Origin of the sequence: Glaciecola sp. 1036 (assembly GCF_050306235.1) — a bacterium.
In the GTDB taxonomy this organism is placed as follows: Bacteria; Pseudomonadota; Gammaproteobacteria; order Enterobacterales; family Alteromonadaceae; genus Glaciecola.
Genome location: NZ_JBLWFH010000003.1, coordinates 288,357 through 346,027, shown reverse-complemented (window position 1 = coordinate 346,027; position 57,671 = coordinate 288,357). Strand labels below are relative to the sequence as shown.

Sequence of the window (57,671 nt, the reverse complement as noted above, 5' to 3'; positions counted from 1 at the left end):
AAATTAATTAGTGATTTACTTGAATTTTCACGTGTAAATACACAGGGTAAACCCTTTGAAAAAGTCGATCTAAATAAAATAGTAAGTGACATAAAAGAAGACCTTGTTGAAGCTATTTCAGAGGCGCATGTAAACATTGAAGCTGACGTTTTACCTAAACTTCAAGCTGATCCAATGCAGATGCAACAACTTTTTTATAACTTACTAAATAACGCGGTGAAATTCAGTTCAAAATCTGAAAACCCTAAAGTGCGTATCAAAGTAGAAGAAATTGACCAACCCGAGGAACAAGCAGAGTTTATTTTCAAAAACTGGGTTAAGATTAGTGTAATTGATAATGGAATAGGTTTTGACCAAGCTTACTCGGACAAAATATTTGCGCCTTTTCAACGTTTACATGGTAAACAACAATATCAAGGGACTGGCATAGGCTTATCAATTTGTCGTCGTATAGTGGAAAGACATAATGGTGTAATTAAAGCCGAAGCAGTAGAAGATGAGGGGGCGAAATTCCACGTTTACCTGCCTTTAGATAATAGCGAGTTGAGTTTAGACTCCAGAGAAAATTTATGAGAAAAGAGCTCAGTAACTTGCCATTTACCATTTTATTGGCAGATGACGATGACGATGATATTTTATTAACTCAAGATGCCATGAGTAGTGCAGGCATTCAGCACGATCTGCGGGTTGTTAAAGATGGCAAAGCCTTATTGGACTATTTAAACGATCTAGAACAGCAGCAAGATTTAAAAGTGCCCAATATCATCTTGTTGGATTTAAATATGCCCATCATGGACGGCAGAGAAGTGCTAAAAGCCTTAAAAGAGCACGAAAAATTTAAAGCTATTCCCGTTATCATTTTATCAACGTCTCAAGAAATCGAAGACATACAGCAAGGATACGCCTTGGGGGCTTCTGGCTACTTTTCAAAGCCTTCCAGTTTTGAAGATTTGGTGAAGTTAATGCAAACCTTAAATGATTATTGGTACGAATGGGCAAATTTGCCCGGTAATCTTGAATAGTTGAGAATTGAATGGAATCTATTAAGCGTATATTAATTGCCGACGACGATGAAGATGATGTTTTCATCATCCAAGATCGTCTAAGTCAATTGATGGTGACTGACGGAGATTTTACCGTAGAAACGGATTTTTCTGCGATTGTGGAAAAATTGTCGAATAACCATTATGACCTTTGTTTGTTAGATTTCTTTCTCGGTTCTTTTACTGGCATCGATGTCTTGGTGGCATTAGAAGAAAAACAAGTTAGCACTCCAATAATCTTATTAACCGGACAAAGCGATGACGATATCGCGAAAAAAGTAATTAGAAAAGGTGCCCAAGATTACATTCCGAAGGCAGCCATAGATTCACCAACGTTTGAAAAATCTATTAGTTATGCGGTGTCGCGTAAAGCGCTTGAATTTAGCCGTATTCGAAATCAACAAATAGAATCCGAAAACTTAGCTAAAGATAGGTTCATTTCGCATTTATCCCATGAGTTAAGAACACCTTTAACCTCTATTTTGGGTTATGCTGATCTGTTGCTGGAAAACCCCATAACAGCACCAGTAAATAAAGAGCTAAAAATTATTCAAAAAAACGGACGTCATTTATTGAGTCTGTTAAATGATGTGTTGGATTTATCTAAATTGTTAGCAGATAAATTTGAACTCCATCGACAACCATGCGATTTACGTCAAATGCTGGTCGATATCTACGGTTTATTAACAGTCGCCGCGGCAGATAAAGGTATAAACCTAGTTTTCGAATCCAAACAACCAGTGGATAATCGCCCGCTTTTAGACGAAACCCGCTGTAAACAGGTACTTTTGAATATTCTAGGCAATGCGATAAAGTTTACTGATCAAGGAGAAGTGAGACTAACCTTACAGCAACATGGTGAAACTGAACCTAGATTATCCATTGATATTCAAGACTCTGGAATTGGTATTGCAGAAAACAAACTCGACGAAATTTTTAAACCATTTTCTCAGCTTGAAGATGTATCAAAAAGAAAGTCCGGTGGCGCTGGGTTAGGGCTTTCTATCAGTGCCGAAATTATCCAACGTATGAATGGTAGCCTTACAGCAACGAGTGAAATAGGCAAGGGCACCTGTTTCCATATTGATGTACCTATTCAAATTACACCGGAAAGCATAAAAGAAGTTTTCGACTTCTCTACTGAGCAATACACTAAAAAATCCCAGCATGTTCCTAGTCTTAACGGCAAGGTACTTGTGGTGGATGATATTTTTGAAATCCGCCAATTGGTCGGTCAGTTGGTCAAAAATACAGGTGCTGAAGTAGAGTTTGCCAAAAATGGTAGAAGGGCAATCGAACTATTAGAAGGGTACAAATATGATCTAGTGTTGATGGATCTGCAAATGCCTGGAATGACTGGGCAGGAAACGATTCAAAATATTCAACAAGCTGGGATCGAATGTAAAGTATTGGCGATGACCGCTGGAAGCACCTTTAGTATTCAGGATGAACTGATTAGCTTAGGCTTTAACGGATTGATTACTAAACCCATAGATAGTGAGATATTTTACCGAGTATTGACCAAGTACCTAACAGTTCAATCACAAAATGAACAAGTGAAAGCGTTACCAAATTCGATGTTGTTGATTGAGGATGACGAAGACGCTGCCATGATAATGAAGATGTTGTTGACTCAACTGGGATATCAAGTAAGTGTCGCTCACTCTGCCACCGATGCTTACAAAAACCTTCAGAAACATGCAGATGGTGAGTTGACTGTAGTCTCTGATTTAAATCTGCCAGACGGTGGCGGGGCTGCACTTTTAAGTGCTATTCGCCAACATCATCCACATTCACCTCTTTTCGTAATAAGTGGTGAGCAGCCAAATCTGCAATATTCAACTGAGTACAATATTGCTGAATTTATCGTAAAGCCAGTCACAAAGGATAAGCTTGCTGAGGTTTTTAGTCAGTGACAAATGAAAAAGCCCGCGAGGCGGGCTTTTCTCAATTATCAGAAACTATTATTCTGCTTGATTATCCATGTCGTCTTCAATCGTTAAATTGTTTACGACTTTAGAAACGTCGTTGGCATTTTTAGCAATTTGTTCAGCCAATTGACTTATTTCCTTAGATTTAACCTTACCATTTAAGGTCACTTCTTTGTTTTCGACGTCTACGTCAATGTCCATACCCGGTACTTCGCTATTGAATAAATAGCGTGATTTAATGACGGTACCAATCTTAGCGTCGGTAAATGCTGTCATTTCATCATCATCATCCATCTCATCTGAATGTACTCTAGTAACAGTTAACATGTTATCTACACGGGCAACACCGTCAATGCCTAGGATAAGCTCTGATGCTAATTCTTTGTCCACGTCGTTATCGACTTTACCCGTTAGCGTTACTACGCCGTCTTCTACATCCGTATTGATGTCAAATGAATCTAAATTACCGTTGAATAACAAAGTTGCTTCAGCTTTACCATCAATCCAAGCGTCCATTGCATCTTCTTTCCAGTCATTTTTACCGTCAGAAGCCATAGCAGAAGTTGTTAACATACCTGAGATTGCAATTGCTGTTAATGTGCGTTTAAACATATCGACTCTCCTTTGTTGTCTAGTCGATTTTGAATATGCGATTTAAATGCCATTTGTAACATATTGAATATATTAATAAAATAATTATCCTTAGCAAATAATCTGTAAAACTTTCAAAAATATCTGTACAAAAGTATGAATAAAATGAGAAATTCTAGGGTCAATAATTTCAGCTTAATTCACAGCCTTTAGATGGCAAATAAACATGTCACAGATTACTTTTTTAGCTTTCAACCCTAAATTGAAACATCATTTCACAAACATAAATAGAGAATGGATAACTCAAATGTTCCGATTAGAGCCCATTGATGTTCAAGTGTTAGAAAATCCTGAAGAATACATCATTCAAAAGGGCGGCTATATATGGTTTGCTGAGCATGCGTCCTTGGGCATCATAGGTACCTGCGCTCTAATGAAAAGTAGCGAGGGTGATTTTGAATTAACCAAAATGGGTGTGTCAAATAGTGCCAGAGGCTTAAAGGTAGGGGAACAATTATTACAATACGTGCTTGCTCAAGCTCAAGCTCAACCCAACATAAAACGCCTTTATTTGCTAACCAATACAGCCTGTGAAGCCGCGATTCATCTCTATGAGAAAAATGGATTTGTACATGATGTTGGTATTATGGAGGAATTCGGCAGTCATTACGAAAGGTGCAATGTTGCTATGCTGTACACCAATTTATAGGGTTTGAGATTTCCTAGTAGTGCACCACAATACTGATTTTCTAATACTTGTAGCGATAACAAAACCAAAAACTAATTGTGTATTAAACCCAGACTCGTATTAAGATTTATCATACATTTTAATTGGCATGCCATTTTCGTTTCGCAAAATCCTCTTTGGTTTGTTTCTTTCTAATTTCGCCTTCCATTCAGGCTTAACTACAATGAAGTAATAGACAATAAACCCTAGCCAAGATAAGAAAAATGACATTAAAAACCAAATGACTTTATTATTGCCTGAAGTTTTCCTAGAAATAAGAGCGAGCACCCAAGGTAGGACATTCATAACAAAAAACAACAGCAGAAACACAATGAAGTAAGACACACCCATATAAATCTCCTTTTGATCCAGCATCATCATCCATTACCTTATTATAACCATAAAAAAGGCGCTTAAAAGCGCCTTTTCTTTGTTAGAACTTATTCGTCCAAGAAGGATTTTAATGACTCTGACCGACTTGGATGTCTTAATTTGCGTAACGCCTTGGCTTCAATTTGACGAATCCGCTCACGGGTAACATCGAACTGTTTACCCACTTCTTCCAAAGTATGGTCGGTGTTCATATCAATACCGAAACGCATACGCAGTACTTTAGCTTCACGAGCTGTTAAGCCTGCAAGCACTTCTTGGGTTGCATTCTTCAAGCTGTTGCCAGTAGCAGAATCTAGAGGTTGTGTAATAGTCACATCCTCTATAAAGTCACCAAGATGCGAATCTTCATCATCACCAATGGGCGTTTCCATTGAAATTGGCTCTTTCGCAATTTTTAACACCTTACGGATCTTATCTTCTGGCATTACCATGCGTTCTGACAATTCTTCTGGCGTAGGTTCACGACCCATTTCTTGCAACATTTGACGCGAGATTCTATTCAGCTTGTTGATTGTTTCAATCATATGCACCGGAATACGAATCGTACGTGCTTGGTCCGCAATAGAGCGCGTAATCGCCTGACGAATCCACCATGTAGCATAAGTTGAGAACTTATAACCACGACGGTATTCAAATTTATCTACCGCTTTCATCAAACCGATATTACCTTCTTGAATCAGATCCAAGAATTGTAATCCACGGTTGGTGTACTTTTTCGCGATTGAAATTACCAAACGCAAGTTAGCTTCAACCATTTCTTTCTTAGCACGTCGAGCTTTGGCTTCACCGATAGACATGCGACGGTTGATGTCTTTGATATCATGAATGTTTAAGCCAGTTTCTTGCTCAACCGTATTCATTTTACTGATGCAACGCTCGATTTCTTCTCTGTACTCATTCAGTTTATCTATGTAAGGAGCATCAGACTCTAGCGCTTCAAATAACCAATCAGTCACAGTTTCGTTGCCAGCAAACTTATGAATAAAGTCTTTCTTCGGCATCTTAGCTTTAACAACACAGAATTTCATAACAAGACGTTCTTGAATACGAACTCTGTCCATCATATCGCGCATGTTTTTAACCATGCGGTCAAATTGCTTTGGTACTAATCTGAATTCTTTAAACACATCGCTTAGTGATGCGATTTGTTTTTTCGCATCAGCGTGAGCTCGGCCTTTTTGCTCGATAACGGCTCTGGCTTTGGTGTATTGCTCTCTTAATTCTGCGAATTTTTCACGCGCAAGTTCAGGATCAACACTGTTGTCATCCTCTTCTTCATCGTCTTCGTCACTACCATCATCATCTTCATCATCAAGATCATCATCGGATAGTTCAGAACCAATGTGCGTTGCTGTTGGCGCTACATCTTCTTCGTTAGGATCAACGAAGCCTAATATGATGTCACTCAAGCGGATTTCTTCCGCTTCATACAGATCCCACTGATCAAGCAGATAAGTAATGGCTTCAGGATATTCTGCAACAGAACATTGCACCTGATTGATACCATCTTCAATTCGTTTGGCGATCTCAATCTCGCCTTCTCTGGTAAGAAGTTCCACTGTCCCCATTTCACGCATGTACATACGTACTGGGTCAGTAGTTCTACCTATTTCACTTTCTACCGTTGCTAATGCCTGGGCAGCAGCTTCTGCAACATCTTCATCCGTGGTAGATTCTTGCATTAATAGTTCGTCTGAATCGGGTGCCGATTCAAACACTTGAATACCCATATCGTTTATCATGCGAATGATATCTTCGATCTGATCCGAATCGACGATATCTGCAGGTAAGTGATCATTCACTTCAGAAAAAGTTAAATAACCTTGTTCTTTGCCTTTGGCAATCAGGAGTTTAATCTGGGATTGCTTGCTCTGCACAGTATACCTTACACGTTGTTATGACATTTGAAGAAAACGTCAAATTTGCTCTCAATTCGAGTCTGCTACTTGGTTGACTTTTCAGTCAGTTAGCACTCGTACTACCACCTTTCAGCGAATTAGACAGTATAGCATAAAGGATGGTTAAAATTCCACCTAAATTATAGGTTAGTCTTTCTACATTCTTTACTCAAATTTTGCTCAAAAAAAGCATTCACTGGATTTTACAATTGGGACTTTTTCCGAATTAACAAGGCCAGTTCTTGAGATTGCGCTTCACTAAGACCGGTGTTTTTCTCTAATTGGTACAATTCATTTAATCTAGAATCAAAATATTGCCGCAATAGGGTCTTAAAACAGGCGACGTATTCAGTTTCGACATTTATGTTGTCTTGTAATTCGATAGATAATAATTTGCCCAATGCGTTCCCTAATGGGTGTTCTCTAAATGACTCTAGCATGACCGCTGTCGTGGCTTTAGGGTGTCTGATACAGTACTGATATACTTCTTGCAACATACGCATACCGGTACTTTGGTCCTCAGCAAAGGCTTCCAATTTTACTTTGGGGACACGGGTCGGAAGATCTGGACTATCCAACAATAAGCGGAGCATCAAACGCACGGGGGATAGTTTCATGTCGACTTTCTGATAGTTGGTATCATTGGGTTTTTGGTATTGTTTTGCCTTTTTGACATCTAAAGACTGCTTAAAACGATGACCGTCGCCGCATATCTCATTCAATTGCGACATCAACATATCTTTTTGATTCTCACCGATGACTTGTTGTATCAAGGGTTCTGCTTCAGCTTTCAAGCTGGCTTTTCCTTCAATACTTTTAACTGAATGACGGGCCAACATAGTGCTAAATAAGAATTTTGATAGCGGCATAGCCTCTTGAATACGCTGTTCAAAAGCCTCTTTGCCTTCTTTACGTACCATGGTATCCGGGTCTTCACCGTCGGGGAGAAAAAGAAACTTCATTACCACGCCATCTTTCAGATAGGCCAAAGCGTTTTCTAATGCTCGCCAAGCAGCGTCTTTACCAGCTCTATCTCCATCGTAACAACACACAATCTCATTGGTCGACTTAAACATCGTCTGTATATGCTCTGGCGTTGTTGCTGTTCCCAAAGCAGCTACTGCATAATTTATCTCAAATTGCGAAAGCGCTACTACATCCATATAACCTTCGACCACTAATAAACGATCAAGGTGACGATTAGCTTGTCGTGCTTGATACAAGCCATAAAGTTCATAGCCTTTATGGAAAATTCTAGTCTCTGGAGAGTTTAAATATTTGGGGCCGTCGCCTTCGATTATTCGACCACCAAAGGCAATGGTTCGTCCGCGTTTATCTAAAATTGGGAACATTAAACGGTGACGGAAAAAGTCATACCGTCTTTTGTTATCATTTTCATTGATGAGCTTTAATGCAAGCAGTTGTTTTTGTTGCTCAGCTTGACTGCCAAATTGGGTCAGTACAGCATCCCATTCATCGGGTGCATAACCAATACCCCAATGTTTGACGATTTCACCAGATAATCCACGGCCTTTTAAATAGTCAATCACCTGTTGGCTATTGGCATTGGACTTTAATTGTTGGGCATAAAATCGAGCGACATTATCCATTAATTGATAATCGGATTCTCGTTCAGACTTCGAGCGTTGAGGTATACTAGGTGTATTGCCTTGTTCTCTAGGCACTTCCATGCCCAGTTGCCCAGCCAGCTCTTCGACTGCCTCGACAAACTCTAGTCTGTCGTAATCCATTAGAAAGCCGATGACATTGCCTTTGGCACCACAACCAAAACAGTAAAAAAATTGTTTTTCTTGGCTAACGCTAAATGATGGAGTTTTTTCCGAATGAAATGGGCAACAGGCCTGATAATTACGGCCTGCTTTTTTTAATTTTACACGACTGTCGATTACGTCAACAATATCTGCACGCGCGACTAAGTCTTCGATAAAATCTTTAGGGATACGCCCAGCCATTTGGCCAATCCTTGTATTTAGCTAAGTTGACCTTTAATCATGCCACTGACTTTGCCCATGTCGGCGCGGCCTTGCAATTGTGGTTTTACCTTACCCATCACTTTGCCCATATCACGGATATTATCGGCACCTGTGTCAGCAATAGCTTTTTCTACTATGGCTTTGATTTCGTCGTCGCTTAGTTGTTCAGGTAAAAACTTTTGTAATACTTCAATTTCAGCTTTTTCCTGATCGGCTAAATCTTGACGATTACCTTTTTCAAATTGGGTAGCGGCTTCCTGACGTTGCTTTATTAGTTTAGTCAGTATTTGCAATACATCTTCATCAGTCACTTCAACACGTTCGTCTACTTCTTTTTGTTTGACTGCGGCCAATGCCATACGAAGTGTTCCTAATGTAAGTTTGTCCTTAGCGCGCATGGCATCTTTTTGCGCGTCTTTAAGTTGTAGTAACAACGACATCTATTTTTCCCTCGTGTTGGTTTTTCTTGTTTTAGATATTTTGGCACAAAAAAAGGCGCCGATGGACGCCTTTTTCTGAAAATTGTTCGGTGAGTGCTTAGTAAAGCTTCACGCGACGTGCATTTTCACGCGCCAATTTTTTCATGTGACGTTTTTTAGCCGCAGCTTTCTTACGCTTACGTTCCCACGTAGGTTTTTCGAAGAACTCACGACGACGAACTTCAGAAAGTACGCCTGCTTTTTCACATGAACGTTTGAATCTTCTTAGTGCGACGTCAAACGGTTCGTTATCTTTTACTTTAACAATTGGCATTAATTAATCACCTCAAGAAATTAAATCAACCGGGTATTTCTGAGCGTTAATTTAATTACCCGGGCTAAAAAATGGTGCGAAATAGTACTCCTTTACAAATCGTTTGTAAAGGACAAAAACAGAATAAAGTCTAAAAATAGCTTGCTCTGACTAATGTATTTTGCGGTATCATTGCCAAGCATTGTAACAGAGTAAATATATTAACGCATTAAACTATTGGGGATTAGATGAAAGTTTTGGGGATTGAAACATCTTGTGATGAGACAGGAATCGCCGTTTACGACAGTGATCAGGGATTAATATCACAAGAACTTTATAGCCAAATTAAACTTCATGCAGACTATGGTGGTGTGGTGCCAGAATTAGCATCCAGAGATCATGTTCGTAAAATTGTGCCTTTGGTTAAGCGAACACTTGAAAAAGCCAAGATTGCTAAATCTGATATACAAGGTATTGCATACACTAGAGGCCCAGGTCTTATCGGCGCCTTACTAGTAGGTTCATCCATGGCCCGAGCTTTGGCCTATGCGTGGCAAGTGCCTATGATAGGTGTACACCATATGGAAGGTCATTTATTGGCACCTATGCTCGATGAAAATCCTCCTCAATTTCCCTTTGTTGCGCTTTTGGTATCAGGCGGGCATTCAATGCTGGTAGAGGTAAAAGGTATTGGTCAATATAAAGTACTGGGTGAATCTGTTGATGACGCCGCAGGGGAGGCTTTTGACAAAACTGCGAAATTACTGGGTTTGGATTACCCTGGTGGCCCGATGTTGGCTAAGTTAGCTGAACAGGGAGAAGCAGGTATTTATAAGTTTCCGCGTCCAATGACAGATAGACCAGGCTTGGATTTCAGTTTTAGTGGATTAAAGACCTTTGCCGCTAATACCATTCGCGATTCCCAGCAAGATCATCAAAGTAAAGCTAATATTGCGCTGGCTTTCGAGCAAGCCATAGTGGATACCTTATTAATTAAATGTCGCCGAGCATTAAAGCAAACCGGTTTGAAACGTCTAGTTATGGCGGGTGGAGTGGCTGCGAATAAACGATTACGCGCTACTTTTGAAGCTGCGAGCAAAAAAGAAGGTTTTGAAGTTGCTTATCCAAGCTTTGAATACTGCACCGATAATGGCGCTATGATTGCCTATGTGGGGTGTCAACGATTAGTTGCAGGTGAAACCACAGAACTAGATTGTCGTTCTCTGCCAAGGTGGCCACTGGAAGATCTAAAGCCTATTTGAATACTCAATTATTAAGATTTTGGTGTAAAGCGAGATTCTTGGCCTTTTAAAAGACGTAACAAGTTACCTCTGTGTTTCGCTAAGATTAAAATAGTCAGCATCAACACGGATAAGGTAAATTGCGGTTTGTATAAATAGGTCGCAATAGGCGCGACTATTACGGTTATTATAGCCGCCAAAGAGGAATAACGGGTTAGCCTAGCGACTATGACCCAAGTACTTAATAATACTACCGCCAAAGGCCAGCCCATTGGCAACATTGCGCCTAATGCTGTAGCAACCGCTTTGCCCCCTTTAAATCCAAAGAATAAGGGATACATGTGGCCCAAACATGCACTTATTGCAACTAGCCCTAACGACCAATCAGGAATACCTGCCAAAAAAGCGCCATAAGTGGGGATGGCACCTTTTAAAACATCGAAAAACAATACCAAGGCCGCAGGAATTTTTCCCGCTACTCGAAGCACATTAGTGGTTCCTGGATTTTTTGAGCCTTGGGTGCGTGGATCAGGTTTGCCAAATAATTTGCAAACGAGTACTGCACTGGAGATAGAGCCAGCGAGATATGCCATCAGAATGAAAAAAACAATCCATGTTGTCATATACTTGCAATAGCCAATTAGTTACACTAACGCGCAAGAGTACTAAACTGATTAATCAATTTCCAGCCTATATTGCACTGGTTTTGGATGTTCTTAGATTTATGAAAGATTCCGTTTTTATTAAAGGCTTAGAGTTGCGTTCTTTGATTGGTGTGTATGAATTTGAACGTCATTCACCGCAACGAGTAATTGTAGATCTCGAATTAGCAGCAGATCTTAGTCTGGCAGGTAAATCAGATAAGGTGGAAGACACTATAGATTATGGTGCAGTCGCAGAAAAGCTGGGTGAAATCGCGACTAAAAGTAAATTTTTACTGTTAGAGGCCCTTGGCGAAGCAATGAGTGAGGCGCTTTTTGACAATTTCAATATTAGCCAATTAACGCTTACCTTAAACAAACCCGATATAATAGCTAACGCGGAAGGCGTAGGTATTACGATTCGAAGATCGAAAAACTGAATGTCGCATAAAATATTTATCAGCGTAGGCTCTAACGTTAATAAAGCAGAAAATACGCGCAAAGGCATCGCCATGCTAAGTCAGCATTTTGATGGTATTCAGTGTTCACCTGTATATGAAAGTGAAGCCGTGGGTTTTACCGGAGAAAGCTTTTTTAATTTGGTGGTTTTAGCCTATACCGATTTAAATATAGCGCAGGTAGTAACTAGACTGAAAAAGATTGAATCTATGTGCGGACGAACCCGCAATAGTGCAAAATTTTCCGATCGAACACTGGATTTAGATTTACTCACCTTTGATGATGTAATTTGTCAATCGCCTGTAGTTCTGCCGAGAGAAGAAATTTTATACAATGCTTTTGTACTAAAGCCCCTAGCGGATTTAGCACCTGATGTCCATCACCCTTTGGCTAATCAGAGCTATAAGATGTTGTGGAGTAAATTTAACGATGCCAAGCAAAAACTATGGCAAATAGATGTTTCATGGAGTGAATTAAAACAATGACCCTGTTTGAAATTATTATTTTAGCAATTATTCAAGGTCTAACGGAATTTTTGCCAATATCGAGTTCTGCGCACTTAATTTTACCGGCTGAAATTTTAGGCTGGCACAATCAAGGCTTAGCTTTTGATGTAGCTGTTCATGTGGGTAGCCTGTTAGCTGTTATGATTTACTTTAGGCAAGACATAGTTCGTTTAACTATAGCTTGGTTCGGTCAAGGGTTTACTAAGCAACAATCAACAGATAGCAAATTAGCTTGGTGGGTGATTTTGGGTACTATTCCGGCCGGATTGTTTGGTTTTTTGATGAAAGACTGGATTGAAGTAAATGCGCGCTCTGCGCTGGTTATTGCGATCACCACAATCGTCTTTGGTTTGTTGTTATGGTACGCCGATGCAAAAGCGAAACGAGTGAAAGAAATCAAGCATATAGGCTTAAAAGAAACTATTATCATTGGTTTATCCCAAGCATTGGCAATTATTCCCGGTACTTCGCGCTCAGGTATCACCATGACAGCCGGTTTAATGATGGGGTTAACTCGGGAAGCATGCGCCCGTTTTTCTTTCCTATTATCGATACCCATTATTTTAGCCGCTGGGCTATTTTCAACCCTAGACTTGCTGAAAGCAGACGTTGGTGTGGACTGGACAGCGTTATTGTATGGCGCGGGTTTTTCTTTTGTCGCTGCATACACTTGTATTTATTTATTTTTAAGTTGGATTTCAAAAATTGGAATGCTGCCTTTTGTTATTTACCGGCTTGCACTGGGCGCTATACTGCTGTTTTTCGTGTTTGGTTAACCAAAGGAGAAAAAAATGTCTGAAACTATCTTCACAAAAATTATAAATAAAGAGATTCCTGCCGATATATTATTTGAAGATGATCGTGTGCTCGCATTTAAGGACATCAATCCACAGGCACCGATACATTTCTTGGTAATTCCTAAAACACCTATTGCTACTACGAATGATATTGGTGTAGAAGACGAAGCGGTTGTTGGGTATATGCATCGTGTAGCATCGAAAATTTGTTATGATTTGGGTGTTGCTGAACAAGGATTTAGGACAGTCATGAACTGTAATAATGACGGTGGACAGACCGTGTACCACATTCATTTGCATGTTTTAGCTGGCAAGCCACTAGGATGGCCGCCTTACCAGGATAGACTAAAGGTTGAATAGTTTTTTATAGCATTTCAACATAGATATTTTAAACTTATCGTGGAATCAGCTTGGAAACACCGAGTTTGGAAAAATCGCGTAAAATCTAGTGAATGAAAAGGCGCTTACATGTCAACACAGAATGCATTGCTCACTATACTTGTCGAGAAAATCAACAACGATACCTTAGTGTTACCTACCTTACCTGCAATTGCGCTTAAAGTGCGTAAAGCGGCAGATGACCCTAATATCAACCTGAACGGAATGGCGGATGTTGTGGGACAAGATCCTTCGTTAAGTGCAAGAATGATTAAGATCAGTAATAGTGCTTACCTTGGAAGAACAGTTAAAGTAACCTCAACTACTCAAGCGGTGACCCGTATTGGTTTAGCGCAAGTGAAAAATATTGCGACGGCACTAGCCATGGAGCAACTTTTTGTTTCTAAAAATGAAGTTGTGAAAAAATACATGGCAGCTAAGTGGGACCAAATCGTTGATATAGTCGCTAACGCTATGGCGGCGATGATCTTATATCAACGTAAAACTAAAGATAAAAGCATGAGCCTAGATACTATGACGCTTTGTGCTCTGGTTGCAGATATTGGTGCGTTACCGGTATTAACTGAAGCTGAAAGACACGACAGTGTATTTGCTAACCCTACCTTTTTAGATGTTGCAATTGATAAATTAGCGGGGCGCATTGGCGGTAGCATCATGCGTCAATGGCAATTTAACGATGTTTTCATTGAGTCAGCGGAACATTGGCGTAACTTTGAATACAGCACGCCAAAAATCAGCTACTTAGATTTTTTAAGAATAGGTGGTGCTTTAGTAGGTGCAATCGAAGATGCGGATGATGTACTAACTACCGAGCAAAAACGCGGCGCATTTGATGATATTGAAGAATTTCAATCTGACGAATTTATTGAACTAAGAGATAACGCTAAGGCTATTTTTGCTTAAAAATAGCGCGTCTTCTTAAAGTTATTGCAAAAAGCCCAGAATTTTCATCTGGGCTTTTTTGTAAGTCATAGCTATTGAATGCCGAATCAATCTTGTTCGGCAAAAATAGTTTTAAGTGCTTGGATAAAATCTGCGATTTCAGCACAGAATAGCGCAAAGTCTGCGTCAAACTTAGCGGCTACTTCATCCTTAGGGATATCTTCGTTTTCTTGCATAACTAAATCCGTAAATTTTAGTCGCTTTATACTCAAATCTTCTGCAAGTACACAGGTTAAACGCTCTTTGAAGCTAAGGGCGATTTTTTCCACTAATTTACCCGCTTGAATATGGGCTAGAACTTCATCAGCATCTAAGTCTTGTTTTTTCACTCGCACAATGGCGCCATCATCGGCAGTTGACTTAAATTCTGCTTCATCTAAGAGTTCGAAACCTTCAGGTGCATCATGTTTTAACCAATCGGTTAAAATGTGTTGTTGCTGTGATTTCACAAAAGGCACTACTGGCAAAGAGCCAAGACACTTGCGTAAACAAGCTAAAATCACTTCCGCGGCTTTGTCACTGCTGGCATCCACAATCACAAGTTGCTCTGTCAGTAAAATAATGGCGTTAGTCTTAGCAGACTTAGTAAAAGCTCTAGGTAATAATTGCTGAATAATATCTTCTTTAAGATCTTTTTGGGCTTTTTTACCAACAGGTGATCCTGTTTCTAATTCAATTTTAGCGACGCGTTCGCTCAATTCAGCATTAACCACGCTGGCTGGCAATATTCTTTCTTGACGTTTTAAAGTCACTGCTACTGCGTCATTAGCAGCGTGAAATAAGAGTTCGCCGTTGGGCACAGGATTTACAAAGCCCATTGATTGAGATTCTTGGCTTCCGCAGGGTTTGAACTGCATTTGTTCCAACTGACTTTGCAAGGTATCAGTATTTAGAGAAAAATCTTGGGTGAATTTATATATTTTTACGTTTTTAAACCACATAGATCGTCATTAGGTTGTTAAAAATAGGCGCGAGAGATTATCAATCCTTAGCCGTACTTACAAACCGTATTTAGTACGGTTTTGCAATTTTTTTGTCATAAAACTGAAAAAACAAGGAGATAACTTGACATCTTTTGTGCAATGTTTCATAAAACTGTCACAGATCACTCTAATAATACGGTCGGTTTTAAATATGACACGAGTGAAAAAAATGTCGCGTACTATTTTGTTAGTTGAAGACGAAGCCCCTATCAGAGACATGCTAAGTTTTGTGTTAGAGCAGGCGGGTTTTACAGTTGAAGAAGCTGAAGATTATGATGTTGGCTTAGATAAGATTAAAGAACCTTATCCCGATTTAATTTTGTTAGATTGGATGTTACCAGGAGGTAGCGGCGTTCAATTAGCTAAAAAACTCAAACAACATGATATTGCCAAAGACATTCCCGTTATAATGTTAACGGCGCGCAGTGAAGAAGACGATAAAATCCGAGGCTTAGAAGCTGGCGCTGATGATTACGTTACAAAGCCATTTTCGCCGAAAGAATTACTCGCGCGAATCAAAGCAGTAATGCGCCGGGTAACGCCAACGTCTAAGGAAGAACCGATAGAATTTGATGGGCTTATTTTAGAGCCTGTTTCCCATCGAGTATCAAGCAATGGTGATGCTGTGGATATGGGCCCAACTGAATTTAAGTTATTGCACTTTTTTATGACCCATCCAGAACGTGTTTATAGCCGAGAGCAACTGCTAGATAACGTTTGGGGCACTAATGTGTATGTAGAAGATCGTACCGTGGATGTGCATATTCGACGTTTGCGAAAGGCGATATCTAAACATCAACATGATGCGATGATTCAAACCGTGCGTGGTTCTGGTTATAGATTTTCGACCAAACTCTAATGTGAATTTCCACTAGGTAACTCTATGTATTATCCTCAATCTTGGTCACGAACGGCTAAGCGCTTTTGCGTTTACATCTTCGTGAGCCTGTTGATTGGGCTATACATAGATAATATTACCCTTGCGTTATTAATTGCGTTAGCCGTTTTGTTATTGGTGAACTATGTGCATCTATATCGACTTACCAAGTGGCTTTGGCAAAGTCGCACTATGTCGCCACCCAGCGCACCTGGCATATGGCATCACATATACGAAGGGGTTTACCATTTACAACGACGAAATCGTAACAAACGCAAAAATTTAGGCCAATTGGTAAAACGTTTTCGAGAAGGTTCTGAGGCTTTGCCAGATGCTGTTGTGGTCATTGACAGCAATGCTAGAATTATATGGTGTAATCGTAACGCTAGAATTGAATTAGGCTTACGATGGCCTGATGACAACGGGCGACGGATTGATAATCTGATCCGAAATCCTGAGTTTGTCGAATATTTGGAAGCTGGGAATTTTCAATATCCAATCGAAATTCCTGCCCCTACCAACCCCTTTAAAACCTTTGAATATCGTATGATGCAATACGGTGAAGACCAGTTATTGTTGATTGTGCGAGACGTATCCCGAGTGTCTCATTTAGAAGAAATGCGTAAAGATTTTGTGGCCAATGTGTCCCACGAATTAAAAACGCCTTTGACTGTAATCAATGGTTATTTAGAAGTGCTTGAATCTAGCGTTGAAGATACCCAACCTATAGTGCAAAAAGCGATTTCTGAAATGGGTGCACAATCTCAAAGAATGCGCGCCTTGATTGAAGATTTGTTGATACTTTCTCGTATTGAGTCCAGTTCTGAACGTATTTTTGAGAAAGTGATTGATATGCCTTCTATGTTTAAACAATTAAATGCAGAAGCAGCCGCTTTAAATAAAGACAAGCAACATAAAATCGAATTTAATATTGACCAAGACTTGTGTGTCTATGGGGTAGAAACAGAACTTCGAAGTGCATGTTCAAATTTGATATTTAATGCAATTCACTACACTCCAAATCAAGGCCATATTCAAGTGATATGGAAACGGCGTGCCAATGGCGCTTATTTTGCGGTTATCGATAATGGTGAAGGCATTGAAGATAAGCACTTAAGACGACTTACAGAGCGCTTTTATCGGGTAGATAAAGCCAGAAGTCGTAAAACGGGTGGATCTGGATTAGGCCTCTCTATTGTAAAGCACGTACTTCATCATCATAATGCTAACTTTGAAATTGAAAGTACTTTAGGGAAGGGAAGCGAGTTTTCCTTTGTTTTACCTCAAGAACTTGTGGCTGAGAATAACAATTAAGCTATGTCTAACCCAAGCCTAGCCTGGATGAAAATCGGATTTTTTTGCTGCACGCTGTTTCTGGTTGCAACTAGTAATGGGCAACAATCTGATACTGTCACTTTACCCGAAGATTATAAAAATACGCCTGGGGTATTTGGTAGTGTGACTTCCATCGGTTCTGATACCTTGGCAAATTTAATGGCGATTTGGGCTGACCAGTTTCAACAATACTACCCCCACGTAAAATTTCAAATGCAAGCCACGGGTTCTGCAACCGCCTCTCAGGCACTTACTCAAGGAACAGCCAGTATTGGTCCTATGAGTCGCGCCTTAACAGAAGTGGAAATCGATCGTTTTATTCGCCAATATGGTTATCCACCCACAGCCCTTATCGTTGCTATTGATGCCATAAGTATATACACCGAACGCAGCAACCCTATTGAAAGGCTTACCATTGCGCAAGTAGATGCAATATTTTCGGCAACTCGATTTTGCGGGTATCGCGAGTCTATAGTGAGTTGGGAGCAACTTGGGGTGAAAAAATTTGGCGCTCATCGCCAAATTCAAATCTTTGGTCGAAATTCAGCGTCCGGAACTTACGACCTATTTAAAAAACTTGCTCTCTGTGGCGGCGATTATGCGGTAACTACCAATGAAATGCCTTCATCTTCGTCTATCGTGCAGTCTGTGGCTGCTAGTATAGGTGGCATAGGTTACGCCGCTTTGGGACCGCAAAACCGAAATGTGAAGCCTATCGCGATAAGCCAAGATGGAGAAAACTACTACCTACCTAATGCCAAAGACATTAATGCCAACCATTATCCATTTACCCGCTTTTTATACATAGTGGTTAACAAACCACCAGAACAACCTCTACCAACCCTCGAAGATACCTTCTTACGCTTTGTTTTATCAGCAGAAGGGCAGTCTTTAGTAAGCTCTACAAACTACTATCCAGTAACCGGTCGAGCACTTGAACGACAACTTAGACTTTTGTCTGGTAATTTAAAATAAACATATAAATCAATAGGTTAAAGTTTTGTGTGAAACTTTTGTGACAGTAAACTAATGTAACAATTCTGTCACTTTACTGCGATAGGATTTTGGCGTTTTTGTATTAACGACCAATCTCATCGGAGAATCGAATGAAACTTAACGGACTTTTTAAAGTATCAGCACTAGCTGCAACAATCACACTAGCAGCATGTGGTGGTGATATTAATATTTCAGAAGGCGATATTATCGATAACAGTGATAATAGCGTAACAAATAACGGTGGCGGCCAAACGCCAACAACTCCAGATGACACTAAACCAGGTGAATCTAACAGCTTCCTTTCAAGTGAAGTTTCAACTGCTCTTGGTCAATCTGTGGAAGTACGCACGCTTTCTGGTCGACTAGTCGCCGATGACACAAACAATGGTGTAATTCGTTTAACTAACGACACTGTTTGGGCGCTAGAAGGTCCGGTTTTTGTTGGTAATGACAAAGCTGATAGCGTTGTATTAGAAATTGAAGAGGGCACCATCATTTTCGGTAGCCGCGGTGCCGACTACTTAGTAGTTAGCCGTGATTCGCAGATCGAAGCGGAAGGTACAGCAAACAGTCCAATCATAATGACTTCTTACAACGATGTTATTGGTGATGAAGTATCTGCAGGCCAATGGGGTGGTTTAGTTATCCTAGGTAACGCTCCATCTACTAAATGCCCAACTGACGGTTCTACATGTTCACTTCAAGTTGAAGGTGTTCAAGAAGGTGCAGTATTTGGCGGCACAGATAGCGCTGATGATTCAGGTATTTTGCGTTATTTCGTAATTAAGTACGCTGGTTTTGAGATTGCACCAGACAACGAACTTAACGGTATCACTTTTGGTGGTGTAGGTTCTGGTACTGAAGTTGATTATGTACAAGTACATGCTAATGCTGACGACGGTGTAGAATTCTTCGGTGGCTCTGTAAACGCTAAACACCTTGTTTTAACTTCTATTCAAGACGATTCTGTAGACTGGGATAACGGCTATAACGGTAAGTTGCAATATGTTTATATTGAACATGCTGCTGATAGCTCAGACGCAAACCGCGGTATTGAAGGTGATGGTGACGGTGGTGACGGCACAAACTTCTCTCTACCTATGGTTGCAAACATTACCATCATTGGTAACGAATTCGACGGTGAAGACGATTCTGAAGGTGTTTTACTTCGTGACCAAACGGGTGCACGCATCATGAACATGCTAATCACTGGTCCTGAAGGTATGGGCGAGTGTTTAGAAATGGATACTGATGATACTGTTCAAGGTAACCTAACTAACGGTGGTATCACGATTTCAAACTCTGTTATCTCTTGTTCAGAACCGTTTAACTTTGGCAATGATGTTGTTAACTTAGAAACTTGGTTCACTACTGATCAAGATGGCAACCAATTAATTGCGTTTGAAAACCGTGCAAACCTAGGTCTTAACCAAGACGGTACGCTAACGGCTCAAAGTACACTTCGCACAGCTGGTGGTAATCCATCTACCTTAGATTCTTTCTTCGATACTAACGAATTTGTGGGTGCTGTGGGTGCTGATGATTGGAGACAAGGTTGGGCATTTGGTTTTGGTGGCGCTACAATTGAAGTTGTACAATCACAATCAGGCTGTCCTTCAGGTACTACTACAATCCCTTCAGTTGACGGTTCAACTAACACTTGTCAGATTTCAGGTCGCATTACCTCAAATCTTCGTTTAACTGCAGGCAACCATTATGCTCTTGATGGCGCAGTATTTGTTGGTGGCGATAATGAAAATAGCGCAACATTAACAGTTGATCCAGGTGTTGTAGTTTATGGCGCTTCTGGTAATGACTATCTAGTGGTAAGCCGTGGTTCACGCATTGTTGCAGACGGTACTTCAAGTAACCCTATAACTTTTACATCTCGTGACCACGTTGCGAATGGTGTTGAAGCTGGATTGGCAAATGGTGCAGCAGGTCAATGGGGCGGCATGATCTTGTTAGGTAACGCGCCTTCAACTAAATGTCCTACCGACGGTTCTGCTTGTTCACTTCAAGTGGAAGGTGCGCAAGAAGGTGCTGTATTTGGTGGAACTGATACTGAAGATAACTCTGGTACACTTCGCTATGTACGCGTTATGCACGGCGGTTTCGAAATCGCACCGGATAATGAACTTAACGGTATCACTTTTGGTGGTGTTGGTTCGGGCACCCTTATTGAATATCTTCAAGTGCACAAAAATGCTGACGATGGTGTTGAATTCTTCGGCGGTAACGTAAATGCTAAATACCTAGTTTTAACCGGTATTCAAGATGACTCAGTTGACTGGGACAACGGTTACGTAGGTAAGTTACAATTCGTGCTAGTTAAACATGCTGAAGATAACTCAGATGCTAACCGTGGTATTGAAGGTGACGGTGATGGCGGTTCTGGTACTGCATTCTCTAACCCACTAGTGGCAAATATGACCATTATCGGAAACACCTATGATGGTACAGATGATTCTGAGGGTGTGTTATTGCGTGACCAAACCAATGCTCAGTTGTTTAACTTTGTTATCACTGGTCCTACTGGAATGGGTGAGTGTTTCGAACTTGACTTAGTTGACGACGCTACATTATTAGCCAATGTTGATGGTACTAACGCTAACGGTTTAAGATTTGAAAACTCAGTCATTTCTTGTGGTGAAGCGGTGAGAGATTCAGCTGGTTTTGATACTACTGCTTGGGTAGCTGCTCAACCAAACACCACTATCTTTACAGATGGAACAGCGGTAGTTGATGGTTACTTCACTACTGATGCAACGCCTTCAGCTGATTTAACAGCTGTTGATAGCTTCTTTACAGACGTTGACTTTATCGGTGCTGTTAAAGGTGCAGATGATGATTGGACGGCCGGCTGGACTGTAGGTCTTTAAATCGGCGCGAGCCTTAGATAAAGTGCGCTGCAGTTATTGCAGCGCACTTTGTTGTAAAAAAGTAAAATTAAATTTAAAGATCAACAGGTAAAGAGGGTAGTTATGTATAAGCCTGACAATAGGTTTCCACTAAAGCAACTAAGTCTAGCAATGCTAGCTGCATTTAGTCTTATACCTTCTGTGCAAGCACAGGAAGACGAAGAAGTTATTGATGAAGTGGTGACCACTGGTACTCGTCTTAAAGGTACAGCTACAGCAGTATTAGAAGAGCGTAAGAATCAAGCTTTCGTTGCTGATATTTTAGGGGCCGAACAAATTTCAAGAACAGGTGACAGCGATGCTGCGGCAGCCCTTCGTCGTGTCACAGGTTTGACCTTGGTTGATGGCAAATTTATTTATGTTCGTGGTTTGGGTGAGCGTTATTCAAGTACGCAATTAAATGCGTCTTCTGTGCCTTCACCTGATCCAACAAGAAACGTAATTCCGTTAGATTTGTTCCCGTCTCAAATCATTGAAAGTTTATCTGTTCAAAAATCGTACTCTCCTTCAATGCCAGCATCTTTTGGTGGTGGTAATGTTGATATTCGCTTGAAAACTATACCGACAGATTTGATTCTGAATGTTGCAGTAGGTACAGGTTATAATTCTGAAAACTCGAGTAATGGGCTTGATTATAACGGCGGTGGTAATGACTGGAGAGGTCAAGATGACGGATCTAGAGCCGCTCCTTTAGCGATTCAAGAGCGATGGGCAAACAAGGATTTCTTGGATAATCTTGACCAAGATGTCGCTTTAGGCCTGTTTTCACAAGTGAAACGCGATTATGACCCGTTTGAAAAAAGCATAGGACCAGACGGTAAATTCGATTTTGCCTTTGGTAATAGCTATGACTTAGACAATAAATGGCGTTTAGGCTTTTTATTAACCACAGGTTATGACGCTAAGACTCAAGTGTCTGAAGAGTACGAATTACAACAAGCGGATAGGGTACAAGACGAAGTTGTGATTGTGCGCTTTTTCGATGAAGTGCGTTCAACAGAACGTTCGGTAAAATGGTCGACTTTGTTTAACACAGGGATTGACTATAATCGTAATCACACCGTTGATTACAGCGTAATTATGCTAAACGACACTCGTGATGAGATTAAAGAGCAATACGGTAACACCGAAAACTTATCTCAAGCGGAAGGTTTTAGAATACGTGATATCAGCACTGAGTATGAAGAAAGACGTTTATTTGTTAATCAGCTAAAAGGTATCCATACCTTTCCTGAGTTAAATTACTTAGGCTTTGATTGGCGTTATTCTGAAGGTCGTTCGTATCGTGATGCACCGGGCAATTTCGAAGCAAGGTTTGTTATTGAAGATGACAATGGCGATGGGATTTTTGATCGAGATAATGAGATCAGTTTAACCAATGCACCTACAGCAGGGCGTTATTCTTTCCAAATTCTACACGATAGAGTTGAGAACTTCGGCTACAACTTTACATTTCCTCTTATCGTTAGCGATTGGGAAATGGAATTTAAAGCCGGCGCTGATTTCTTAACAAAAGCCAGAACAGCAGAGAATCGCCGGTTTGATATAAGTACCCGTGCCTTTGCTGATAGTAGCTTATTAGAAGGTTCAGTGTTTGGTGACATTTTTAGTGATCAAGTGCTAGATACTGCAGATTTTAATCAAACTGCAGTGATTCGTGATACTACAATTGCAGGTGACGATTATGTTGCTGGCGTAAAAGTGGATGCTTACTATTTCGAAAGTGATTTCTTTTATGCTAACAAATGGCGTTTTACTGGTGGCGTTCGTTGGGAAGACTTCCGTCAGGCTGTTGTGCCTTTCGATCCTAGATCAAATCAGATTGATTTGCCGGATGAAGCTGACCGTAGTCAATTAGCTTTCCAAGAAGATGATTTCTATCCTGCAGTAGCTGTGACTTACTTCCTAAGTCAAGACATGCAATTTAGAGCTTCAATTGGTGAAACTGTAGTACGCCCTGATTTAAGGGAAGTGTCTTCAGCGACCTATATTGATCCATTAACGGATTTCCCAATTGCGGGTACGCCAGGTGTTAGAACTACCTCTGTTATCAACTATGATTTGCGTTGGGAATGGTATCGTGAAGCCGGAAACAACCTTTCAGTTGGTATATTCTACAAAGATATGGATTCGCCAATTGAATCAGTTCAGTCTCCAGCGCAGGATGGTCCGCCTTTGATTCGTATTGCCAATGCTGAATCTGGTGAAGTTTATGGTGTTGAAGTTGAATTTTTACAAGGATTGGAAATATTCGGTCAAGGCATCTGGGATAACATGTTTGTATCTGGCAACCTGACATTGAGTGATTCTGAAATTGTATTAGATCGCCAAAAGATTGTTGAGCAAACAGGTGTTTCAGCCGCCATTACCAATACCACTAGAAGGCTTACAGGTCATTCCGAATATGTAGCTAACATGCAAGTAGGTTTTGACTCAGACAATGGTGAACATTCTGCGTCTCTAGTTTATAACGTATTTGGTGATCGTATTCTAATCCCTGGTATTGATGGGTTTGATGATAGCTATGAAAAACCGTTTCATTCTTTGGATTTGGTTTATAAATTCTTCCCAGACTTTAATACAGTGGTAACATTTAAATGGCAGAATATGTTGAATCAAGATAAGGAATTGGAATTTGAAGATACCTTGCTGCGGTCGGAAACTCGCGGTATGGCCTTTAGTTTAACTTATCGATACGATTTTAATTAATCTTCTCCCATGTGATTAATCAACGCTATTTACCCAAAAGGTAAATAGCGTTTTTTTTATCAAGTGTTAGGTAGTACGACTATTCAGTTATTAAAAGCTGTCTAAAAACTCTCCGAATATGACATATTTGTTACCGTGTTTATTTCCTAAAGTTTTGTAATAAAACTGTCACAGAAAATTCCTATCCTCTGCTCGTCTAAATCTATATCTCAATATTAACATTCTAGGAATTTGTATGAAGGTGTTATCTACATTGGGGGCAATTGCTGTAGCGGGAACCTTATCGTTTTCAGCTTTGGCGCAGGAAGACCAGTATTTGGAGCCTGCAAAACAAGTTGCCACCGAAATTAATGAATCTGCTGCACAGTCACAGAAAACAATCGACAATATTGCTGGCCAGATCGACAGTAAACTCCAGCAATACAAAACATTGCTAAAAGAAATTGAAGGCTTAGAAGTTTATAACGGTCAACTTCGCAAACAAATTTCTAACCAAGAACAAGAGATGGTAGATCTGAATGACGCTATCGATGAAGTAAGTGTTATCGAGCGCCAGATCACACCATTAATGATAAACATGATCGACGGTTTAGAACAGTTTATCGCGTTAGACATGCCTTTCTTATCAGAAGAGCGTACCGACCGCATCACTGATCTTAAAGCACTAATGGAACAAGCAAACATTGCACCTTCTGAAAAATTCCGCCGCGTAATGGAAGCTTTCCAAATCGAAATGGATTATGGCAGAACAATTGAAGCCTACGCTGGTTTGCAACCAATTGATGGCGAACAAGTAGCGGTAGATTTTCTACGTATAGGTAGAACAGCTTTGCTTTATCAAACCCGTGATCAAAGCCGCCAAGGCGTTTGGAACAAGAGCACCCAACAATGGGAAGAATTAGACTCTAGTTACCGTACACAAGTAACTAAAGGTTTACGAATTGCTAAGAAACAACTTGCACCTGATTTATTAATGGTGCCAGTAGCAATTACTGACTAAGGGAAAAAAAGATGAAATCAACGTTTTATTCATTGGTCGGCAAAGCTGCAACTATTGCTGCTGCAGGTATCTTGTCTTTTGGTGTACTTGCGCAAGACAGCGACAAAGCATTAGATTTAGATGCTCTATTGAAGCAACTTGAAGAAGGTAAATTTGCTCAAACTCAGCAAAATAAACAACGTGAAGCAGACTTTGTTTCCCAGCGTGCTGAACAAGAAAGAATTTTAAGAGAAACCACCGCTAGACGTGATGCTTTATTGCGTCAATCTGAGCAGCTAGAAACACAATTCGAAGAAAATGAATTTAAATTAGCTGACTTAAACGGTGCTTTAGATAACCGACTTGGTTCACTTAAAGAATTGTTTGGTGTTCTACAGCAAGTTGCTGGTGACACTAAAAACAAATTCTACAACTCTGTGATTTCTGCTCAAATCCCTGGTCGTGCTGAATTTTTAGATGAAATGGCACAATCTATGGGCAATAGCTCTAAGTTAGCCTCAATTGAAGAGATTGAGCGCGTTTGGTTTGAAATCCAACGTGAAATGACTGAATCTGGAAAAGTAACCAAATTCACTGCAGAAGTTGTTGAAGCTGGTGGCTCTAAAGTAAATAAAGAAATTACTCGTGTAGGTCCTTTTGCTTTAGTCGCTAATGGCAAATATTTGGATTATGACAGTGTGACTGAAACTGTCGCTGAGTTAATTCGTCAGCCGCAACCAAGATTTTTAAGCTCAATTGAAGAGTTGGAAGCCTCTGATGGCGAGTTAGTGCAATTTGGCCTTGATCCTACTGGTGGTTCAATTCTTGGTTTATTAGTACAAGCACCGAGTTTAAAAGAGCGTGTAGAGCAAGGTGGTATTGTTGGATACATTATTCTGATTGTGGGCGCCATAGGTTTGGCTCTTGCCTTGGTTCGTTTGGTTGGCCTTTCTATTACCCAGCTTGGCGTAAATAAGCAACTTAAATCAGATGAGTTCAAAGACAGCAATCCACTAGGTCGTGTGATGCAAGTGCGTGACAAATATCCACATGCTGATACAGAGTCTTTAGAGCTACATTTAACGGAAGCTATTTTAGGCGAAGTACCTAAATTAGGGCGCTTCCTGACAATCATCAAGATTATTTCTGTAGTAGCACCGCTTATGGGGTTACTAGGTACTGTTACCGGTATGATTATCACCTTCCAACAAATTACTTTGTTCGGAACCGGTGACCCTAAATTAATGGCCGGTGGTATCTCAACTGCCTTGGTAACTACCGTTTTAGGTCTAGTTGTGGCAATTCCAATGACCTTACTTTACGCAATCTTAAACACGCGTAGTAAGAACATTGTATATGTATTGCAAGAACAAGCTGCTGGCGTTATTGCTGAGCGCGCTGAAAAAACAGCTAACCAATAAATAAAGGTTACACGATGATTGAGTTTTTAGAAGCAATTCGCGATTTTACAGAGACCGGTGGGACAGTACTTGTCTACATCGGTGTGCTGATATTCGTGATGTGGCTGCTCATCTTAGAACGTGTATTTTATGTCAATACCACACATCGTGCGTTTAAAAAGCACATTATTACTAGCTGGCTAGAACGAAAAGATCGTAAATCCTGGAATGCAGAACAAATTCGTTCTGCTTACATTTCACGAGTCAGCATAAGGTTAAATGCAGGTGTTCCAATTATCCAAGCGTTAGTCGCGCTTTGCCCATTACTGGGATTAATGGGAACGGTAACCGGTATGATTGAAGTATTTGATGTAATGGCAATGACAGGTTCAGGGAACGCTCGTTCAATGGCCTCTGGTGTATCCAAGGCAACTATACCAACGATGGCGGGTATGGTAGGCGCGTTATCCGGTGTGTTTGCTTCAACTTGGTTAGCAAGAGTATCCAAGACCGAGCGTATGCACTTAGAAGATGAATTACAGTTAGATCGCGACATTGGCTAATAGTCAGCAGTAAGGAATAATTATATGAAGCAACATTTTCAAAACTTAGTTGACGAAGAAGAAGCCACGATCGACATGACGCCCATGTTGGACGTTGTATTTATCATGCTTATCTTCTTTATCGTAACAGCCTCATTCGTAAAAGAAGCAGGTATAGACGTTAATAGACCTGATGCCGCTACTGCTGTTAAAAAAGATAGAGCGAGTATTTTGGTTGCGATCAGTGACAAAGGTGAAATCTGGATCAATAAACGTAAAGTAGATGCGCGCGCTGTACAGGCTAACATTGAACGTTTATACGCGGAAAACCCCCAAGGTACTGTGGTAATTCAAGCAGATAGAAAATCTACCACTGAAGTGTTAATCAAGGTTATGGATGCAGCCAGAGCTGCAGGCATCGAAGACGTATCTATAGCAGCACAAGAGCCTTAGGATCATGATTAGATTCATCATTGCATTATTTTGTGCTGCTGCAATAACCTTGGGGTTATTCTTTGTAATGCAGTACTTAATCAAGACTGGTGGCGGTGAAATGGGTGAACCGCCGCAGGGGAAAGTACTTGATTTTGTGCGTGTTAAACAAGAAGAGCAGGTAGAACAAAAAGATAGAAAACCGCGTAAGCCGCCTAAACCAGAGCAGCCACCGCCACAAATGCAGGCTCCGCCGATGGAGTCTAGTTCTCCGGATGCAGGAAGTGCTGGTATGGATTTCTCTGCTGATGTCTCGGCAGATGTTGGTCTGGAAGGTGGTGCAAGTCTAGGTGCTGGTGATGGTGACTTTGTACCAATTGCTAGACAGCAAGCTGTGTATCCAAGGCGCGCAATGCAGCGTGGGATTCAAGGCTACGTAATAGTGGAATTCACTGTGACTAAACTTGGTACAGTAAAAGACCCTGTGGTAGTGAAAGCTGAACCCGAAGGGATTTTTGAACAAGCGGCAATTAATTCTGTGCTAGGTTATAAGTACAAAGCGCGGATTATTAACGGCGAAGCCGTTGATGTGGCCGGGGTGCAAACCCAGGTTACCTTTGAACTTAACTAACGGGTAAGGAGCAAATAATATGAAAATTCATTCACTCTTTACTGGCCTTGCATTTTGCTTGCTTTCCGTGACATTGTGGACGGGGTCTATTGGCAACGGCGTTATATCGTTAAGTTCAGCTGTGGCGCAAGAAAGCGAAGTGAAAACTCGCCGTGTGCCTACATTGCGAGCCAAAGTATTCGAACAATTGTCTCGCGCTCAAGAGGCAAACGATCAAGGTAACACAGTAGAAGCAGTTGAAATTTTGGATGTAGTAAAATCCAAAATGGATAGTATGAATGCATATGAAATTGCCACTATGTACAATTTCTACGGCTTTATTTATTACGAACAAGAAGACTACGCTAAAACTATAGAAGCGTTTGAAAAGGCAGTCTCCCAATCGCCAATCCCTGTTGGATTTGAACAAACTGCTTTATACAGTTTGGCTCAGTTAAACATGGTACAGGGTAACTATGATGCTGTGGTGGATTACTTGAATCGCTGGGAAGGTTTAGCAAGTGGTGATATTCCGCCGAAAAATTTGGTGTTAAAAGCACAAGCCTTGTATCAAGGTAAGCGTTATGAAGAAGCGATTTCTATTTTGGAACAAGCCATTGCTGATCATGAAGCTGCTGGCTATTTACCGGATGAAAACTGGTTAGTATTGCAACGTGCTATCTACTTTGAGCTAAAACAGCCTGAAAAAGTCAAAGACATCATAGCTAAACTCATTCGTTTGTATGATGCGCCAAAATACTGGATCCAATTAGCTGGTATGTATGGCGAGTTGGAACAAGGGGATAAGCAGCTAGCGACCATGGAAATCGCCTATCAGAGAGGTTTTGTAACCTCGCCTGGTGATACCTTTATGTTAGCGCAACTCTACTACTTCAATGGTGTTCCGTATAAAGGTGCACGTTTGATGGATCAAGCGATAGAAGAAGGAATATTAGAAGCTAACAAGCGCAATATGGAATTCTTAGCGCAATCTTGGCAGTCGGCGAAAGAAGACGAGAAAGCCATTATCGCTTATGAGAAAGCAGCTGAATTATCTGATGATGGGGTATTAGATGCGCAGTTAGCACTGCTCTATTACAACACTGATCGTTTTGATAAAGCTATTGCATCTGCAAATAAAGCAAATGAAAAAGGTAATCTGCGTAATCCTGGTAACAACTACATGGTATTAGGATTGGCCCTCTACAGTAAACGCCAGTTTGCTGAAGCTATTGAGATGTTATCGAAAGCGGAAGAGTTTCCTCAAAGCCGAGCTTCTGCTCGTCAATGGAAGCAATTTGTTGGTCGTGAACGCACCACATTTGAAGCGCAACAAAGCTTAAATTCTGCGCCATGACATTAGCGCATGACCACTAGTGGATAGACATAAAAAAGCGTTGCTCAGGCAACGCTTTTTTGTTTCAACTACCAACTTCCGGTATTTTCCATACTCGCCCAAGGCTCTTGGGGCGCAAGTGCATCGCCTTTTTGCAAAAGCTCAATAGAAATATTATCAGGGGAGCGAACAAAGGCCATATGGCCATCTCTTGGCGGGCGGTTGATAGTCACACCAGCGTTTTGAAACTTTTCACACAAGGCGTAAATATCATCCACAACATAAGCGAGATGACCAAAGTTACGGCCGCCGTCATAATCTTCTGTATCCCAGTTATAGGTCAATTCCACCATGGGCGCTTTTTCTTTTTTAGCGCGTTCTTCGTCTTCAGGCGCGGCTAAAAACACAAGAGTAAATCGACCACCCTCGTTGTCATAACGATTAATTTCTTTTAAACCAAGTAAATCACAATAAAAGTGCAGTGACGCATCTAAATCTTTTACTCTTACCATGGTGTGTAAATAACGCATAAATCTCCTAATTCTAAATGTACATTAAACTTCTAATGTGAAAATAAGCCCATTTAGCGTCTTAAAATTTCTGGCTTTTAAGCGCATAAAAGTTGTTATGGAACGGGCCATTTAAAAGCTTCGAAATCATGGATGATTTCGCAGAGCGCCCATGGATGGGTTCACAGCGTCTTTTAAATGGCCCGTTCCATCTCAACCCAAAAAGCGATTGAAAGCTGGGAATTTTAAGACGCTCTATATAATTTTCAAATAGAAGTTCGTTTTCGATAGATTTAATACGATTTAGTGTCGTTAAATAGATCTTTCATTTGGTTAGCAAAAGCCACAAATTTTTCTTTCATGGTTTTTTTCACTTTAACCTTGATGGCGGTTAATAGACCTACACCTTTTACACGAATATGGGGGGCTTGTCGCCCGGCAACAGTCGCTAAATGATCGTCAACACCACTGAGTATATTAATGACAGAAGTAGAAACGTTGATGTTTTCAGGCACATAAAGTTTATCGCTGCTAAGAATAGAATAGACTTTAATGGTGACATTGGGAGAGGTGAATATCGCATTTGAAAAGTCCAATTTAATTTCGCCTAATACACTAATACAGGTGATTTCTTTGGGTACAATCCAACTACCGCTTTTACTTGAGGTTGATAGAACAGATACGATTTTGTCATCATCACTTTTAGCACTAGCGTCATAGGTAGTTTCAAATTGGCGCGCTTGTTGCTGCTTAATGCTATCATCCTTTGGTGGATGAAGATCTTTAGCTTGATCTACAATCTCTTGATGAGAAGTGGATACAGTGGCAATGTCCAATCGGCGCTCGAAAGCCTCTTCTGAAATAACTGCATGGCTGTAATTATAAATTAGCGTATCTATCGTCTCTTCTCGAACTTGTTCAATGGGTCTATCTTCTAATTTAATCTGGCTTTGCATGCTGATATTCCTGAAAATTGCGTTTTAGTTATCCTTGCGACTATTGTCTAAGCATTAATCAATTTGCTAATTTCGTCAATTGTGCAATTGTAAACATAAGTTACAAACTGTTATTTCGGTAATATGTGATTGCGCAGTCAAATATAGTTTCAGATCAATATTGTTGCCTATCAATTTGTTACCATAATCCAATCATAGAAAGCTGACTAGACAATTATGCAATCAATAAAATCTCAATTCTCAAATAAAGTAGAATGGTCTGAGTTAATCAAGTCCGGAGATCGTATATTTATTGGCTCTAATATCGCCGTACCTAATGCCTTAACCGACAGCTTAATTGATGACGCCAAAAATATCCGCGATCTAGAAATGGTGCACATAGGCACTGTATCCGAAGATCGCTGGGCTGAGCCTCAGTATAAAGATAGATTTAAAATAAATACATTTTTTATCCACGGGAAAAAAGTACGTCAAGCAGTGGATGAAGGGCGTGCTGACTATACGCCGTGCTTTTTATCCGAAATTTCCAGTTTATTTAGCAACGAGACTCTACCTTTAAACGCAGCCTTGATTATGGTGTCGCCGCCAGATGAGTTAGGGTTTTGTTCATTAGGCGTATCCGTAGATATAGTGATGGCGGCTGCTCGTTCGGCTAAACATATTATTGCCCAAGTTAACCCCGAAATGCCCCGTACTTGTGGCCACTCGTTTTTACACATCAGCGAATTTTCAGCCTGCATCGAAGCTCGACAACCTTTACCGGAAGTCAAGGTTGGGGAAAACACCAAAATTATTGAACGTATAGGTCAGTATGTGGCTATGCTAGTAGAAGACGGCGCTACTTTACAGCTTGGCATTGGTAAAATTCCAGATGTGGTAATGCAATATTTGCATAGCCGTAAAAATCTAGGCATTCACAGTGAAATGATCAGTGATGGGGTGATGGATTTAATTAAAGCCGGGGTGGTAAATAACAGAGCGAAAACCTTCCACCCAGGCAAAACAGTGACCAGTTTCTGCATGGGTACCAAACGGTTATATGATTTTATCGACATGAATCCCCATATTGAGTTTTATCCCAGTGCTTATGTGAATAAGTCAGCCAATATTGCAAAAAATGCCAATATGGTGAGTATAAACTCAGCGCTTCAAGTGGATTTGAGTGGTCAGGTCGTTGCCGATTCCATTGGTTATAAGTTTTATTCAGGAATTGGCGGACAAGTTGATTTTGTGCATGGTGCCTCTAAAAGTAAAAATGGAAAGTCCATTATTGCCTTACCATCAACCGCAAAAAACGGTGAAGTCTCTCGCATTGTGGCGACCTTAAGTGAGGGTGCTGGTGTAGTAACATCGCGCGGAAACGTACACTATGTAGTGACTGAGTTTGGCATTGCGAGCTTAAAAGGCAAGAGTGTTCGTGAACGAGCGTTGGAACTATTGAGAGTTGCTCATCCCAAGTTTCGTGAAGAATTGCTTAGCCAAATTCGTCAGCAATTTTGGGTACCTAATTACCAAAAACATACGCCTACCGATATTCCTGAACTTGGTGACGTGCAACTACTCAAGCATGTGATTGATGATGATGTATTCTATTTGCGTCCACTAAACCCTGCGGACGAAAGACGTTTGCAAGAGTTCTTTTATTCCCACACCAAGGACACGGTCAGGCTACGCTATAATTATGTGCCTCAAGGCATGACCAGGGAAAAATCATGCGACTTGGTCAGTGTAGATCAAAGTAAAGACATTGCGTTAACCATAGTGCGTCAAGAGGGCTCGAAAATTCGTATTGAAGCGGTGGGGCGTTACTACCTTTATCCAGAGGAAAATGCATGCGAAGTAGCCTTTGTAACCCGTGAAAATCTGCATGGAAAAGGCATGGCTAAGCGTCTGCTTAGCACCATGATTGATATTGCGTCGAAACGTGGAATTAAGAAAATGTTTGCAATAGTGAAATCCGAAAACAAACCCATGTTAGCGGTTTTTGAAAAGTTTGGATTCAAACGTGTTTTTAATCCAGATCCTGGCGAAATTGAATTAATCAAATACTTACAAGAATAAGCGTTGCACATAATTTAAGGAGTTTTGCATGACCATTACCATAATCGGGAGTCCTAAGTGCACGCTACACAACATGGATCCTGAGCATCCTGAACATCCCATGCGGTTGCACAAAATAAACGATCAGATTATTGCCTCTGGTTTAGAATTAGTGGTTCGATTCGCGGATGCCAAACCAGCGTCTTTTGATACCTTGATCCTAGCCCATGATCCAAAATTTGTTCAGCATGTGTTTGATTCCGCCCCAAGAGAAAAAGACGAGCGCATTTGGATTGATGACGATACCATCATGATGGAACATACGTTAAATGCCGCCCTTTATGCCGCTGGTGCTGGTCGTGACGCCGTTGATTTGGTTATGCAGGGTGACGCACCTAGTGTATTTTGTGCGGTAAGACCGCCAGGTCACCATGCTGGTTACGCTTCTTCATCAGGCTTTTGTTTATTTAACAACATTGCTATTGCAGCAAAATACGCGTTGAAAAAATATAATTTATCTCGGGTTGCGATCGTGGATTTCGATGTTCACCATGGAAATGGTACTGAAGATATTGTTAAAGACGATCCTAGAATAATGTTCTGCAGTTCTTTTCAGCATCCTTTTTATCCATTTACTGGGGACGGGGAGACTCCTAAGCACATCATAAATGTGCCTATAGATGCTGGTACTCAAGGCAGTGTGTATAGAGAGAAAGTTGATCTTTGGTGGCAGGCTTTAGATGAATTTGCGCCAGAATTAGTATTTATTTCAGCCGGCTTTGACGCCCATGCAGAGGATGATTTGGGGCATCTTCGTTTAGTTGAAGATGATTATGCCTATCTTACCCGCAAGATTTGTGAGGTAGCAAAAAATCATGCTCAAGGACGAGTAGTAAGCATGTTAGAAGGCGGCTATGCGCTAAGCGCTTTGGCTAGAAGCGTAGTAGCACACATTAAAGTACTCTTAGATTAGCCGAGTTAAAAACGACGAAGGTGTTTGAGACCTAACTAGATGCTTATAAAATCTATGGGGACCATTCACCTAATAACATCGGAACTAACTCCTCTGATCAAAGTTGGCTTAGATGATATTCAAGACCACTTCTAGCTAGCGCAATGTGATTCTCTGCTAATTTAGGACTATTAGAACGGTAGAGTTCTCTAGATTCTTCTATAATTTCCGCAATCCGTTGGTGACGAAGCTTGTGATTACGCTCTGACATATTAAACTCTGTGTTAGAGAACTCAGCCTCAAATGACGACAGAGCCTCTAAATCTTTATCAGTTGTAACTTTTGTTACAGTGTTTATGCCAAAGCCTTCTTTCAGCATATTCTCATCTTGTATGGCACCCACGGCAGCCACCGATGCGGCTGAAAAAACCAAAATTCCTACACAACCTATAAAAGCATGTTTTTTTGCGAGTTTCATAATTGACCTATTGACCTATTGACCGACTTAAATAAATATTCAAAGTGTGTATCTCAATGAATTCAATAAAAGTGCCAATTGCTTAAATCAATTAAAGCTTTATATGTGAATGATTTTTATAGCGTATTTATATTATTGTTAGGTTATCAAATGAGTCATATGGCGATGTTTTTCATCATATTAAGAATATTTTACACATTCTTTAATTTTCTCGATTCTCGTCTATCATCATCTTAGGTGCATTTTTATCGCCTATAGTGGCTGGTGCTTAAAACAGTGTGTAAAGAGAAAGTTGAACTTACCCATAAGATTTGTGAGGTAGCAAAAAATCATGCCCAAGGACGAGTCGTAAGCATGTTAGAAGGCGGCTACGCGCTAAGTGCGCTAGCGAGAAGTGTGGTAGCACACATTTAGGGTGTTGTCTCAAATAAGAGTAATGGAGCGTCTGGGCTTTTGATTGACAAAATACCGTTAATTTCATCGTAAAACCAACCACTAGCAACTGCTTTTAAATCTTCCTCGCTGGGATATTCTGGCAACGAAGCACTGTTTAATTGCACTTGACTAGGTTTGTTTTCTTGCAGATGCACTCTTAACAATAATGCTCTTTGCTGCGGTAAGTAGTCACCGTCCAATCGATTTACAGTCAATTGTAAACTATCGATACTTTGTTGCAAGCTAAAGTGAGTTCTCAGATATTCCCCTTGTTGATAGTCAAAGGTTTTTCCGTCGTCTTCATATAAAGTGTATTGGCTATATTCAGTGGGATAGAAATCTACTGTTAAATCTTCGCCTTTATTCGGATCATCTGTAGATTTACCTACTTCACCCGTGGGGATAATACCACCTTTACGAACAAATAATGGAGGCTGTCCTAGTGGCGCAGGTACAGTGACATACTGACCACCCTGAAACACTTGATCGGTGTAAAAATATACCCATTCGCTGTTTTCAGGCAGATAAAGCGTTCGGCTTGCTGTATTTTCGGTAAATACTGGCGCGACTAATAGATTGGGCCCAAATAAGAACTCTGTGTCTTGATTATAAGTGATGGGATCTTCTTCATGGAAAAAGAAAGTTGGCATTAAAACAGGACGCCCTGTGCGATGTGCTTCTTCAAACAGTGTGTAAATATAAGGCAATAAACGATAGCGCCATTTCACTAAATCGCGCAATCGGCTAGTGTGAGGTTCACCGAAAAGCCAAGGCTCACGAGGTGCTGTGATATTTGCAGAATGGTTGCGAAATAAAGGAGTAAACAAAGAAAACTCCATCCACCGTGTAAATAACTCCGCATCTGGAGATTCTAAAAAGCCACCCATGTCATGGCCGAATTGGTTTTGGCCACTGATTCCCATACTTATGCTCATTTGAATGGAAACACGAATACTTTCGTAACCACTCCACGCATCGCCACCCCAAGTATGCGCATAACGTTGAATACCAGAGTATCCTCCCCGAGAAAAATTCCATGGTCGTATATTCGGACGCAATGCTAACTGCGACTCGTAGGCAGTGCGGTTCACATAGTTGGCATATAGATTTCGCGATTCAGTTTGACCGCGTATATCACCGTCAAAATTAAACATTGCATCCGGCATGAAGTTATTTGCTGGTTCATTTAAGTCATTCCATAAGCCGCTGATCCCCGTACTCATAAATGTCCCAAGTTGGGGCTTATACCAATTTTGTACGTCTGTCTTAGTGAAATCGAGAAAGCTGACATTACCAAACCAAATTTGATTGACATGGGACTCTCCTTCAAAGTTCTTCACGAAATATTCCGAAGCATCTAAAAACGGCCAAAGTGCATCGTCTGTTCTAACCAATGGCTCATTAATATAAATACTTTTAAATCCGTCTTGTAATAAATCTGCATGCATTTGGGTTGGGTTAGGAAAATCAACAGGATCCCAAGTGAACTTTTGAAATTCATCCATATAGTCGATATCAAACCAAAGGGTATCGGTAGGGAAGTCTTTCTCTCTTAATTGTTCGGCAATATTTTTTATTTCGTCTTCGCTTTGCCAACCATACCGAGAATGATGATGTCCTAGGCTCCAAAGTGGAGGTAATTGATTGAAACCGGTTAAGCGGCTGTAAGTATTTGCAACATCCTGAGGGTCTGGGCCTGCAATTAAATAATAATTCAATTCGCCCATGTGTGCGCCAAAACTTAGCACGCCAGGCTCTGAATCAGCGACATCAAAGAACGGATAGGCAGGGCTATCTAGAAACAAACCATAGGCTTTGTTGTCTAGTATTCCGTAAAAAAATGGGTAGGATTGATAAAGTGGATCAGTAAATTCGGTATAGCCCGCGGAGTCGGTGTTCCGCATAGTAATTGTGCGCCCCCGACGATTCACATTTCCACCTCGCATACCTAGACCCAAAATAGCTTCGTTAGGTGGCGAATATTTACGGTTTACAATTAGACCTGTAGTATCATCAAACAACACCGACGATTCTAAGTCAGCCGAGAGTAATGCACCGTCATCATGTAAAGCAATCACACGGAAAGGTTCTTTAATCACAGCTACCATCATTTTGCTGGTCAATAGCCAAACCACTGGGCCGGTGTCATAAATACTATCTAAGGGAGCATTGAAAGAAAGATTTGGCGCTATGGCAATGCTATTACGAGTAGATAAAGTGCCAGTTGGATTGATACGCACTCTGACCAATGTATTATCCATGAGATCAATCCGCACCTTGGCGCCACTAGATAAATCAAACTCTACAGCCGACTGAAAAACTTGGGTACTAGTTACATTGCCTATAGGTTGAAATTCGGCCTTTGCGCTAGCTGCAATAAATAAAATACCAGCTATATAATAGTGGACGTAAAATAAGTGTTTGAAAATTGATCTAACCATAACTTCCCTATTGCGACTTGTAACACTGCACTATGCGCCTAGGAGGCGCTGCTTATTTCAAGATATTGAGATAAATCCATATTAATTTAAACGAGTAGCTCAGTATCAGCAAATAGCATTGTTATGACTTCATAAATGTTCATATCAAATATATATGGTAGATATGTCGTTTATAAATTGAACAGATAATTACCAATCCTAATATAGGCTTTCTAGGCTGTAAAGAGCGTTATGGCGACAGTTAAGCAAAGTTGTCAGTAATTGATTGGGATAGGGAAGTTCATTACAAAGAATCGCCAGGATCATGTTTCTTTTTGGTAATAGGCAATACACTTGCATTAGCCCCAAACTTAGTTTTTGGGGCGTATATAGAATTTTCCGACTTCAGTCTTTTCTACTTCAACCAAGGTGCCGGCTGGAATAGGCGTTTTGCTGCATAATATCCAGTTAATACCAGAATAGCGGTAATTGACTTGGCTATCAGGCCCAACTTCTTGTTCAAGTGTAAAGCTATGGCCAACGAGATCGTTCTTAGCGGGCTTTCTACTGACTTTTTCCTGAAAGCGCCTAAGCGGTTTATACCCGTAAATTGCTAACACCAAGGTGAGTACGCTTATGCTAATTAACGCGCTAAACCAATCACTGGATAAAACCCCTGTAGATATCAGAACAGAAGTAATCACCATTGCGATGCCAACAAAGCTTAAGAAAAAGGTCGCAAAACCTAAAATCAATACTTCGATGGCAAGAATTACTAGCCCTAAAATCAATAGGCTAGTAGCAAAGTGTTCGGCAAGCCACTGCATTAGTTTTTGCCTTGGTTCATTTTATTGATTATGGCCATGGCTTGGGCTACGATTGCGGCAGCATCGGTTGAGCTATCCGGTAACAGCACCACAGAAGAATCTTTGGCAATGGCTTTACGCGCTTCAATCGCTTTGGTCGCGAGATCCAATTGAATGGCTTTTTGACCAGCTTCTGTATCTGCAGCGTCACCAACCTCTTTCAATGCTTTTGCTTGAGCTTCAGCAACAGCAAGGATTGCCGCTGCTTCACCTTCTGCTCGTAAAGTTTGTTCTTGCTTTTCCGCTTCTGCTGCTAATACAACCGATTGTTTTTCGCCTTCCGCGCGGTTAATGGCAGCTTGACGATCCCCTTCAGACTCTAGAATTTGAGCCCGTTTCACACGCTCAGCTTTCATCTGTGCTTCCATGGCTTCCATAACAGAATGAGGAGGCACTATGTCTTTGATTTCGTAACGCAGTACTTGAATGCCCCAAGGGCCGCTGGCATCGTTGATGGAGCTTACGATATTGGTATTAAGCATATCTCGTTCTTCAAAGGTTTTGTCGAGCTCCATTTTGCCTAGTTCCGAACGCATTGTGGTCTGGGCTAACTGAGTAACAGCAAATACATAGTCATCAACACCATAGGTTGCCTTGTAAGGATCAAGAACACGAAAATACAAAACGCCGTCTACATGCAAGGATATGTTGTCTTTGGTAATTGCACTTTGCTCTGGAACATCTACGGCCTGTTCTTTTAATGAACGATCAGCGGCAACGCGGTCGACGAATGGTACGATAAAGTTTAATCCAGCTTCTTTAGTCGACTGATATTTGCCAAAGCGCTCTATTACATAGGCTCGATTCTGTGGCACAAATTTAATAGAGGTTTTGAGTAGAATAAGAACAAAAATCAGTATGAATATTTCTGGGGCTAAAATGTAATCTAGTAAAACTTCCATATACTTCTCCTTTTGAAGGTAATCCTAGTTGAGACTTATACATTTAAATTAGGGACAAGCCAACTTATCTTGAATATGTTTCTCTTAACCAAACTACCGCAATACTTCTCCCATCGATATACTATAGCAAGTCTTGAACAAAGGTCGCAAAGATATAAATGTAAGTAAACGTAAATAAAGCAAGACGAATGAAATGGTTAGTATTCAGGTCATATTATGAAGTATGGCTGACGTGTGAAAGTTTCAGCCTAGGTTGTTCAAATAAAACAGCAAATTATTTGTTATGCTAATCTAATGTTAGCTAAGCAAACACTTTATTGAAAAGGAAGAGCATGAAATATTCAACACTGGGCAGTTCTGGATTTGACGTCTCTAGAATTTGTCTAGGCAGCATGACTTGGGGGATTCAAAATACCCAAAAAGAAGCCGATGAACAAATTGATTTCGCATTATCCCAGGGCGTTAACTTTATTGATACTGCAGAGATGTATCCTATTCCACCTAACGAACCTACCTATGGCGATACTGAACGTGTAATAGGCAATTGGATTGCAAAACACCCCGAAAAAAGACAAGTCATTTATATTGCGACTAAAATTGCCGGTGCTGGACTAGGGTATATACGTAACGCAAGCATGATATCTCAACACAGCATTCCCTTAGCAATTGATGACTCATTAGCCCGATTAAACACAGATTATATCGATGTGTATCAATTACACTGGCCAAACCGCACATCACCGCATTTTGGTAAACATTGGCCGAATACAGTAAAAGCGACTGAAACCGATGTAAAGGATGAAGTTGAGAGAAAACGCGGTATTTTAATCGCTCTAAAAGATGCGATAGATAGCGGCAAAATCAGACACTGGGGATTATCTGATGATACACCTTGGGGCATTCATACATATTTACGATTGTGTGAAGAGATGGGCGTGCCTAAACCTGTATCGATTCAAAATGAATTCAGTTTGGTGCATCTAAAAGATTGGCCTTATTTAATTGAAAGCTGTGTTTTCGAAAATATAGCCTATCTGCCTTGGTCACCTTTGGGCGGTGGTATGTTGTCAGGTAAATATTTGAATAACGCAAGACCAGAAGGTAGTCGCTGGACTATGGTACAACGACAAGGCTTGTTTCGGGATTCTGAGCAATCAAACCAAGCAATTAGCTCTTATTGTGAAATTGCGAAAGCCCATGGTATTACCCCAAGTCAATTAGCATTAGCTTGGTGTAATCAAGTGGACGGTGTTTGTTCAACGATTATTGGTGCTACCACTATGGCACAGCTTCAAGAAAACGTAGCAGCTTTTGATATCACTTTATCTCAAGAGTGTTTAGCGCAAATTGATAAGGTTCTGCGACAATACCCAATGGCATTTTAAACACAAACTTGCTTTTCAACTTCTAGCGTATTCTCAGGAATACGCTAATTTTCTGTTTGAATATCTCTCCAACAAATAGAAATGTGTTCAAAATTTGAAGCTAGAGGGCGTTTTCGTTTAGACTGCGACTAAGGTGTTATGAGTATGTTAGCCAACGGATTCATTTGTGTTAACAGGAATCGTAAACCTCGAAATATGGCGTTAATACCAAAGTCTCATTTTTAAAAATAGGAAGATGACTATTGTAATCCTGTACTAACAAGCTTTAACGGAGGCAAAACTGTGAGTGCCAAAACTTATCCAGTGCCAGAAGCACTAACACAAGGAACTCATTTTAGCGACGCTGACTATCAAAAGATGTATCAAGAGTCAGTTACAGATCCTGAGGGATTCTGGTCGAAGCAAGTCGACTTGTTGGATTGGTATACAAAACCGACCAAAATAAAAAATACAAGTTTCAGCCAAGACAATTGCAGTATTAAATGGTTTGAAGATGGTGAATTGAACGCCAGCTATAACTGTATTGATCGTCATTTAGAAAAGAATGCCAAGAAAGTGGCATTGTTGTGGGAAGGTGATAGCCCAGAAGACGAAGAAAAAGTAACTTATCAACAATTGCACTACGAAGTATGTAAATTAGCCAATGGTTTGAAAAAGCTTGGCGTAGGAAAAGGTGATAGAGTCGCTATTTACATGCCTATGGTGCCACACGCAGCTTATGCAATGCTAGCGTGCGCTCGCATCGGTGCTGTGCATTCAGTTATTTTCGGTGGCTTCTCACCAAATGCCATCGCCGATCGTATAAACGACAGTGATGCGAAAGTTATTATCACATGTGACGAAGGCCGTCGTGCTGGTCGCAGTGTACCTTTGAAAGCTAACGTCGATGAAGCCGTGGCCAATGGCGCTTGTCCAAGTATCTCTGCAGTTCTTGTGCACAAACTTACTGGTGGTGATGTGCAGTGGAATTCTGATGTTGATGTCTGGTGGCATGAACTAGTAGAAGAATGTGCTGCGCAATGTGAACCTGAAGTGATGAACGCTGAAGATCCGCTATTCATTCTGTATACGTCGGGTTCTACAGGTCAACCAAAAGGGGTTGTACATTCTACCGGTGGATACTTGCTCTACACTGCACTTACTTTCCAATACGCATTTGATTACAAAGAAGACGATATCTATTGGTGTACAGCGGATGTGGGTTGGATCACTGGTCACAGTTATATGACCTATGGTCCTCTAGCGACAGGTGCAACCCAAGTATTCTTTGAAGGTGTTCCAACTTATCCTGATGTGCGCCGTATTGCTCAAGTTGTAGAGAAATACAAAGTGAATCAACTTTATACTGCGCCGACTGCTATTCGAGCGCTAATGGCTCATGGCGAAAAACCGGTTGAAGGTTGCGATGTTTCTTCATTGCGAATTCTAGGTTCAGTGGGTGAGCCCATTAACCCAGAAGCTTGGGAATGGTATTACAAAGTGTTTGGTCAATCAAAATGCCCAATCATAGACACTTGGTGGCAAACAGAAACCGGTGGCATGATGATCACCCCTCTACCAGCATCTACCGCTCTTAAACCGGGTTCAGCCACGCGTCCAATGTTTGGTGTACAACCTGCATTGTTTGATGCTGAAGGTAAAGAGCTAGAAGGTGCCACTGAGGGTAACTTGGTCATAAAAGATAGCTGGCCAAGTCAGGCTCGAACGGTTTATAACAACCATCAGAGATTCATAGAAACCTATTTCAGTGCTTATCCAGACGTATACTTCACCGGCGACGGTGCACGTCGTGACGAAGATGGGTATTACTGGATCACTGGACGAGTGGATGATGTACTTAACGTCTCCGGCCACCGATTAGGTACTGCCGAAATTGAATCCGCACTGGTAGCTCATAAGTTAATTGCTGAAGCCGCTGTGGTTGGTTATCCACATGACATTAAAGGCCAAGGCATATACGTCTATGTGACCCCAAATGAAGGTGTGGAAGCGAACGATGAGTTAACTAAGGAAATTCGTGCTTGGGTGCGTAAAGAACTGAGCCCAATCGCTACTCCTGATTTAATTCAATGGACCTCAGGTTTGCCTAAAACTCGCTCTGGTAAAATTATGCGCCGAATTCTGCGTAAAATTGCCGCCAATGAATACGAGCAACTAGGTGACACCTCAACTTTGGCAGATCCTTCAGTAGTCGATAAGCTGATTGATAACCGCCTAAATAAATAATAATCAGGCGAGCTTAGCTCGCCTTTTTTATTTTCATCAGAGCAATCGTGAGAAAGAGTTGCAAGGCTTTAACAAATTGTTAAACTTGAGGTCTTACGTAGCATACAAGGAACTTGGTATGATTACTCTGTTAATCGCCGATGATCACCCCCTCTATAGAGATGCGCTTAAAGGTGCGCTCAATATGAACTTTTCAGAATTAAAAATTCTGGAATCTGAAGATTTAAATGGCACTGTTAATCAACTGATGAAAAGCGAAGTTGATTTACTTCTTCTCGATTTACATATGCCAGGCAGTAGTGATCTGTTTGGTTTTTTGCATATTCAAAAGCAATTTCCTGATTTACCTATAGCAGTTGTGTCTGGTACAGAAGACACGGCGTTGATTTCAAAAATTGTAGGTTTAGGCGCGTCCGGCTTTATTCCGAAAACCGCCAGTGCACGTGAAATTACCGATGCAATCAATGCAATTTTAGAAGGTGATGTTTGGGTACCAGAGAAGCTCAGACAGCAAATTGAGTTGCTCGATGACGAATTTACCACCTTAGCTGAAAACGTGGCCAGCCTTACGCCTTCACAATACAAAGTGCTTTGTTACATGCGAGATGGATTACTCAATAAGCAAATAGGTTACAATTTGGATATTGCTGAAGCGACAGTAAAAGCTCACGTAACTGCGATTTTCAGAAAATTAGGCATCAATAATCGCACGCAAGCGGTTTTGATAGCTTCACAGCTTCAATTAGAACCTCCTACAGGGGAAGAGGTCTAGCTGGCCTTTTCATTTTCTTCTACACCTGCGTGTCGAATGAATTTACTCATGGTTTGCAATAGCGATCTTAATTTTGCCGGTTTTAGGGGTTTGGCTAAGTAGTTAACCCCTTGTTCATTACACAGCTTCAACAAATCATCTCCGCGTTTCGCCGTGACTAAACATGCCGGTAGAATTATATTTTGCTGCTGGCGTATTAAATCGATAATTTCGAGGCCATCTGGGCCTTTACCTAATTGATAATCGACCAATAGTATATGAGGATCGAACTCTTTGGCCTTTTCTAGTCCAATCTCATAGTTTCTAGCGACTTCGACAGTGCAACCCCATTTGTTTAATAGCGTTCTCATTGCATCGAGGTTTTCTTGCTGATCATCTATGCAGAGAATTTTCAGTTTACTAAACACCATTTGCAGCGGTGATTTGACTACTTTCGCTATTTCTGGCGCGTCCACTTTTCTAAATTGAACGGTAAAACAAGAGCCATGATTTTCTTGTGAAATAACTTTTATCTGGCAATCAAGTTGTTGGCTTAGACGCTTTACTACCCCTAATCCTAGACCTATACCTTTTTCATCGGAATTTTTAACTCGATAAAAATCGGAAAATATAGCCGCTTGTTGTAACTCTGGGATTCCTATCCCTGTATCGCGCACTTCAATTTTTACCTGATCACCAATGACTCGAACGGTAACTAATACTTTGCCTTTTTTGGTATATTTCACCGCGTTTGATACTAGGTTTTGTACAATGCGATATAAATAGGTTTTATCCGCCGATACCCAGCAATCTTGCACTCGCGCTCGAAAATCTAGTCCTTTCTCTTTAGCGCGCATTGATAATTCATTCATAACGGGTGTAATTACTTCTTTAACATTGACTGTTTCGATAAAAGGATTGAGTTCACCTTGATCTAAGCGAGAGATATCCAAGATAGTGCTAATCAAGTTCTCACTTGAAACCACCGAATCGGTCAGTTTACTAACGACTGTTTTTATATCAGTATCTAAATTTGCTTCTTCTAGTACGGTTAAATACAGCTTAGCTGCATTTAATGGTTGTAATACATCATGACTGGCAAGGGCCAAGAATCGGGTTTTACTTTCGTTAGCATCTTCCGCTTCTTTTCGCGCTCTGATGAGGGATTTTTCTAGCTTGTTCCGGCGTTCAATTTCTAATCGTAGTTCAGCATTAATGGAGTGCACCTCTTCAGTACGTTTAGCAACCCTAGCTTCCAAATCGATATTCGATTCTTTTAGTGCTTGTTGAATTTCAACGTGGCCTGTAATGTCATGGAAACTAGTAACAAAACCACCCCCGGGTAAGGGGTTTCCAACCATTTCTATTACGCGGCCATCGTCTCTTTGACGCACGAATTTGTGCGGCGTGCCGTTGCGCATATGTTCTAGGCGTTTTGCTACCTCGGAATCTACTTCACCTGGACCACATGAACCTCGCAACACGTTGTGGCGAATTAAGCGCTCAATAGGTAATCCCACTTTTACTAAACCATCTGGATAGTTAAATAAATCCAAATATCGTTTATTCCAAGCCACCAAATTCAAATTCTTGTCTACAACGCTAATACCTTGAGAGATGTTTTCTAAGGATGTTAGCAAGGCCGTCATGTTGAATTGCATTGCCTGAGTGGTGTCATCAAAAAAGCTTACGACTTCAGTGATGTCTAGCTTTTTACCTTTAACCAAACTATCAATTAGCGCTTTAGCACTACTAGCTCCCACAACACCGCCTAGAACTCTCTCGCAATAAGAGAGTAATCGCTCACTTATTCTATCAGTGTCGCTTAGGGTTAACTGATTCTGTTTTTCATAATCTTCAAACACCTGTTGTGAGCGTTGTGGGCCGGTAAAACGATTAATTAAGGTTTTTAAATCGTGTACCGTTACTTCAAATATAGAATTGGACGGTGGCGCTTCTAAAGCCGTTGGTCGAACAAATATTTTAGCTTGGATACGATCGATAAATCTTGGTTTGGCAAACATCGAAAATCCGATGTATGCAGCAGTGTTTACTATTAGGCTGATTATCGCCCCTTTGCTCAGTACCTCGGTCTGGTAGCCATTTGTATTGGGTTCGAGCAATGGCATTAGCAGATACATGACCCAGACAGTAAAACCGGCTGTTAATCCCGCAAAGACGCCATGAGCATGACCTTTTTCCCAGTAGAGACCACCAACAATGGCCGGCAATAATTGAATTACTAAAGAAAAAGCAAGCAAACCTATAGAGGCAAGGGGTGCTTGATGGGTCAATTGCTGTTGATATAAAAAGGCCAGTAGTAAAATAACAAAAATGACGCCACGGCGAATACGTTTAATGCGTTTTACTTTATTGGTAAATTGACCAGCTTCCTTGTCCATTAATTTTGGCAGAATAACATCGTTTGTAATCATGGTACTTAATGTCAAGGTAGCAACAATGATCATAGCAGTTGCTGCGGACAAGCCTCCCATAAAAACTATGGCTTCAAGTAACAATGAGTCTGCTAACAAGGCAATGTTAATCACATAACTATCACCTTCAATACCTTGACCTGCAAATAGAGAATTCCCTGCAGAAGCGATAACAGGAATAGTAATAGCAATGGCTAAAAGGTACAAAGGAAATGCAAAGCGCGCGATTTTAATGTGACTAAGATGCAAGTTATCAATCACGGTAATGTGAAATTGTCGGGGTAAACAAATCACTGCGGCTCCCGCCATTAGGGTTTGTGCCCAAAACGTAAAGGAACTTAAATTGACCAAACTATTTTCGGAGAAGTAGTGGGCGAGAATTGAGCCATCATTATTGGATTTCCAATAGCTATAACCAATAGTTGCGACCAATATTAACGCCATTAACTTAATAATAGATTCAAATGAAATGGCTAGCATTAAACCTCGGCGATATTGGGTTACATCCGTATTACGTGTGCCAAAGTACATGGCGAAACCGGCCATGAACAAACTGGCAAGTACCACAATAAGTTGGTTATCGTCTTGATTAGTTACTGCGCCAAAAGTACTGCCGATAGCTTTGAGCTGTAGCGCTATATAAGGAATGGTTGCCATCAAAGCAATCATGGTCACCAGTAAGGACACAATTTGGCGTTTACCGTATCTGGAGCCAATAAAATCGGAAATAGTAATAATATGTTGTTTTTTACTTACGTGGGTTAGCTTATAAATAAAGCTGTTAAAAATCACATAAACAATGATGGGCCCAAGAAAAATGGGCATAAACATCCAAGGTTGTTGACTGGATTGTCCAACTGCGCCAAAGAAAGTCCAAGCAGTACAATATATTCCTAATGCTAGACAGTAGACTAAAGGATGAGAGGTTATCCATCTGGCTGTAGGCGTGTTTTTGTCACCCCATTTTGCCACCCAAAATAAAACAAATAAATAAGCTAGAGCCAGTACCAGCCAACCGATCGACATGTAAATTCCTATACAAGGTTTTAACAATTTCTAGAGTAACACAATCAACACTAATACTATCATAGTAAGACTATTGTCGCATTTTGAAATTTCTCATACCTCTCTAGAGTAGCAATATCCCTTAAATCTTTTGGGTTCTGCACGTAACTTATTTTTTTGGGTTGCATTTGATTGAAGGATTTTTAGACAATTTCTTGTGGTTACAAGAATGTTAAAAAAATAACAGCTCGTTAATTTGGTGAGGACAAACAATGGCTTTTAAAAACGAAAACGATCAAAAGGCATATTGGAAGGAGAATCTCTCCCTTCTTTTTATCCTATTGGCAGTCTGGTTCGTCGTTTCATTCGGCGCCGGCATTCTATTTGTTGAACAGCTCAACGCAATAAGATTCTTTGGCTTTAAGCTTGGATTCTGGTTTGCGCAACAGGGTTCAATTTATGTATTTGTTGCTTTGATATTTATCTACATGAAGAAAATGAATGCGTTAGATAAAAAATACGGCGTAGAAGAGGACTAAAAGATGGATGTACAAACGCTTACGTTTATAATTGTAGGGGCGAGTTTTCTTCTCTACATCGGAATAGCAATTTGGGCCCGTGCTGGTTCAACAAATGAATTCTATGTTGCTGGTGGTGGTGTTCCTCCAGTGATGAATGGTATGGCAACAGCCGCTGACTGGATGTCTGCTGCTTCATTCATCTCAATGGCTGGTCTTATTTCTTTCATGGGGTACGACGGTGCAGTGTATTTGATGGGTTGGACAGGGGGTTATGTACTATTAGCACTTTGTTTAGCACCTTACTTACGTAAATTTGGTAAGTTCACTGTTCCTGACTTCATCGGTGACCGTTATTACTCGCAAACTGCTCGTACAGTAGCAGTAATTTGCGCCATCTTTGTCTGCTTTACTTACGTAGCTGGACAAATGCGTGGTGTAGGTGTGGTATTCAGCCGTTTCTTAGAAGTTGATATCGTAGCCGGTGTTGTTATCGGTATGGCGATTGTATTCTTCTATACTGTATTAGGTGGAATGAAAGGCATTACCTATACTCAGGTTGCTCAATATTGCGTATTAATTTTCGCTTATTTAGTACCTGCGGTATTTATCTCAATCTTGGTGACAGGTCACGTATTACCACAAACTGGTTTTGGTGCAACCTTAGCTGATGGATCAGGTGTTTATCTACTTGATAAATTAGATGGGCTATCCACCGAACTCGGGTTTAATCAGTACACCGACGGTAGTAAATCCATGATCGATGTGTTCTGTATTACCTTAGCACTTATGGTAGGTACTGCTGGTCTTCCACACGTAATCGTTCGCTTCTTCACTGTACCTAAAGTATCTGATGCACGTAAGTCAGCTGGTTGGGCATTGCTATTCATTGCAATTCTTTACACTACAGCGCCTTCATTAGCTGCTTTTGCTCGCGTTAACATGATCGAAACGATTAACGGTCCAGACGCTCAAGGTACAGAGTATGCGAATGCGCCTACTTGGATTGTTAACTGGGAGAAGACAGGTCTTATTACGCATACTGATAAGAACAACGATGGTAAAATGTTCTATTCAGGTGATGACCGTAATGAGATGAAGATTGACCGCGACATCATGGTATTGGCAAACCCAGAGATTGCTGATTTACCTGCATGGGTCATCGCATTGGTAGCTGCCGGTGGGGTAGCAGCAGCATTGTCAACATCTGCTGGTCTCCTATTGGTAATATCAACTTCGGTTTCACACGATTTAATGAAGAAAACGCTCATGCCGGATATCTCTGATAAAGGGGAATTGCTCAGTGCTCGTATAGCAGCGGCAGTGGCAATCTTAATTGCAGGGTACTTTGGTGTGAATCCTCCAGGATTCGTGGGACAAGTGGTGGCCTTCGCCTTCGGCTTAGCGGCATCGAGCTTCTTCCCAGCAATCATCATGGGTATCTTCAGCAAGCGTATGAATGACAAGGGTGCGATAGCAGGTATGGTTTCTGGTATATTATTTACTACGGCCTATATCGTATACTTCAAGTTCATCAACCCATCGTTAAATACACCAGACAATTGGTTCCTAGGTATTTCACCAGAAGGTATTGGTTCAATTGGTATGGTTGTGAATTTCGTAGTTGCTTTCATTGTGTTCAAAATGACAGATGAAGCACCACAAGAAATTCAAGAATTGGTTGAGAGTATTCGTTTCCCTAAAGGAGCAGGTGAAGCCTCAGCTCACTAATCTGGGTAAGCTCAACTAGCAATACTCGTGCAAGGCCCAGCAAATGCTGGGCCTTTTTCCGATCAAAACCCATAGTGTTAATTTGAAAATCAGGGATCGCAACATGTCAGAAACTGCACAGCAAATACTGGACTTTCTAGAGCAACAAGGGCCATTCGATGAATTGCCTACCGAACGTCTAAAAGAGATTGCGCAAAATAGTCAGCTTATTTATTTAGCGGATGAAAATAAGCAAGAAATGATAGAGCAATATGGTCGCGAACTCTTTATTATTCAAAGTGGACAGTTTGCAGTAAAAGATTGCGATGGACCTATTAAGCATTTAAGTGATGGTGATTACTTTAATTTTCCAAGTTTGCTAGACGATGTTAGCTACAAACTTTCTATCGTCGTTGATAGTCCTGGACTCATCTTAATCGTTAATCACACATATTTTACCTCGGCTATGGATGATCCCAAGTTCTCAAGGTTCTTTAGAGCGTCCCACAATGATGAATTACAAAATCAAGCCGTAACTGACGCTAATTCCATGTGGCTATACAAACCTTTATCAGAGGTGGTGAGTAAAGCTCCTGTGACCATTGCACCTACCGCCAGCATACAGTCCTGTGCGCAAAAGATGAAAAAACACAAGGTTTCTTCAGTATTGGTCATGGAAGAACAAAAGTTAATTGGCATTATTACGGACAGAGACTTGCGCAATAGAGTGGTTGCTGAAGGCCTAAATATTCAATTCCCCGTAAAGCAGGTGATGACAGAGAATCCAGCCTTTTTAACCAACCATAAAACCATATTTGATGCAGTCGGAAAACTCAATGAGTTTGGCATCAATCACCTACCTGTTTTAGATGCTGTAACAGGTGAAGCCGTGGGCATGATTACCAATACGGATATCTCAAAACAGCAACGCAGTAATGTACTTTTTATTATCAGTGATCTTTCAAAGTCAGAAAATTTATCTGAGCTGGTCGACCGTTCATGGCAAATTCCGCACTTCTTATCTTCATCAGCCAAACGCGCTGGTGACTTTGACATTGCCGGTAAAGTACTTTCTCAAGCCACGGACATCATGACCCGGAAATTGATTACCTTTTTTCAACAAAAGCATGGGCAAGCCCCCATGCGATATTGTTGGCTGGTATATGGATCACAAGCAAGAGAAGATCAGGTTATGGGGTCGGATCAAGATAATGCTTTGTTATTAGAGCGAGATCCAAACGAACAAGAAGCGACCTACTTTGAAGAAATGGCTGGTTACGTTTGTATGGGCTTGGCCAAATGTGGCATCAAACTATGCCCTGGCAATATTATGGCGTCAAATCCAGAGTTACGAAACTCGGTAGACGAAGCCATCAAAGAATCAGAGCGATGGGTGCGTAGTCCAACGCCAAAAGCCATGTTGCATTTTAATATCTTTTTAGATGCTAGGGCGGCCGCTGGCGATACCTCGCTGTTTGCAAAGCTCCAAGAAGCTAGAGTGCCTTTATTTAAAAAGAGCATGTTTTTAGCTGCGCTGGCAAGACAAGTCAATGAAGAAAGTGTGCCTTTATCGATGTTTCAGAAATTTGTTTATGTCAAAAATGCTGAACACAAAGACAGCATAGATATTAAATGTTCAGCGGTGGCTATTATCAATAGTCTGGTGCGTCTTTATGCCTTGTCTGAAGGGTTAAAAATGCCTGCAACAGTGGCGCGTTTAAAGAATATTTCTACCGCATCTGGATTGTCAGACAAAGACCGTAATAATTTGCGCGATATTTGGTTGTTTTTAAATCGATTGCGTTGGCGCCATCAATTGACCAATAAGGTGCAAGATAATTTAATTAGAGTGAGCGACCTTTCATCTATTGAAAAGCACCAGTTAAAAGCTGCTTTTCAAGCAATACACCGCGCGCAACAAGGCGCTGTACTTAAATTTTCTGGTGGTATTGGTTAATGTTAGATTTTATCAAAAAGGTAGTGCTTGGGCGTCATCCCATTCCTGATAAATTTAAGCATTCGAGATATTCAGAGTTGCCATTTTTAGCTATCGATTTGGAGTTTACTGACTTAGATACTGACAAGGCTAAAGTAACATCTATAGGTTGGATTAAGGGGCAAAATTTTTCCATCAATTTAAATACCGCCCATTATCAGGTTGTTAGAGCAAAAGGGGACTTAAAACAAAGTCCGGTCATACATGGTTTAACAGCCAAAGAAATTGCCAAAGGCTCACACATAAAGGAACATATTCTTCAATTGGAATCCATGGTAGATAGCCATGTTTGGATTTTTCATAATGCAAACCTAGATATTAAGATGATAAGTAAATTATGGAAGTTATTGGCATTACCACCCAAGACAGTTACCACAATTGATACTATGCTATTACAAATATATGTATTGGAAAAAAGCCAAGGTTTTATTCCCAAAGGTGGGGTTCAACTCTCTAGTTGCAGAAAATATTTTAGTTTGCCGCCTGCTCCAGAGCACAATGCACTGGACGATGCGTTGGCAACCTTAAGTCTGTTATACGCTCAATTGTATAGTTTGAATAAGAATGGGCATATGAATTTAATTGAACTTTCTCATACTAGGGCGATTCAAACATTTACATTAGGCGGTTAAAACGCTGTCGTGAGGGATAAACAAACAGTGTTATCGGCCTTGAATGGGGGGATATATGTTTGTAAAACTATTAACTTTCACGCTATCAATTTTGCTGATGAGCGGTTGCACTTCATTCTCGAAGCAAGTCGAGATGCCGGTTTTAAATACCTATGCTTTCGATGACTATCAGGGGCATTCGGTAGAATCACCAGAAGATATTTTTTACCTTACCGATGAAGCAAAATCTTTCGTAGATAAACACGCGGCGGGTCAAGTTACTCACGATGGTAAAGTAACAGAATTACTTAGAGCTATTTTTAGTCGAACGGAATTAAACCTAGACTACTCTTCAAACGCCAATACTACCGCCAGTGAAACCTTTGAAGCCGCAGAAGCGAATTGCTTATCTTTAACTATAATGACCTATGCTATGTTGCAGCATCTGGGCATAAAAGCAGATTTCCAAGAAGTTGAAATACCAGAGTTTTGGACGAGAAGAAACGGTTATACCCTTTTAAATGATCATGTGAACTTGCGCATTAAAGCAAAGGTGATAAAGGGGTCTCATCCACTTTTTCTTCGCGACATGATAGTAGATTTTGATCCACAACCCGGTATTTCTAAATTCCCTGAAAAAGAGCTAACCAAACAACAAATTGTGGCGAATTTCTATAACAATAAAGGCGCCGAACATCTATTAATGAATTCACCGTCAAAAGCCTTTGCTTATTTTGTAAAAGCGCTAGAAGCTTACCCGAAAAATGAAGGCACTTGGTTGAATTTAGGTGCCTTGTATCGCCAACATGGTTTGCCAGAGGATGCGGAAAAAGCCTATCAATATGCCCTTTACTTAGATCCTGAATTTAATACCGCCTATGAAAATTTGGCAGTACTTTATCGCTTAACAGATCGCGAAGAACAAGCGCAAACAATGCAAAGTACCTTGCATAAAAAACGGTCTAAAAACCCCTATTATCATATGATGCTAGGGGAAACTTCGCTTCAAGCGAATAATCCTCAGCAAGCAATAAAGCATTTTAATCGGGCTATCCAAATTAACCATAAGCCTCATCAGTTCTATTTTGGTCTTGCCAGAGCTTTATATCGAATCGGTGAGTTAGATGCATCTAAGAAAGCGTTGGAGAAAGCTCACGACAAAGCGGGGGATACTCGCATAGCTGATCACTATGCGAATAAGATATCTTTGTTAGCAAGTGCTACCTAATGAATTTTAGGCAACACCTAGTTCAGCAAGTCTCTCTTTAAGGTAAGAGTCTGCGGTGTAACGATCAGATAAGACTACATCTGGTCTAGGATGCAAAAACAGAGGCAATGAGATACGTGCCTTAGTTACATCCGTACCTTCGGGGTTTATAACCCTATGTGTTGTAGAAGGGAAATAATGGCCTGATGCTTCTTGTAACATATCGCCAATGTTGACGATTAGATTACCAAAATCAGATGGCACATCTAACCAACTACCGTCTTTAGCTTTTACTTGTAAACCTGGTTCATTGGCAGCAGGTAAAATGGTGATTAAGTTTATATCTTCGTGAGCCGCAGCACGAATCGCATCAGGCTCTTCAGTACCTTCTAAAGGTGGATAATGCAAAATTCGCAACAATGTTTGACCGCTGTCTTTTATCATATTAGAAAGGGGTTCACGGTATTTGTCGCTGACGTCATTGGGAGAATATTCTTCTATCCAATTTAATAACTGGGTAGCTAATGAAAGGGTACTTTCATAATACTCGTGAATTTCTTGCTTTAAATGCGCAGGGCACTGGCCCCAAGGATAATAATGATAATATTCTTTAATATCTTTTTTCTTAAAGCCTTTGGCTACCTCTGATACTGATTTGGGAAAAAAACCATCCTGAGTATCTTTTTTGTAGGTGAATGCCTGTTTTTCATCTGAATTAAAAAAAGCCGCCCAATGCTGATAAATATCACTGACCTTTTGTTGTGATATAGGGTGGTTTTTAAGCACACCAAAACCCGTTTGGCGTAAAGATTCCACAAAGTCTTTTGCTGCGGTTGGCGATTGATAATCAACTGCTTCTAATTTCATTTAAATCTCTTTTCTGTCGTTGCGTTATCGTATTGGCTGCAATTATAGTGAATCCTTGGCGCTTAAGCCAAGGAAATGAATATACCTGCAAGCGCTGCACTCATTAAATTGGCAAGTGTTGCTGCCAGTACAGCCTTTAAGCCTAACCGAGCGATGTCAGGACGTCGATTTGGGGCCATAGCGCCTATACCACCTAATAAAATCGCAATTGAAGATAAATTAGCGAAACCACACAATGCAAAGGTGATAATTGCTTGTGATGTAACTGACAACTCAGGCATATAGCCGACGAAATCCGAATAAGCTATAAATTCGTTAATAACAATTTTTTGCCCAATGAAACTGCCTGCTAACTGTGCTTCACTCCAAGGTACGCCAATCAACCAAGCTACAGGTTGGAAAACGTATCCAAGCAATGATTGAATGGTGAGGGTATCATAACCGAATAGTCCGCCAACATAGCCCAGAACTCCGTTTAACATGGCTATTAATGCGATGAAAGCAAGTAACATAGCACCCACATTTACTGCTAAACGCATACCAGATGCAGCTCCACTTGCCGCTGCGTCTAATACATTAGCAAATTCCTCTGCGTTTGATTTGACATCTGTCAAAGTTTGGTTAGGTTTGCCAGTTTCTGGCTCTAAAATTTTAGCGAACATTAGACCCGCCGGTGCAGCCATAAAACTGGCGGCTAATAAATATTTTAATTCCACGCCTATACTGGAATATCCCGCCATAATTGAACCCGCAACGGAAGCTAAACCACCTACCATAACCGCGAATAACTCTGAACGGGTCATGCTGCTAATAAAGGGTTTTACTATCAAAGGTGCTTCAGTTTGTCCTACAAAAATATTGGCAGCAGCAGACATGGATTCAGGTTTACTGGTTTGGAGTAGTTTATTTAATCCACCACCGATAATTTTTATTACGAATTCCATGATTTTTAGGTGGTATAAAACAGATATTAGGGAAGAGAAGAAGATAATTACGGGGAGAACATTAAAGGCGAAAATGAATCCAAGGGATCGTTCACTGCCTGGGTTACCTAGTGGCCCAAAGACAAATTCAATGCCCACAGTGCCGTAGTTAATAATGTTTTGAACAAATAAAGTAATGCTATTTAGTATGTCTACGCCGACCGAAGTATAAAGCACGAAGCAGGCTAGAATCGCTTGAATGGCAAAGGCTCCGCCAACTGTTCGCCAATTAATTGAGGAACGTTTTGACGAGAGGGCAATAGCGACGCCAAAGAGAAATAAAATACCTAAAAAACTGATCATTGAAATTGTCCATTATTATTATTGTTTACTAAATAAGCACTGACTACGTCGATAGCCAAGTGATTTTCACCGCCATGTGGAATGATAAGATCGGCAAAATTTTTACTGGGTTCGATAAACTTGTGATACATGGGTTTTACCGTTTCTTCATATTGCTTAGCAACAGACTCTATGGTTCGCCCTCTTTCATTAGTATCGCGCAGCATCCGGCGCATTAAACAAACATCGAGTGCAGTATCAACAAAGACTTTGATATCGAAATATTTAAACAGTTGTATTTGCGTTAGCAGCATAATGCCTTCAATAATAATAATGGGCGCTGCTTTAATGGTTTGGGTTTCTTTCAGTCGAGTATGCGTTTTATAGCAATACTCGGGATAATCTATGCTATTGCCCATCAAAATTTGTTGAAGGTGCTGTCCTAACAGATCATGTTCAAAAGCATCTGGATGGTCATAATTTGTATCTGCTCTTTTTTCTAATGGGATATGATCTTGAGACTTGTAATAATGATCTTCTTGAAGTACCAGAATTTTAGTTGAACTCTTGGCTAACTTCAGAGTTAAATTTTGCGTGAATAAAGATTTACCAGAGCCTGATGCTCCTGCAATCGCAATAATGATTGGTTTTTGCATATACGTTAGATTTGTCGCTGTTTCTATCACTTTACCTGTTGCTGCAAATTGTATCAATTTAAACTAGCAGATTTTCAGCAAACTCAGATAAATTGGCGACAAATTCGACGATTAATTTACACAAAGTTGAATCTAGTGATTAGTATTTAAGCAGTGGAAAAAGGTTAGAGCATGTTAATAAAAATAAAAAAGCTGGATGTATTAAGATTTCAAGTCTCATACATCCAGCGGGTTTTTATTGATTACATTGAGTAGCTAACACCAAGGAATAAACTACGTCCTCTAGGTCCTACTGGCCATGCGGTTTGAGTTGAATAAGGTTCTTCATCAGAGATATTGTTGATACCACCGTAAACAGTGAATGAATCATCAATTTCGTAACTTGCTCCTAAATCGAAGATGTAAACATCATCAAAGAATCCAGCATCGCCGTAAAGAGGGTTGTTACCATTTAAACCTCTAACAAGCTCTATTTCATCAACAGATTGCTTGCTCATATAAGTAGTCTGAAGCGCAATATACATTGGTCCTCTTGCCCAGCTTAGCTCAATATTTCCAGAAGTTTTTGGTAATTGAACCTGTTCAATTTCTGGATCTACGTCAGTTAAATCCAGTGGATTGAAGAAGTTATTAAGAGTTTTTTGATGTGAAGCAACTAAGCTCACACCAAATTGATTTTCTTCTATTGTAAACTCATAACTTGCAGACACGTCATAACCTTCAGCTTCTTGGCGTGCGAAGTTAATTTGACCTGTTGTTAAATCGTTCAAACCACCGTCTGCGCGGCGAGTAAATTGCTCACAGAATCCTAAAGCTGGATAGCTTGCAGAATCAAAACAGCCATTTAATATGTCGCCAGATCCAACCGCTAAGATCGCATCATCAATTTGCAAATCCCAGTAATCGACCGTTAGGGTGAAACCTTCAAGGAACGTTGGACGGAAAACGAATCCAACCGTTAGGGTTTCAGCTGTTTCAACGTCTAGTTCAGGGTTACCACCTGATGTACCTGAGAAACGACCGGTGAGAGGGTTTACCCAAATGTAGTTACCATCAGAGTCTAAAATATCGCTAGCAGCTACACCTGCAGCTTGCAAAGAAGATACACAGTTTGCTTGTCTAACCGAGGTGCCAGTATCTACGTTACCAGGATCACAAGGGTCAGCTGTGGCTGAAATGGTAATTGGTAATCTAGGGTCAAATAATTCAGAAATATTAGGCGCTCTAACTGCTTCTGAATATGTGGCTCGGAAGTTGATATCTTGTACTGGGCTATATGAAATACCTGCTTTCCAAGTGGTTGCATTCCCAAGTGTTGAGTAATCAGCTACTCGAACCGCACCATCAATGGTAAGTTCATAGGCATATTCGCGATCATAAAAAATAGGTAGACGTACTTCTAAAAATGCGTCAACTACATCGTATTCACCAGACGTATTAAATTCTCGGTCGTTATCAATGCTAGTAAAACTATTTAGCCAAGGATCTATGTCACCAACAAAGGCGCCAGGTGTTAGTGACGAACCTTCAGGCAAAATACCAAGTGTTAATGAATCTTGTCTATTGTCACTTGATTCTTCTCGATATTCGATACCAGAAGCATAACCAATAGCACCGTCTAAGAAAGATTCACCGATATCGAATTCCCCACTAGCGATCAACGACACTACCGTTTGCTCTATTTCAAGCACATCTGTTAAATGAGAAGTTACAAAGTCTTGTGCAGCTTTACTCGCTGAATAAGTACCAAAAGGATTCAACGGCGCACATTGACCGTCTCCAGGCGTGAAAGAATAATATCTATCACTAAAGAAGTTACCATCTGCATACCCGTTACCGGCTGTAAAATAATCAATTTCATAAGCGGCGTTAGGATCAATATCAGAACGACATACAATATTACCATCATCATCTGTAGTTGCATCAATGGCAGCGAAAATTCTGTCTAAATATAGACCAGTGGTTTCTGACGTATTTTTGAATTTGCCGTGATTGATCGAAAATTCAACTCTATGAGCATCGGCAATAAACCACTCTAATCCAGCTACAAACCGTTGAGTTTCGCGG

Annotated in this window: 51 protein-coding genes (2 of these 51 cut by a window edge); 32 read left to right on the top strand and 19 right to left on the bottom strand. The window is 40.7% G+C overall.

What is annotated here, in order from left to right; all coding sequences use genetic code 11:
* The 3 genes in view from ACNKW3_RS06560 to ACNKW3_RS06550 are tightly spaced (at most 11 nt apart) and all read left to right on the top strand, a layout consistent with a single transcriptional unit that may run on beyond the window.
* Positions 1 to 573, top strand: the 3' end of a protein-coding gene (locus ACNKW3_RS06560) for a sensor histidine kinase (RefSeq protein WP_427398480.1). The gene continues 927 nt to the left of window position 1, outside the view; only the last 573 of its 1,500 coding nucleotides appear in the window; its start codon lies beyond the left edge, outside the window; it ends in the stop codon at positions 571 to 573.
* Complete coding sequence (locus ACNKW3_RS06555) at positions 570 to 1,022, top strand: response regulator (protein ID WP_427398479.1); 453 nt, start codon at positions 570 to 572, stop codon at positions 1,020 to 1,022. Before ACNKW3_RS06560 ends, ACNKW3_RS06555 begins: the two co-directional genes overlap by 4 nt.
* Before the next feature lie 11 nt (positions 1,023 to 1,033).
* Positions 1,034 to 2,959, top strand: a complete 1,926-nt coding sequence (locus tag ACNKW3_RS06550; RefSeq protein ID WP_427398478.1) for a response regulator — start codon at positions 1,034 to 1,036, stop codon at positions 2,957 to 2,959.
* A 48-nt stretch (positions 2,960 to 3,007) separates the two neighbouring features.
* On the opposite strand, the gene ACNKW3_RS06545 is transcribed toward ACNKW3_RS06550, so the two are convergent.
* Complete coding sequence (locus ACNKW3_RS06545; protein ID WP_427398477.1) at positions 3,008 to 3,586, bottom strand: BON domain-containing protein; 579 nt, start codon at positions 3,584 to 3,586, stop codon at positions 3,008 to 3,010.
* Positions 3,587 to 3,791: 205 nt separating this feature from the next.
* Between ACNKW3_RS06545 and ACNKW3_RS06540 the strand changes: the two genes are divergently transcribed.
* Positions 3,792 to 4,274 carry a GNAT family N-acetyltransferase gene (locus tag ACNKW3_RS06540; RefSeq protein ID WP_427398476.1) on the top strand — a complete coding sequence of 161 codons (483 nt, stop codon included), beginning with the start codon at positions 3,792 to 3,794 and terminating at the stop codon, positions 4,272 to 4,274.
* 99 nt (positions 4,275 to 4,373) lie between these two features.
* On the opposite strand, the gene ACNKW3_RS06535 is transcribed toward ACNKW3_RS06540, so the two are convergent.
* The 5 genes from ACNKW3_RS06535 to rpsU all read right to left on the bottom strand — a co-directional run bounded on the left by ACNKW3_RS06535 (position 4,374) and on the right by rpsU (position 9,330).
* Positions 4,374 to 4,673, bottom strand: a complete 300-nt coding sequence (locus ACNKW3_RS06535; protein WP_427398475.1) for a hypothetical protein — start codon at positions 4,671 to 4,673, stop codon at positions 4,374 to 4,376.
* A gap of 59 nt (positions 4,674 to 4,732) precedes the next feature.
* Positions 4,733 to 6,562, bottom strand: a complete 1,830-nt coding sequence (gene rpoD / locus ACNKW3_RS06530; RefSeq protein ID WP_427398474.1) for an RNA polymerase sigma factor RpoD — start codon at positions 6,560 to 6,562, stop codon at positions 4,733 to 4,735.
* A 224-nt stretch (positions 6,563 to 6,786) separates the two neighbouring features.
* Positions 6,787 to 8,556 (bottom strand): DNA primase, encoded by a 1,770-nt coding sequence (dnaG, locus tag ACNKW3_RS06525; RefSeq protein WP_427398473.1) that lies wholly within the window; start codon positions 8,554 to 8,556, stop codon positions 6,787 to 6,789.
* Between the two features lie 17 nt (positions 8,557 to 8,573).
* Positions 8,574 to 9,017 (bottom strand): GatB/YqeY domain-containing protein, encoded by a 444-nt coding sequence (locus ACNKW3_RS06520; protein WP_427398472.1) that lies wholly within the window; start codon positions 9,015 to 9,017, stop codon positions 8,574 to 8,576.
* Positions 9,018 to 9,114: 97 nt separating this feature from the next.
* Positions 9,115 to 9,330 (bottom strand): 30S ribosomal protein S21, encoded by a 216-nt coding sequence (rpsU, locus tag ACNKW3_RS06515; protein WP_427398471.1) that lies wholly within the window; start codon positions 9,328 to 9,330, stop codon positions 9,115 to 9,117.
* A gap of 227 nt (positions 9,331 to 9,557) precedes the next feature.
* On the opposite strand from rpsU, the gene tsaD reads away from it, so the two are divergent.
* Positions 9,558 to 10,571 carry a tRNA (adenosine(37)-N6)-threonylcarbamoyltransferase complex transferase subunit TsaD gene (tsaD, locus tag ACNKW3_RS06510; protein ID WP_427398470.1) on the top strand — a complete coding sequence of 338 codons (1,014 nt, stop codon included), beginning with the start codon at positions 9,558 to 9,560 and terminating at the stop codon, positions 10,569 to 10,571.
* An 11-nt stretch (positions 10,572 to 10,582) separates the two neighbouring features.
* On the opposite strand, the gene plsY is transcribed toward tsaD, so the two are convergent.
* The gene (gene plsY / locus ACNKW3_RS06505) at positions 10,583 to 11,173 is read right to left on the bottom strand and encodes a glycerol-3-phosphate 1-O-acyltransferase PlsY (protein ID WP_427398469.1); all 591 of its coding nucleotides are present in this window, start codon (positions 11,171 to 11,173) and stop codon (positions 10,583 to 10,585) included.
* Positions 11,174 to 11,274: 101 nt separating this feature from the next.
* Between plsY and folB the strand changes: the two genes are divergently transcribed.
* The 5 genes from folB to ACNKW3_RS06480 all read left to right on the top strand — a co-directional run bounded on the left by folB (position 11,275) and on the right by ACNKW3_RS06480 (position 14,255).
* Entirely contained in the window at positions 11,275 to 11,631 is a 357-nt protein-coding gene (gene folB, locus ACNKW3_RS06500) for a dihydroneopterin aldolase (protein WP_427398468.1), read from the top strand.
* On the top strand, positions 11,632 to 12,135 hold the full coding sequence (gene folK, locus ACNKW3_RS06495; protein ID WP_427398467.1) for a 2-amino-4-hydroxy-6-hydroxymethyldihydropteridine diphosphokinase: 504 nt from the start codon (positions 11,632 to 11,634) through the stop codon (positions 12,133 to 12,135).
* Positions 12,132 to 12,932, top strand: coding sequence for an undecaprenyl-diphosphate phosphatase (locus tag ACNKW3_RS06490; RefSeq protein WP_427398466.1), 801 nt, complete (start codon positions 12,132 to 12,134; stop codon positions 12,930 to 12,932). Before folK ends, ACNKW3_RS06490 begins: the two co-directional genes overlap by 4 nt.
* 15 nt (positions 12,933 to 12,947) lie before the next feature.
* Complete coding sequence (locus tag ACNKW3_RS06485; RefSeq protein WP_427398465.1) at positions 12,948 to 13,313, top strand: histidine triad nucleotide-binding protein; 366 nt, start codon at positions 12,948 to 12,950, stop codon at positions 13,311 to 13,313.
* Positions 13,314 to 13,421: 108 nt separating this feature from the next.
* Positions 13,422 to 14,255, top strand: a complete 834-nt coding sequence (locus tag ACNKW3_RS06480; RefSeq protein WP_427398464.1) for an HDOD domain-containing protein — start codon at positions 13,422 to 13,424, stop codon at positions 14,253 to 14,255.
* A gap of 86 nt (positions 14,256 to 14,341) precedes the next feature.
* On the opposite strand, the gene rdgC is transcribed toward ACNKW3_RS06480, so the two are convergent.
* On the bottom strand, positions 14,342 to 15,235 hold the full coding sequence (gene rdgC, locus ACNKW3_RS06475; RefSeq protein ID WP_427398463.1) for a recombination-associated protein RdgC: 894 nt from the start codon (positions 15,233 to 15,235) through the stop codon (positions 14,342 to 14,344).
* 211 nt (positions 15,236 to 15,446) lie between these two features.
* On the opposite strand from rdgC, the gene phoB reads away from it, so the two are divergent.
* From phoB to ACNKW3_RS06420, 11 genes are all read left to right on the top strand, one after another.
* A complete protein-coding gene (gene phoB / locus ACNKW3_RS06470) occupies positions 15,447 to 16,136 on the top strand; it encodes a phosphate regulon transcriptional regulator PhoB (RefSeq protein WP_427398462.1) in 690 nt (229 codons plus the stop codon).
* A 24-nt stretch (positions 16,137 to 16,160) separates the two neighbouring features.
* The gene (gene phoR, locus ACNKW3_RS06465; RefSeq protein ID WP_427398461.1) at positions 16,161 to 17,468 is read left to right on the top strand and encodes a phosphate regulon sensor histidine kinase PhoR; all 1,308 of its coding nucleotides are present in this window, start codon (positions 16,161 to 16,163) and stop codon (positions 17,466 to 17,468) included.
* A gap of 3 nt (positions 17,469 to 17,471) precedes the next feature.
* Positions 17,472 to 18,464 carry a PstS family phosphate ABC transporter substrate-binding protein gene (locus ACNKW3_RS06460; protein WP_427398460.1) on the top strand — a complete coding sequence of 331 codons (993 nt, stop codon included), beginning with the start codon at positions 17,472 to 17,474 and terminating at the stop codon, positions 18,462 to 18,464.
* A 131-nt stretch (positions 18,465 to 18,595) separates the two neighbouring features.
* The gene (locus ACNKW3_RS06455; RefSeq protein WP_427398459.1) at positions 18,596 to 21,367 is read left to right on the top strand and encodes a hypothetical protein; all 2,772 of its coding nucleotides are present in this window, start codon (positions 18,596 to 18,598) and stop codon (positions 21,365 to 21,367) included.
* A gap of 102 nt (positions 21,368 to 21,469) precedes the next feature.
* Positions 21,470 to 24,115 (top strand): TonB-dependent receptor domain-containing protein, encoded by a 2,646-nt coding sequence (locus ACNKW3_RS06450; protein ID WP_427398458.1) that lies wholly within the window; start codon positions 21,470 to 21,472, stop codon positions 24,113 to 24,115.
* A 235-nt stretch (positions 24,116 to 24,350) separates the two neighbouring features.
* On the top strand, positions 24,351 to 25,115 hold the full coding sequence (locus tag ACNKW3_RS06445) for a DUF3450 domain-containing protein (RefSeq protein ID WP_427398457.1): 765 nt from the start codon (positions 24,351 to 24,353) through the stop codon (positions 25,113 to 25,115).
* Positions 25,116 to 25,126: 11 nt separating this feature from the next.
* The gene (locus ACNKW3_RS06440; RefSeq protein ID WP_427398456.1) at positions 25,127 to 26,515 is read left to right on the top strand and encodes a MotA/TolQ/ExbB proton channel family protein; all 1,389 of its coding nucleotides are present in this window, start codon (positions 25,127 to 25,129) and stop codon (positions 26,513 to 26,515) included.
* 14 nt (positions 26,516 to 26,529) lie between these two features.
* A complete protein-coding gene (locus ACNKW3_RS06435; protein ID WP_427398455.1) occupies positions 26,530 to 27,057 on the top strand; it encodes a MotA/TolQ/ExbB proton channel family protein in 528 nt (175 codons plus the stop codon).
* Between the two features lie 24 nt (positions 27,058 to 27,081).
* The gene (locus ACNKW3_RS06430) at positions 27,082 to 27,489 is read left to right on the top strand and encodes an ExbD/TolR family protein (RefSeq protein ID WP_427398454.1); all 408 of its coding nucleotides are present in this window, start codon (positions 27,082 to 27,084) and stop codon (positions 27,487 to 27,489) included.
* Between the two features lie 4 nt (positions 27,490 to 27,493).
* Positions 27,494 to 28,099 carry an energy transducer TonB gene (locus tag ACNKW3_RS06425; RefSeq protein WP_427398453.1) on the top strand — a complete coding sequence of 202 codons (606 nt, stop codon included), beginning with the start codon at positions 27,494 to 27,496 and terminating at the stop codon, positions 28,097 to 28,099.
* Between the two features lie 19 nt (positions 28,100 to 28,118).
* Complete coding sequence (locus ACNKW3_RS06420; RefSeq protein WP_427398452.1) at positions 28,119 to 29,435, top strand: CDC27 family protein; 1,317 nt, start codon at positions 28,119 to 28,121, stop codon at positions 29,433 to 29,435.
* A 68-nt stretch (positions 29,436 to 29,503) separates the two neighbouring features.
* Here ACNKW3_RS06420 and gloA read toward each other — a convergent pair whose 3' ends face one another.
* The gene (gene gloA / locus ACNKW3_RS06415; protein WP_427398451.1) at positions 29,504 to 29,944 is read right to left on the bottom strand and encodes a lactoylglutathione lyase; all 441 of its coding nucleotides are present in this window, start codon (positions 29,942 to 29,944) and stop codon (positions 29,504 to 29,506) included.
* A 272-nt stretch (positions 29,945 to 30,216) separates the two neighbouring features.
* Positions 30,217 to 30,879 (bottom strand): DUF1707 and DUF2154 domain-containing protein, encoded by a 663-nt coding sequence (locus ACNKW3_RS06410; protein WP_427398450.1) that lies wholly within the window; start codon positions 30,877 to 30,879, stop codon positions 30,217 to 30,219.
* A 216-nt stretch (positions 30,880 to 31,095) separates the two neighbouring features.
* On the opposite strand from ACNKW3_RS06410, the gene ACNKW3_RS06405 reads away from it, so the two are divergent.
* Positions 31,096 to 32,940, top strand: a complete 1,845-nt coding sequence (locus ACNKW3_RS06405; protein WP_427398449.1) for a GNAT family N-acetyltransferase — start codon at positions 31,096 to 31,098, stop codon at positions 32,938 to 32,940.
* A gap of 28 nt (positions 32,941 to 32,968) precedes the next feature.
* Entirely contained in the window at positions 32,969 to 33,892 is a 924-nt protein-coding gene (locus ACNKW3_RS06400) for a histone deacetylase family protein (protein WP_427398448.1), read from the top strand.
* A gap of 97 nt (positions 33,893 to 33,989) precedes the next feature.
* Here ACNKW3_RS06400 and ACNKW3_RS06395 read toward each other — a convergent pair whose 3' ends face one another.
* Positions 33,990 to 34,349, bottom strand: a complete 360-nt coding sequence (locus ACNKW3_RS06395; protein ID WP_427398447.1) for a hypothetical protein — start codon at positions 34,347 to 34,349, stop codon at positions 33,990 to 33,992.
* 276 nt (positions 34,350 to 34,625) lie between these two features.
* Between ACNKW3_RS06395 and ACNKW3_RS06390 the strand changes: the two genes are divergently transcribed.
* Positions 34,626 to 34,763 (top strand): hypothetical protein, encoded by a 138-nt coding sequence (locus tag ACNKW3_RS06390; RefSeq protein WP_427398446.1) that lies wholly within the window; start codon positions 34,626 to 34,628, stop codon positions 34,761 to 34,763.
* Here the strand turns inward: ACNKW3_RS06390 and ACNKW3_RS06385 are convergent.
* The 3 genes from ACNKW3_RS06385 to ACNKW3_RS06375 all read right to left on the bottom strand — a co-directional run bounded on the left by ACNKW3_RS06385 (position 34,760) and on the right by ACNKW3_RS06375 (position 38,972).
* Positions 34,760 to 37,225 carry a TIM-barrel domain-containing protein gene (locus ACNKW3_RS06385; protein ID WP_427398445.1) on the bottom strand — a complete coding sequence of 822 codons (2,466 nt, stop codon included), beginning with the start codon at positions 37,223 to 37,225 and terminating at the stop codon, positions 34,760 to 34,762. The genes ACNKW3_RS06390 and ACNKW3_RS06385 overlap by 4 nt on opposite strands.
* 350 nt (positions 37,226 to 37,575) lie before the next feature.
* The gene (locus ACNKW3_RS06380) at positions 37,576 to 38,031 is read right to left on the bottom strand and encodes an NfeD family protein (protein WP_427398444.1); all 456 of its coding nucleotides are present in this window, start codon (positions 38,029 to 38,031) and stop codon (positions 37,576 to 37,578) included.
* The gene (locus ACNKW3_RS06375) at positions 38,031 to 38,972 is read right to left on the bottom strand and encodes an SPFH domain-containing protein (protein ID WP_427398443.1); all 942 of its coding nucleotides are present in this window, start codon (positions 38,970 to 38,972) and stop codon (positions 38,031 to 38,033) included. Before ACNKW3_RS06375 ends, ACNKW3_RS06380 begins: the two co-directional genes overlap by 1 nt.
* Before the next feature lie 332 nt (positions 38,973 to 39,304).
* Here ACNKW3_RS06375 and ACNKW3_RS06370 point away from each other — a divergent pair, with 332 nt between their 5' ends.
* The 3 genes from ACNKW3_RS06370 to ACNKW3_RS06360 all read left to right on the top strand — a co-directional run bounded on the left by ACNKW3_RS06370 (position 39,305) and on the right by ACNKW3_RS06360 (position 43,355).
* Positions 39,305 to 40,357, top strand: coding sequence for an aldo/keto reductase (locus ACNKW3_RS06370; RefSeq protein WP_427398442.1), 1,053 nt, complete (start codon positions 39,305 to 39,307; stop codon positions 40,355 to 40,357).
* 282 nt (positions 40,358 to 40,639) lie between these two features.
* Positions 40,640 to 42,583, top strand: a complete 1,944-nt coding sequence (acs, locus tag ACNKW3_RS06365) for an acetate--CoA ligase (RefSeq protein WP_427398441.1) — start codon at positions 40,640 to 40,642, stop codon at positions 42,581 to 42,583.
* Between the two features lie 118 nt (positions 42,584 to 42,701).
* Positions 42,702 to 43,355 carry a response regulator gene (locus tag ACNKW3_RS06360; RefSeq protein WP_427398440.1) on the top strand — a complete coding sequence of 218 codons (654 nt, stop codon included), beginning with the start codon at positions 42,702 to 42,704 and terminating at the stop codon, positions 43,353 to 43,355.
* Here the strand turns inward: ACNKW3_RS06360 and ACNKW3_RS06355 are convergent.
* On the bottom strand, positions 43,352 to 46,795 hold the full coding sequence (locus ACNKW3_RS06355) for a PAS domain-containing hybrid sensor histidine kinase/response regulator (protein ID WP_427398439.1): 3,444 nt from the start codon (positions 46,793 to 46,795) through the stop codon (positions 43,352 to 43,354). The two genes, ACNKW3_RS06360 and ACNKW3_RS06355, sit on opposite strands and share 4 nt — an antisense overlap.
* A 251-nt stretch (positions 46,796 to 47,046) precedes the next feature.
* On the opposite strand from ACNKW3_RS06355, the gene ACNKW3_RS06350 reads away from it, so the two are divergent.
* From ACNKW3_RS06350 to ACNKW3_RS06330, 5 genes are all read left to right on the top strand, one after another.
* Complete coding sequence (locus ACNKW3_RS06350) at positions 47,047 to 47,313, top strand: DUF4212 domain-containing protein (RefSeq protein WP_427398438.1); 267 nt, start codon at positions 47,047 to 47,049, stop codon at positions 47,311 to 47,313.
* A 3-nt stretch (positions 47,314 to 47,316) separates the two neighbouring features.
* Positions 47,317 to 49,023 (top strand): sodium:solute symporter family protein, encoded by a 1,707-nt coding sequence (locus tag ACNKW3_RS06345; RefSeq protein ID WP_427398437.1) that lies wholly within the window; start codon positions 47,317 to 47,319, stop codon positions 49,021 to 49,023.
* 103 nt (positions 49,024 to 49,126) lie between these two features.
* Positions 49,127 to 50,959 (top strand): DUF294 nucleotidyltransferase-like domain-containing protein, encoded by a 1,833-nt coding sequence (locus ACNKW3_RS06340; RefSeq protein WP_427398436.1) that lies wholly within the window; start codon positions 49,127 to 49,129, stop codon positions 50,957 to 50,959.
* A complete protein-coding gene (locus ACNKW3_RS06335) occupies positions 50,959 to 51,630 on the top strand; it encodes a 3'-5' exonuclease (RefSeq protein ID WP_427398435.1) in 672 nt (223 codons plus the stop codon). The genes ACNKW3_RS06340 and ACNKW3_RS06335 overlap by 1 nt, the downstream gene beginning before the upstream one ends.
* Before the next feature lie 55 nt (positions 51,631 to 51,685).
* Complete coding sequence (locus ACNKW3_RS06330; RefSeq protein WP_427398434.1) at positions 51,686 to 52,837, top strand: tetratricopeptide repeat protein; 1,152 nt, start codon at positions 51,686 to 51,688, stop codon at positions 52,835 to 52,837.
* 6 nt (positions 52,838 to 52,843) lie between these two features.
* Here the strand turns inward: ACNKW3_RS06330 and ACNKW3_RS06325 are convergent, their stop codons facing one another.
* The 4 genes from ACNKW3_RS06325 to ACNKW3_RS06310 all read right to left on the bottom strand — a co-directional run.
* Positions 52,844 to 53,683: an isopenicillin N synthase family dioxygenase gene (locus ACNKW3_RS06325; protein WP_427398433.1), complete on the bottom strand. Its 840-nt coding sequence runs from the start codon at positions 53,681 to 53,683 to the stop codon at positions 52,844 to 52,846.
* A gap of 62 nt (positions 53,684 to 53,745) precedes the next feature.
* The gene (locus tag ACNKW3_RS06320) at positions 53,746 to 54,969 is read right to left on the bottom strand and encodes a NupC/NupG family nucleoside CNT transporter (RefSeq protein ID WP_427398432.1); all 1,224 of its coding nucleotides are present in this window, start codon (positions 54,967 to 54,969) and stop codon (positions 53,746 to 53,748) included.
* Entirely contained in the window at positions 54,966 to 55,604 is a 639-nt protein-coding gene (gene udk / locus ACNKW3_RS06315; protein WP_427398431.1) for a uridine kinase, read from the bottom strand. The genes ACNKW3_RS06320 and udk overlap by 4 nt, the downstream gene beginning before the upstream one ends.
* Before the next feature lie 242 nt (positions 55,605 to 55,846).
* Positions 55,847 to 57,671: the 3' portion of a TonB-dependent receptor domain-containing protein gene (locus ACNKW3_RS06310; RefSeq protein ID WP_427398430.1), read on the bottom strand. Its footprint extends 1,295 nt past the window's final position; the window shows 1,825 of its 3,120 coding nt (coding positions 1,296–3,120); its start codon lies beyond the right edge, outside the window — the gene reads right to left on this strand; its stop codon occupies positions 55,847 to 55,849.

Bases quoted from the DNA above. Each gene is read 5' to 3' on its own strand.
- ACNKW3_RS06555 (WP_427398479.1), top strand. From the start codon at position 570: ATGAGAAAAGAGCTCAGTAACTTGCCATTTACCATTTTATTGGCAGAT.
- ACNKW3_RS06550 (WP_427398478.1), top strand. From the start codon at position 1,034: ATGGAATCTATTAAGCGTATATTAATTGCCGACGACGATGAAGATGAT.
- ACNKW3_RS06545 (WP_427398477.1), bottom strand. From the start codon at position 3,586: ATGTTTAAACGCACATTAACAGCAATTGCAATCTCAGGTATGTTAACA.
- ACNKW3_RS06540 (WP_427398476.1), top strand. From the start codon at position 3,792: ATGTCACAGATTACTTTTTTAGCTTTCAACCCTAAATTGAAACATCAT.
- ACNKW3_RS06535 (WP_427398475.1), bottom strand. From the start codon at position 4,673: ATGATGATGCTGGATCAAAAGGAGATTTATATGGGTGTGTCTTACTTC.
- dnaG (WP_427398473.1), bottom strand. From the start codon at position 8,556: ATGGCTGGGCGTATCCCTAAAGATTTTATCGAAGACTTAGTCGCGCGT.
- ACNKW3_RS06520 (WP_427398472.1), bottom strand. From the start codon at position 9,017: ATGTCGTTGTTACTACAACTTAAAGACGCGCAAAAAGATGCCATGCGC.
- rpsU (WP_427398471.1), bottom strand. From the start codon at position 9,330: ATGCCAATTGTTAAAGTAAAAGATAACGAACCGTTTGACGTCGCACTA.
- tsaD (WP_427398470.1), top strand. From the start codon at position 9,558: ATGAAAGTTTTGGGGATTGAAACATCTTGTGATGAGACAGGAATCGCC.
- plsY (WP_427398469.1), bottom strand. From the start codon at position 11,173: ATGACAACATGGATTGTTTTTTTCATTCTGATGGCATATCTCGCTGGC.
- folB (WP_427398468.1), top strand. From the start codon at position 11,275: ATGAAAGATTCCGTTTTTATTAAAGGCTTAGAGTTGCGTTCTTTGATT.
- folK (WP_427398467.1), top strand. From the start codon at position 11,632: ATGTCGCATAAAATATTTATCAGCGTAGGCTCTAACGTTAATAAAGCA.
- ACNKW3_RS06490 (WP_427398466.1), top strand. From the start codon at position 12,132: ATGACCCTGTTTGAAATTATTATTTTAGCAATTATTCAAGGTCTAACG.
- ACNKW3_RS06485 (WP_427398465.1), top strand. From the start codon at position 12,948: ATGTCTGAAACTATCTTCACAAAAATTATAAATAAAGAGATTCCTGCC.
- ACNKW3_RS06480 (WP_427398464.1), top strand. From the start codon at position 13,422: ATGTCAACACAGAATGCATTGCTCACTATACTTGTCGAGAAAATCAAC.
- rdgC (WP_427398463.1), bottom strand. From the start codon at position 15,235: ATGTGGTTTAAAAACGTAAAAATATATAAATTCACCCAAGATTTTTCT.
- phoB (WP_427398462.1), top strand. From the start codon at position 15,447: ATGTCGCGTACTATTTTGTTAGTTGAAGACGAAGCCCCTATCAGAGAC.
- phoR (WP_427398461.1), top strand. From the start codon at position 16,161: ATGTATTATCCTCAATCTTGGTCACGAACGGCTAAGCGCTTTTGCGTT.
- ACNKW3_RS06460 (WP_427398460.1), top strand. From the start codon at position 17,472: ATGTCTAACCCAAGCCTAGCCTGGATGAAAATCGGATTTTTTTGCTGC.
- ACNKW3_RS06455 (WP_427398459.1), top strand. From the start codon at position 18,596: ATGAAACTTAACGGACTTTTTAAAGTATCAGCACTAGCTGCAACAATC.
- ACNKW3_RS06450 (WP_427398458.1), top strand. From the start codon at position 21,470: ATGTATAAGCCTGACAATAGGTTTCCACTAAAGCAACTAAGTCTAGCA.
- ACNKW3_RS06445 (WP_427398457.1), top strand. From the start codon at position 24,351: ATGAAGGTGTTATCTACATTGGGGGCAATTGCTGTAGCGGGAACCTTA.
- ACNKW3_RS06440 (WP_427398456.1), top strand. From the start codon at position 25,127: ATGAAATCAACGTTTTATTCATTGGTCGGCAAAGCTGCAACTATTGCT.
- ACNKW3_RS06435 (WP_427398455.1), top strand. From the start codon at position 26,530: ATGATTGAGTTTTTAGAAGCAATTCGCGATTTTACAGAGACCGGTGGG.
- ACNKW3_RS06430 (WP_427398454.1), top strand. From the start codon at position 27,082: ATGAAGCAACATTTTCAAAACTTAGTTGACGAAGAAGAAGCCACGATC.
- ACNKW3_RS06425 (WP_427398453.1), top strand. From the start codon at position 27,494: ATGATTAGATTCATCATTGCATTATTTTGTGCTGCTGCAATAACCTTG.
- ACNKW3_RS06420 (WP_427398452.1), top strand. From the start codon at position 28,119: ATGAAAATTCATTCACTCTTTACTGGCCTTGCATTTTGCTTGCTTTCC.
- gloA (WP_427398451.1), bottom strand. From the start codon at position 29,944: ATGCGTTATTTACACACCATGGTAAGAGTAAAAGATTTAGATGCGTCA.
- ACNKW3_RS06410 (WP_427398450.1), bottom strand. From the start codon at position 30,879: ATGCAAAGCCAGATTAAATTAGAAGATAGACCCATTGAACAAGTTCGA.
- ACNKW3_RS06405 (WP_427398449.1), top strand. From the start codon at position 31,096: ATGCAATCAATAAAATCTCAATTCTCAAATAAAGTAGAATGGTCTGAG.
- ACNKW3_RS06400 (WP_427398448.1), top strand. From the start codon at position 32,969: ATGACCATTACCATAATCGGGAGTCCTAAGTGCACGCTACACAACATG.
- ACNKW3_RS06395 (WP_427398447.1), bottom strand. From the start codon at position 34,349: ATGAAACTCGCAAAAAAACATGCTTTTATAGGTTGTGTAGGAATTTTG.
- ACNKW3_RS06385 (WP_427398445.1), bottom strand. From the start codon at position 37,225: ATGGTTAGATCAATTTTCAAACACTTATTTTACGTCCACTATTATATA.
- ACNKW3_RS06380 (WP_427398444.1), bottom strand. From the start codon at position 38,031: ATGCAGTGGCTTGCCGAACACTTTGCTACTAGCCTATTGATTTTAGGG.
- ACNKW3_RS06375 (WP_427398443.1), bottom strand. From the start codon at position 38,972: ATGGAAGTTTTACTAGATTACATTTTAGCCCCAGAAATATTCATACTG.
- ACNKW3_RS06370 (WP_427398442.1), top strand. From the start codon at position 39,305: ATGAAATATTCAACACTGGGCAGTTCTGGATTTGACGTCTCTAGAATT.
- ACNKW3_RS06360 (WP_427398440.1), top strand. From the start codon at position 42,702: ATGATTACTCTGTTAATCGCCGATGATCACCCCCTCTATAGAGATGCG.
- ACNKW3_RS06355 (WP_427398439.1), bottom strand. From the start codon at position 46,795: ATGTCGATCGGTTGGCTGGTACTGGCTCTAGCTTATTTATTTGTTTTA.
- ACNKW3_RS06350 (WP_427398438.1), top strand. From the start codon at position 47,047: ATGGCTTTTAAAAACGAAAACGATCAAAAGGCATATTGGAAGGAGAAT.
- ACNKW3_RS06345 (WP_427398437.1), top strand. From the start codon at position 47,317: ATGGATGTACAAACGCTTACGTTTATAATTGTAGGGGCGAGTTTTCTT.
- ACNKW3_RS06340 (WP_427398436.1), top strand. From the start codon at position 49,127: ATGTCAGAAACTGCACAGCAAATACTGGACTTTCTAGAGCAACAAGGG.
- ACNKW3_RS06335 (WP_427398435.1), top strand. From the start codon at position 50,959: ATGTTAGATTTTATCAAAAAGGTAGTGCTTGGGCGTCATCCCATTCCT.
- ACNKW3_RS06330 (WP_427398434.1), top strand. From the start codon at position 51,686: ATGTTTGTAAAACTATTAACTTTCACGCTATCAATTTTGCTGATGAGC.
- ACNKW3_RS06325 (WP_427398433.1), bottom strand. From the start codon at position 53,683: ATGAAATTAGAAGCAGTTGATTATCAATCGCCAACCGCAGCAAAAGAC.
- ACNKW3_RS06320 (WP_427398432.1), bottom strand. From the start codon at position 54,969: ATGATCAGTTTTTTAGGTATTTTATTTCTCTTTGGCGTCGCTATTGCC.
- udk (WP_427398431.1), bottom strand. From the start codon at position 55,604: ATGCAAAAACCAATCATTATTGCGATTGCAGGAGCATCAGGCTCTGGT.